We start from the raw sequence: 46,358 nt of genomic DNA on the forward strand, positions 1-46,358 counted from the left end.
GGTCCTGCCTGGAGAGGTGAAGAGGTTGAAGTAGGAGATGAGATCCTTAAGGTGAAACAGGAAGACGAAAAAGAAGCTGTAAGTATTGTGGGTATGAGATTGGATGATGCAGTAAGCCTTATTAAAGGGCCTAAAGGAACAAAAGTCACTCTTACGGTAAGAAAAGTTGACGGTACGATAGAAGATATTGAGATCATTCGGGATGTAGTTGAGATCGAAGAAACATATGCGAAGACATCTGTAGTAAAGAAAAATGACAGAATATACGGAGTGATAAACCTTCCGAAGTTCTATTTTAATATGGAAGATTATTCTGAAAGGAATGCGGCTTCAGATGTGAAACAAGAAATTATCCGATTGAAAGAGCAAGGGATGGAAGGCCTGGTGCTTGACCTTAGAAACAATGGTGGAGGTTCTTTGAAGACTGTGGTTGACATCGCAGGATTATTCATCAAAGAAGGCCCCATCGTACAGGTGAAATCTAAAATGGAAGGACAGGAAGTATTGAAAGATACTGATCCTAGCGTTCTTTGGGACGGCCCTCTTGTGATCCTGGTGAATGAACTTTCAGCATCAGCTTCGGAAATTCTTGCAGCGGCCATGCAGGATTATAAAAGAGCTATCATCATTGGTAGCAAACAAACTTATGGTAAAGGAACAGTTCAGAATGTTCTTGACCTTAACCGATGGGTGCGTAACAGCGATCTTGGAGATCTGGGAGCATTAAAGATCACTACCCAGAAATTCTATAGAGTTAATGGGGGGTCTACCCAGCTGGAAGGAGTAAAAAGTGATGTAGTGGTTCCGGATAAGTTCAGCTATATTGACATAGGAGAAAAAGATCAGGAAAACCCACTTCCTTGGGATCAAATTGATGCAGCTAATTACAAGATCTGGGACGGCTATGTAGGGTTTGAGAAAACACTTTCAAATAGTAAACTGAGAATGGCTCAGAATCCACACCTTAAGTTGATACAGGAAAATGCCGAATGGATTAGGGAGCAGAGAAATGAAAATTCCTTTCCTTTAAGTTACGAGGAATATGCTGCCGAAATGGAGAGTAATGAAGTGCAGGCTAAGAAGTTCAATAAAATATCTGAATACGAGTCTAACCTGACTTATGAATCCCTGCCTTACGAAAAAGATCTATTTACTACGGATACTATACTTGCTGAGAAAAGACAACGTTGGCATCAAAACCTAAGTAGCGATATCTACATGGAAGAAGCTGTGAATGTTCTTGAGGATATGAAGACGAATAATATTAAGAAGACCGGAGTCGCTCAAATGAAGAATTAATTGGGAGAATCTGGATAAAGCCAAAAGACCTTCAGTACTCCTGAAGGTCTTTTTTTGTTTCTATAAAATCTAACTGGTTAGATTACCAGAAAGACATTCTTTCGGCATCCAGTTTTATGAATATGAATAGCAGGATAGTAAAGCCCCACAAACCTGAACCACCATAACTAAAGAATGGAAGAGGAATACCTACTGTAGGGAAAATGCCTATAACCATCCCTATGTTTACGAAGAAGTGCAGGAAAAAGATTCCTGCTATACTGTAGCCATACACCCTATTGAATTGTGATTTTTGCCTTTCTGCAAGGTGAAGTATTCGCAACATTAAAAGCACGAAAAGTATTACTACGACTGAGCTTCCAATAAAACCCCATTCTTCGCCAACAGTGCTGAAAATATAGTCTGTATGTTGTTCCGGTACAAAATTTCCTTTGGTTTGGGTTCCTTCGGTCCAGCCTTTTCCAAACCAGCTTCCGCTACCAATGGCGATCTCACTCTGGTTGGTATTGTAACCAATCCCGCGGTTATCTACTTCTTTTCCAAGTACGATGTTGAATCGGTCACGATGACGCTGCTCAAAAATGTTCTCAAAAATGTAATTTACAGAGAACGATAACGCAATGGCAACTAGCAGAATACTGAAATAAGCAATCCCTCCGGGTCTTTTCTTTTTTCTAAAAAAATAGAATAGCAGCACCAAAACCACTGCTCCCGCTGATACCCATATTGGGTTGAAAAGTAGCGTAAGTACAAAAACCAATATCCCTAATCCGGCAGCGATAAGGTAAACACCAGATAATCCTTCCCTGTAAAGGGGAAAGAAAAAGGCTGCGTAGACCATAGCACTTCCAGCATCCGGTTGTGGCAATATTATAAGGGCCGGCAGGGCAATAATGATAAAGGCTTTGAACTGGTCCCCCAGGTTTTTTATGTTGGTCTGTATGTCGCTAATAAACTTGGACAGGGCCAGGGCGGTAGCCACTTTGGCGAATTCTGAAGGCTGAATGGTAAAACCGCCTATAGCATACCAGGATGTAGCACCGTTAATGGTCTTTCCGAAGAAGAAGAGGCCGAGAACACTAAACAGCGCGCCCACATATATTATACTGGCAAAACGTTCATAGAATTTGGCTTCCAGCGATAATAAAAAAACGATCAAAAATACGCTTAAGATGATCCATAGCAATTGCTTGCCATAGATCTGATCAAGATCGAAAAAGGAGGTTGCTGCATCATCCAGGGATGCTGAATAAATATTCAACCACCCTATTAAAACCAATAAAAAGTATAATAGTATGCTTAGCCAATCAAATTGGGAGATGGTTTTAGACATTCTTTACTGGTTGATTTTAAAGGGTTCGCCGCTTAAAGGTTTTGCGTATTCTTCTTCCAGACTGTGAGAAAGTATCCAGTCTTCCATATCTTTACGAGTGATCTCGCCTTTCAGGTATTTCTCAATAAGTAATCCTGCAATTCGTCCCGCGTATCTTCCTCCCCAATAACCGTTCTCAACGAAAACTGCCAAAGCGATCTTTGGATCGTCAACGGGAGCAAAAGCTATGAAGATCGAGTGGTCGGTCAACTGGACTCTTTTTCCATCAATCTTCATGAAGTTTTCAGCTGTTCCCGTCTTACCTGCAATCTCTATATCCGGAATTCGAACTCCGGCTGCTGTACCACTTTTATACACCTGGTGCATACCTTCTATGACCGGTTCAAAATATTGCGGTTCTATAGTAGTATACTTTTTCTGAGTAAATTCTTCTTTTTTAATAGGTGTGCCGTCGATCTCCTTTAAGATATGAGGCGTGTAGAACCATCCTCTGTTCGCGATGGCTGCAGTCATATTTGCCAGCTGAATAGGTGTCATTAAAACTTCTCCCTGCCCTATCGCATTTGAAAGCGTGGCTGGCGCAAACCATTTGTATTTAGGGTATTGATAAATGGCATTATAGTATTCAGAATCGGGAATTTTTCCTGGGCGCCCTGTAGAAAGGTCAGATCCCAGGTAGTCACCTAAGCCAAAACTTTGTAGGTGGTTTGCCCAATTATCAATTCCCTCCTGCGGAGTAGGGTATTTTTCAATGACCCTTCGGTAAATATTGGCGAAATAAGCGTTACACGAATTCGCGATCCCGGGTATCATACTTAAAGGACTCGGGTGATCATGACAGCCCATCTTTCGTCCTCTGCCATAGTAATATCCTCTTTGACAGGAAAAACGTTCCTGAGTGTTTACAACACCTTCCTGAAGTGCGATAAGAGCATTAATGGTCTTAAAAGGAGAACCAGGTGGATATTCTGCCAAAAGTCCGCGGTCATATAATGGTTTTGCGATGGAGTCGTAATAAAGTCGGGTGAAGTTCTCAGATCTTTTTCTGCCTACCAACTGTGCCGGATCATAGTTAGGTGCGGTTACCATTGCCAGGATTTCCCCCGTTTCAGGTTCAATAGCGACAATTCCCCCGCGTTTGTTCTTCATGAGTAATTCGCCATACTTTTGAAGTTCAGCATCTATGGTAATGGTTAGATCTTTTCCTTTCTTCGGAAGGGTATCAAAGACCCCACCTTTATATGGACCAATATCCCGGTTAAATCGATCCTTTTGTATGTATTTAACCCCTTTTACACCTCTTAGGAGTTCTTCATAATAACCTTCCACCCCCTGTTTTCCAATAAGGTCCCCTGAAATGTAATATGGGTTCTCATTTACAATGCGTTGGTTTACTTCAGTTATATAACCAAGTAGGTTCGATCCGTTTTCAGTATAATAATCTCTTAAGGACCTTTTCTGAATATAAAAACCTTCATATTTCCGCATTTTTTCCTGCAGATAGGCATACTCGCTTTTTGTGAGCTGTGGAATGACCACCGAAGGAAGTCGGGGAGAATAGATCTTAGCCTTATCAAGACGGTTTTCAAGTTGCTCCCGGGTAAGGCCTAATATATTGCAGAACTCGGTTGTATCGAAAGGCTTCAGGTTTCTTGGGATCACCATGACGTCATAAGACGGCTGATTTGAAACTAGTAACTCTCCATTTCGGTCAAAGATAAATCCGCGTTGGGGGTAATCATAAACTACCTTGATCGCGTTGTTTTCCGAAAGTCCGGTGAAGGAGTCATCAAGAATCTGCAGATAAAAAAGACGGGCCATAAATATGAGTCCCGACGTGATAATGATTATATATAATAAGATTCTTCTCATCTAGATTTTCTGTTGAATAGCGCTAATGATAGAAAAACCAGGATTATGGTAAAAATACCTGAAAAAAAGGTTTTTTTGAAAAGTAGCAATAAGTGTGCAAAATTGAAAAATTCCAAGGTAAACAACACAAAATGATGCACAAAGACGAGAATGGCAATATAACTCAACCGTGAACCCGGTGGAGTATTAGAGAACTTGATGGTTTGATAATCATAACTCACTCCAAAGGAAAATCTTAGGATCAACGGCCTAATATAGGCTATAACAAGACATGCAGCCGCGTTGATGCCACCACTGTCTTCAAAAATGTCTACTCCCAGACCCAGTAAAAAACTGAGAAAGAGAAAGAGGGTTTGGTTTCCGTTAAAGGGGTATAGTATGATGAACAACACATATAAATATGGGTTGATGTATCCTGAAAAATTGATATTGTTCAACAGCAATACTTGCAGTAGGATGAGGAAGATAAACCGAAATGTGTTGGTGATAACTACATTATTCATCTTTGGTGAGTTTTTGTAGTTTCCTGATCTCAGCCTGGGCTGTGTTCTCTATAATGTAGACATAACCGATGTTGGTCATGTCATTGAAAAGTTCAATATCAATAGTGTAGTAACTTTCACTTTGGTCCAGTTGGTAATCTGTGATACTTCCAATTTGTAAGCCCTTAGGGAAGATCAGCGAGCGACCTCCGGTAATAATGGTGTCGCCTTTTTTAACCGGTGCTATAGCCGGAACATCGGTCAACTGTACAATGTTTGGATCGCGACCATTCCAAACCAGCGTTCCGAAGTGGTTCGATTTCTTCAGCTGCGCATTAATTTTTGAGTTCGAATTCAGAATAGAAATGACTGTTGAATAATTTGGTGAAACGTTTTCCACGATCCCCACGATTCCTTTGCTGGTAACTACTCCCATATCCCGCTCAATTCCGGAGCGAGAACCATTTTTGATGGTGAGGTAATTATCCATTTTAGCGTAGTTGTTATTGATCACTTCTGAAGCCCGAAAAGTATAACTTCCGTTGAAAGAAATCGTGTCTTCATAATCTTTTATGTCCAGAGAGTCTTCGTAAGTAGCCAGGCGTGATCGCAGTCTTTCATTTTCTTCCAAAAGGCGGAGATTATATTCCTCCAGGTTGAAATATGTATTGATGTTACTGGACCAGCTATAAATGCCACCGCTAATAAAATTCGCAGAACTTATGAATTTACTTTTTTGATATGAGTGGGATTGAATGGTTAAAAACAGGGAAACAGAAAGCAGCAATAAGAATAGAATATTGTTCTTATTGCGAATAAGAAAATTAATTATTTGCTGCATAAGCTACTCCTACTTTATCAAGATCCCTTTGTAACGATTTAACGTTTTTAGGGTGATTCCTGTTCCACGCACCACTGCTCGTAAAGGATCTTCTGCGATATATACCGGAAGATCAGTTTTTTGGGATAATCTCTTGTCTAATCCGCGCAGCATTGATCCTCCACCGGCAAGATAAATCCCGGTATTGTAAATATCTGCAGCGAGTTCAGGAGGGGTTTGAGAAAGAGTTTCCATAACCGCATCTTCAATTCTTAAGATAGATTTGTCCAGTGCCTTTGCAATCTCTCTGTAAGAGATGTTTACCTGTTTTGGTTTACCGGTCAACAGGTCACGCCCCTGTACATTCATTTCATCTGGCGGAACTTCCAGATCCTCGGTGGCAGCTCCAATCTGTATCTTTATTTTTTCGGCAGTGCGTTCTCCCACATATAAGTTATGCTGGGTACGCATGTAATATACGATATCATTGGTGAAAACATCTCCAGCGATCTTTACAGATTTGTCGCATACGATCCCGCCTAGAGCGATCACGGCGATCTCTGTAGTACCACCACCTATATCCACGATCATGTTCCCTTTTGGTTGCATGATGTCAACCCCAATACCAATTGCTGCGGCCATTGGCTCGTGGATCAAATAAACTTCTTTTCCGTTTACTCTTTCTGCACTTTCCTTTACCGCACGCATCTCAACCTCAGTAATGCCCGATGGGATACAAATTACCATTCTAAGAGCAGGAGTGAACATCTTCTTCTTTAATGCCGGAATTTCTTTGATGAACATAGTGAGCATCTTTTCACTGGCATCAAAATCTGCTATTACACCGTCCTTTAATGGGCGAATGGTTTTGATGTTTTCATGGGTTTTTCCCTGCATCATGGCAGCTTCTTTTCCTACTGCGATAATTTTACCCGTAGTCCTATGTCGGGCGACAATAGAAGGACTGTCCACAACAACCTTGTCATTATGAATGATAAGGGTATTCGCGGTCCCTAAATCTATAGCTATTTCTTCAGTGAGAAAATCAAAAAATCCCATGCTTTGTTCGAATTAAATTTGAGGTTTGGTAAATGTAGTAAATTTAATGTTTAAAATGTCTTGTCCCGGTCATCACCATTGCCAGGTTATTTTCATTGCAATAATCAATACTCAGCTGATCTTTAATGGAACCTCCTGGTTGAATAACGGTAGTGATACCTGCCTTATCGGCAATTTCCACACAGTCAGGGAAAGGGAAGAAAGCATCACTGGCCATTGCAGCTCCGTTAAGGTCAAAATCAAAAGATCTCGCCTTGTCAATACTTTGTCGTAAAGCGTCAACTCTGGAGGTTTGTCCGGTTCCGCTTGCAAGTAATTGATTGTTCTTAACCAGAACTATAGTATTAGATTTGGTGTGTTTGCAAATTTTGGAAGCAAACAACAAGTCTGTTAACTCCTTCTCGTTCGGTTTATTGTTTGTCACAAAAGTTAAATCTTCTTTTGTATCGGTTTTAAGGTCTTTGTCCTGTACCAAAAGTCCGTTCAAACAAGTTCTTACCTGTTTTTGCGGGAGCTCGGTTTCCTTCTGAACCAATAAAACTCTGTTCTTTTTACCTTTTAAGATCTCCAGAGCTTCTTCGGAATAAGACGGCGCGATCACCACTTCACAGAACAATTTATGGATCTCTTCGGAAGTTTCCTTGTCAATTTCGGTGTTACTGATCAAAATCCCTCCAAAAGCCGAAACAGGATCTCCTGCCAGGGCATCTTTATAAGCTTCTGAAATGGTGTTTCTTTGCGCTAATCCACAGGCATTGTTGTGTTTTAAAATAGCGAAAGTGGGAGCTTCATTTTGGAATTCGCTCATCAGGTTTACCGCAGCATCCACATCTAAAAGGTTGTTGTAAGACAACTCTTTTCCGTGGAATTTATCAAACATGCTTTCGAAATCCCCGAAGAAAAAGCCTTTTTGGTGTGGGTTCTCCCCATATCTCAATTCCTTTCCGGTGGTGTAACTTTCTTTATAAACCGTTTCCTCTTCATTGAAATAATTGAAGATGGCTGTGTCATAGTGAGAAGAAACATTGAAGGCCTTGGCAGCGAATCGCTTTCTGTCTTTAAGAGAAGTCTCTCCGTTCCCTTCAGAAATTATTTGTAAAAACTCAGCGTAATCTTCTACAGAAGATACACAAAGTACATCTTTAAAATTCTTAGCAGCCGCACGGATCAATGAAATCCCTCCAATATCGATCTTTTCAATGATATCTTGATCTGGTGCGCCTGAGGCAACTGTCTTTTCAAATGGATACAGATCCACGATCACAATGTCGATCTGTGGGATCTCGTATTCTTTAAGTTCAGCTTTATCTTGTTCATTCTCACTTCGGTTTAGTATTCCTCCAAAGACTTTTGGGTGAAGGGTCTTAACGCGCCCTCCCAGGATTGAAGGGTAAGAAGTAACGTCTTCTACAGGTATTACATTTACTCCCTGGTCTTTGATAAATTTTTCTGTTCCGCCAGTTGAATAGATCGTGATTCCCAGCTCATCCAGTTTTTTTACGATAGGAGCAAGGCCCTCCTTGTCAAATACTGAAATTAAAGCTGATTTAGCCGATTTTAAGTTGCTCATTGTGTTGGTTTTGGTAAGGTTGCAAAAGTAAGTATTTCAGTATAAAATATAAATCCTGAAGCTGTTATTTGTGATTAAATTTTGTAACGAATTTTTAAAGTGGGCGTCATATGTTACAAGGGTCCAAAAATACTGCCTTCAAGCACTATGTTGATATACTTACGGGTACTTAAAGAAAGCTTTAATTTTGCAATTAACGCTCTAAAAAACAATAAATTAAGAACGATGTTGTCTCTTTTAGGGGTGACCATCGGTATATTTTCGATCATTGCGGTACTTGCCGCGGTAGATTCGCTCGAAAAAGAGATCAAAGGAAGTTTGAGTTCACTAGATCAAAGTACCATAATCGTGATGCGATTCTCGTTTGGTCCTTCTGAAATTCCACAGTGGAAAAGACAACAGTTTCCCGATGTTACTTACGAAGAATATGAATACCTAAGTAAAAGTTTACCCGACCTGGAGGCTGCATCCTTCGTATTGAATGTTCCGCAGGAGGCTATAAAATACCGGGAGAATACCGCCAATGATGTGGGAATTGCCGCCGTGTCCTGGGAATATTATGATATTGAAGCCTTACAACTGGAAGAAGGACGGTTTTTTAACCAGGCAGAATCGGTGCGTGGTGCCCCGGTGATCATTCTTGGTCATGATGTGGCTGAAAATCTTTTTGAAGGCAGTGACCCGATAGGGAAAAAGGTGCGGTTATATGGCCGGAAATTTACGGTGATCGGACTACTGGAAAAGAAAGGTCAGAGTTTATTTGGTGGGTCACATGATACCAATGTGTTCATTCCTGTGAATATTGTTAGACGAATTTACGGAAGCAACAGTCGTAGTACCTTTCCGCAGATCGTTCTAAAACCTAATGATGATGTGGATGACAATGCCGAGTTCGTGGCAATGGTCGAACAGCAGTTGAGAAATACCAGGGGCTTGAAAAGGGATGAGGTGAATAACTTTTTCGTGAACCAGCTTCAGGGCTTCACAGATTTCATTGATAATATTACGGGGCAAATGAATTTTATTGGGCTTATCATTAGTGGTTTCTCGCTGTTGGTAGGAGGTTTTGGGATCGCCAACATTATGTTTGTAAGTGTAAAAGAGCGTACCAACTTAATAGGGATCCAGAAATCTTTAGGTGCCAAGAACCGGTTCATTTTGTTCCAATTCTTATTTGAAGCAGTAATTCTGGCTGTGATAGGTGGATTAATTGGTCTTTTCCTTGTGTGGCTGGCCTCTGTGGTGGTTTCACAGTTTACGGGTGATTTTCAATTTATTCTGTCTCCCTGGAACATGTTCATAGGAACGGCTGTTTCAGCTGTGATCGGACTGATATCCGGGATCATTCCGGCGATCTCTGCTTCTAAACTGGATCCTGTTGAAGCGATTCGAACAGGAATGTAAATCATAACGACATTAAAAAAATAAGGCGTCAAAAATCACATTTTTGACGCCTTATTTTTTTGAAGCAAAGTGGTTAAAGGATCTCCGCTACTTTTTCATTTATAAACTCAAGGAACCGCTCATCCTCTTCAGTAAAGGGATCAGGTACATTGGAGTCAATATCGATCTGACCGATGTTTTCCCCGTTTTTGAACAGTGGCACCACAATTTCCGCTTTTACGTGAATACTGCAGGCAATATAGTTGTCCTGTGCTTTTACGTCTGGCACTACGAAGTTTTGATTAGAAACGGCCACTTGTCCGCAGATACCCTTTCCAAAAGGAATGATAATATGGTCGGTAGGTTCACCCGCATAAGGTCCCAGCTTTAATTCCTCCTTATCGCCGTTCTTAAAATAAAAACCAACCCAGGTATAATAAGTGATCTCAGCTTTTAATAATTCACAAAGCTCGCTCAATCTTTGATCAACCGAAGTATTCTGTTGGCCCAGTATGGTTTGAGCCTCGTTTTTTAACTTTTCAAAAGACATACAATTTTCGTTTTGTACAAAAGTATTTAAAAATTTACCGATGCCATAGTTTATAAATTCAATACTTTTGGAAAAATCATTTGCCCGAATTGTTTCAGCTTTTTAAAAAATATGCCTCGGTAATCCGCTTCATAGTGACCTTCTTAGGAGTGTACCTCATATTGGCTTTTTTATACAATCTCTACCTTCATAGTTTTGAACCCACAACTTACCATCCCGACTTTATGACCTATATCGTGGCGGTATTGAGTGAGATGATGATTAGCGCCCTGGGTTATGAGACAGAGATCTCGTCAGGTTTTCCCGAGGCTACTATGCACTTGATGGTAAACGGGAAGTTCGTTGCCCGTATCATTGAGGGCTGTAATTCGGTTTCGATAATCATATTGTTTGTTTCCTTCATGCTGGCATTCTTCGGAAGGGTAAAGCCTACTTTGGGTTATATCCTCGCCGGTTCAGTGATTATTTATATCACGAATATTCTGCGGATTGGAGTTTTAGCTGTGGGAATCTATGAATTTCCGCAGTACGCACATTTTTTACATACCATCGCGTTCCCGTTGATCATTTATGGAACGGTATTCTTGCTTTGGGTGTTCTGGATCGCTATTTATTCTAAACAAATAAGAACATGAAACCGGGTGTAAAACTATTGATAATAGGCTTTTTAGTGATCCTTCTGGCAATGATCAGAATGTTCGAGTACCGATTCTTTTACGATCCATTCATGTATTTCTTTGAAAATGCCTTTAAGCCAAATGAGAGCCTGGAGTTCCCTCCAGAGATGTTCTTTAATGTTTTTTTAAGGTTTTTGCTGAATACCATAATTTCATTGACTATTCTCTTCGTGGCATTTAGGAGTTGGGGGATCATAAAATTTTCAGGGATTATATTTTTCACTTTTTTTGTGGTGCTATTTCCCCTTTTTGTATACCTCATGCAAAATGTAACTCCAGATGATTATCTGGCAGCGTTTTACGTGCGCAGATTCCTGGCACATCCGGTTTTGATCCTTATTTTATTACCTGCCTTCTTCTATTATCGCTTGCAAAAAGCCACGGCTGAAAAGTCCAGTTCCGATAAAGTCTAAACCTGGATCTTTTCTTTGTTCTTCTGAAGCCATTGTTTAAAACTATTTTCAAGAGGCTGGTATTGACCGTTTGGACTCCTCGCTTAACAGTAATTTTTTTTCTTGCGCAATGATTTTCCTTATCTGGTCCAGATCGAGATAATTGGGTGATATATAATGTACTGACTTGGACACTTACATTTTATGGCTATTAATTTCGCACAAAAGGACGACCTGGGTCTTTTTCAAAATCAGGCAACAAAAAAGGCTGCCTCCCGACAGCCTTTTCTGGCTAATTTAAAAATTACCGGTATCAACCTTATCAAAGATCAGAAGGCTAAATTTTTAACTAGGCGCGTTTTTTCTTTTTCTTCTTCTTTTTAGGGTCAATAACCTTTCTAACCGTTGGCGAGGAGATGTACCACAGTACAAAACCGCTCAATACCGTAATAAGGCCCATTAAAGAAAAAATTCTGAGCGCTAAATTGTTGAAATCATCACGCCCCCCATAATCCATCGTATGCGTCATCCAAAGAAAATCGAAGATTCGCCAGTCTCGGTGCCTCAAGGTTCTAAATGTTCCGTCAGTAATTGAGATATAGGCTTTGATATTTTCCGGAGTATCATAGGAAATCACATATGCAGGCAGTGGACCTCCGCGGTATTCATGGTGGTCTCCCGTTTCTGTGATCCTCTCTACATCTTCTACTTTTAATCCATCTATCATCTTACTTTCTGCTATGGCAAGAGCCTCAGCTTCAGTAATTCCCTTCTTCATTTCGCCGGTACGGGCATTATGCAGCATGCTGTGGTTGATCCAATAATACGGTTCCCCGGCAATCTCTTTCAATACTGCCGAGTGCACCTCCATCCCTGTCGATTCTGAAGGGCTCAACAAGCCCTCAAAACTGGGGTGACTCATTTCAGTTTTATGGTACTGGTCTCCGTGGATCTCATCAATATCTGTCCAGCTGAAGTATAAACCACTCACGGTCCACATGATGAACTGTATTCCTAAAAATAACCCTAAATACCGGTGTGCCTGTCTAATCTTTAAGGCTGTTTGTCTTTTTACCATTGTTTTTTTATTAAAGGAGACCGGAATGAGAAGTATCCTCTACCGCCCGATCTCCAACGTATTTTCTCTATTATGCTTTATTAATATCCTTCTGTTTGCTGCATTCCGGAAGCCTCAATTTCACTGGCAGGAATTGGACAGATCGTCCGGTTGTCGGTCGCTGAAATATCCAGGTTAGCAGCATCCACCCCGGTGTTCACATGTTCGTTTACCGGACGAATGATATCTTTTCCTCTGCGAATATAATCATACAATATTTCCGAACAAATAAGTTTTCGTCCCCTTCTCATATTATACTTTTGATAGGAATTTCAATTTGATGCCCTAAACCTAAACTTTAGTCTGTATAGTATTAATCCACTTCTACTCCTCATATGCTTTCTTCATTTTCTTGTTTATATTCAGGAAAAACAATTAACTTTGTTTCCGTGAAAAAGGTTTTTCAAAAATCCGGCTCTTTGTTAATGGCACTTTTGGTGCTGTTCTCAACCATATCATTTACCGTAGATAAACATTTCTGCGGAAGTGTACTGGTGGACCTTGCCATATTCTCTGAAGCAGAAGATTGTGGAATGGAACATTCAGGTGAAATGATGGATGGTCACGGATGTAAAGATCAAACTATTCATGTTGAAGGTCAGGAAGATTTAAAGATATCTTTTAATGACCTTGACCACCCTAAGCAGGTTTTCCTTGCTAGTTTTACCTACTCTTATGTAGAGTTATTTCAGGAACTGCCAAAAGCACTGATTCCTTTTTCCGATTATTCCCCGCCTTTGCTGGTCTATGACATACAGTTGAGAGACCAGACCTTTCTTATTTGATATTTTAAGTTTTAGAAAGACAGGCCCGAAAATGCTTTTTTGAGGCCCGATCCGGATTATTGGACTTTGTTCGATTTTTCAATTCTTGAACTTAATATCATTTTAACATGCTAAATAAAGGCATCAAATTTCTAATAGAAAACAAACTTGTAGCTATCCTTCTTCTCCTGTTATTTGTGGGATGGGGAATAGTTACAGCACCTTTTAACTGGGAAACCGGGATTCTGCCAACAGATCCTGTCGCGGTTGACGCGATTCCAGATATTGGTGAGAACCAGCAGATAGTTTTTACCAAGTGGCCGGGAAGATCTCCTCAGGATATTGAGGATCAGATCACCTATCCGCTAACCACTTCTTTACTCGGGATCCCCGGGGTGAAAACCATTCGAAGTTCCTCAATGTTCGGCTTTTCGAGCATTTACATCATTTTTGAAGAAGACATTGAATTTTACTGGAGCCGTAGCCGGATTCTTGAAAAGCTGAATTCCCTACCCAGCAATTTACTACCCGAAGGGGTGAATCCGGCTCTAGGCCCTGATGCGACTGGTCTCGGACAGATCTTCTGGTATACTTTGGAAGGGAGAGATAAGGATGGCAATGTTACAGGCGGTTGGGATCTCCATGAGTTGAGGAGTATTCAGGACTATTACGTGAAATATGCGCTTTCAGGAGCCAGTGGAGTTTCTGAAGTAGCTTCCATCGGAGGATATGTTCAGGAATATCAGATTGATGTGAACCCTGAACTTATGCGTCAGTATGACATTGGTTTGAAGCAGGTGGTCATGGCTGTAAAAGAAAGTAACCGGGATATAGGCGCGCAAACCCTGGAGATCAATCAGGCGGAATACCTTGTTCGCGGACTGGGATATGTCAAATCCATCGAGGATATAGAAAATGCCGTGGTTACTTCAGAAGACTACACCTCCATACGCATAAAAGACATCGCTAAAGTTTCTTTAGGGCCTGCCCAAAGACGCGGAATACTTGATAAGGAAGGCGCTGAGGTTGTAGGTGGAGTAGTGGTTGCACGTTATGGAGCCAATCCATTAGAGGTGATCAATAATGTGAAGGAACAGATAGCTGAGATAAGTGGTGGACTTCCTTCAAAGGAATTGAGTGACGGGCGAGTTTCCCAGGTCACTATTGTTCCTTTCTATGACAGGACAGAACTTATACAGGAAACTCTTGGCACTTTGAATGAAGCTCTTAGCCTGGAGATCCTGATTACAATTCTCGTCATCATTATAATGGTGTATAATTTAAGGGCCTCAATACTCATTTCGAGCTTGCTGCCGGTTGCCGTGCTGATGGTCTTTATTTCCATGAAGCTCTTTGATGTTCCGGCAAATATTGTCGCCCTCTCGGGTATTGCAATTGCTATTGGTACCATGGTAGATGTAGGGGTCATACTTTCCGAAAATATTCTACGGCATATTGACGAACTGAGTACCGATGAAAATGGGAAGAGACTGCCAATAAATACGATTGTATATAATGCCACTTCTGAAGTTTCAGGAGCTATTTTGACAGCGGTACTTACCACGATAATAAGTTTTATCCCGGTGTTTACGATGATAGGTGCCGAAGGTAAGCTGTTCCGACCCCTGGCCTTTACCAAAACCATGGCCCTTACGGCTTCTCTTATTGTGGCGCTGTTTTTAATTCCGCCTTTTGCCGCGGCTTTCTTTAAGAAAAGGACTGCGCGAACAAGTGTCGGGTTTGTCGTGAATACATTATTGATAATAGCAGGGATTACAGCTCTTGGGTTTGGGTATTTTATAGGTATTGTTGCAATCGCATTTGGGGTTACAGGATTGATGCTTCTTAAAAAGAAGATCACTTCCAAAAAATCTAATCTTATAAATGTTATCATCTCTGCCTTTGCTATTGTATACCTGCTGGCTGAATACTGGAGACCCTTAGGTTTCGATCGGAGTGTTGTAATGAACTTTTTATTCGTGGGATTGATAGCCTTTGGGCTTTTGGGAGCATTTACTGTTTTTCGAAATTATTATACCCGTATTCTTACCTGGACTCTGGATAATAAGATCTTATTCCTCTCTGTGCCTGCGGTTGTTGTGATCCTGGGATTTTTGATAATGAGAAATACCGGAAAGGAATTCATGCCTTCACTTAATGAAGGATCTTTTCTGTTGATGCCTACATCTTTACCTCATGCCGGGGTTGAAGAGAATAAAAGGGTGTTGCAGCAACTGGATATGGCAGTTGCAGGGATTCCGGAGATAGAAACCGTGGTGGGAAAAGCCGGCCGTACAGAATCAGCCCTTGACCCTGCACCTCTTTCAATGTATGAGAACATCATTCAGTACAGATCTGAGTACATGCGTAATGAAGAGGGAGAACCGCAACGTTACCAGGTTAATGAGGATGGTTTATTTATACTGAAAAGCGGGAAACTGGCATTAAACCCTAATACTGAAGTAGATGAAGATGCCAATTATGAAAGCTCAAGTATAAAAGATCCGCTTAAAGTTAACAGGGAGCAATTGATCCCCGATGAGGATGGGGAATACTTCAGAAACTGGAGACCTCATATTCAGTCCCCTGACGATATCTGGAACGAAATTGTGAAGGTGACCAAATTGCCCGGAGTGACCTCAGCACCAAAACTGCAACCTATTGAAACGCGTCTTGTCATGTTGCAAACCGGGATGCGGGCTCCTATGGGGATCAAGGTGAAAGGACCTGACCTCAAAACGATAGAAGCTTTCGGTTTAAAACTGGAAGATATTTTGAAGGAGGCTGAAGGTGTAAAGGATGAAGCCGTTTTTGCTGACAGGATAGTGGGAAAACCTTATCTCCTCATTGATATAAAACGGGATAGACTGGCGCGTTACGGTATTGCCATTGAAGATGTACAGCAGGTGCTTGAAGTTGCGGTAGGAGGAATGGTCATTTCCCAAACGGTAGAAGGCCGGGAAAGATATGGAATGAGGGTTCGCTATCCGAGGGAGCTACGGGCGAACCCTCAGGATATTAAAGATATCTACATTCCCGTGGAAGGAGGAAACTCCGTACCGCTGGGAGAATTGGTAGAGGTAAGGTATGAACAGGGCCCGCAGGTTATCAAGAGTGAAGATACCTTCCTTATAGGCTATGTGCTGTTCGATAAGTTAGATGGGTTTGCCGAAGTTGATGTAGTAGAAAATGCTCAGGATCTGATCAAAGAAAAAATTGACTCAGGTGAATTGTCAGTTCCTGAAGGAATTACTTATAGGTTTACAGGAACATATGAGAACCAGCTTAGAGCTGAAAAGACTCTCTCGGTGGTAGTGCCTCTTTCCCTTATCATAATCTTCCTTATTCTATATTTCCAGTTTAGGTCGGTTTCGACGTCATTAATGGTGTTTACCGGGATAGCTGTCGCTTTTGCAGGTGGATTCCTAATGATCTGGTTCTACGGTCAGGAGTGGTTCTTAAATTTCAGTTTTTTCGGTGAAAACCTGAGGGACCTTTTCCAGATGCGCACTATTAATTTAAGTGTTGCCGTTTGGGTAGGTTTCATTGCCTTATTCGGGATCGCTACAGATGACGGTGTGGTTATGGCTACCTACCTCACGCAGACTTTCGACAGGAATGTTCCGAAAACAAGAGAAGAGATAAGAGCTTCTGTGATCGAGGCAGGTGAGAAAAGGATCCGTCCTTGTTTGATGACAACAGCCACCACCATTTTGGCCCTTCTGCCGATCCTGACATCGACGGGACGCGGAAGTGATATTATGATCCCTATGGCGATCCCAAGTTTTGGAGGAATGTTGATCGCTCTTATGACGCTGTTTGTAGTTCCGGTTTTATATAGCTGGCGTAAAGAAGCGGAATTGAAAAGAATAAAGAACTAAAAGAATATTAGGATGAAAATTAATTTGAAAAAATTCAAAAGTTTGTCCCGAATAAATATAGGAGAAACCTTGTTTGTACTTTTCCTTATTCTTTTTGGATTTAACGGAAAGGCTCAACAACTAGAGTCATATATACTGGAAGCAGAAAAGAACAACCCGGAAATTCAGAAATTTGAACTCCGATTTGACCTTGCTTCTGAAAAGGTTAAGGAAGTTAATTCTTTACCCGATACTGAATTTAGCGCGGGTTATTTTATCAGCGAACCCGAGACCAGGACTGGGGCTCAAAAAGCCCGTTTTTCAGTCCGCCAAATGATACCCTGGTTCGGAACTATTACCACCCGGGAGAACTATGCCAGTGCTATGGCTGAAGCTGAATATGTTGAAGTTTCGGTAGCGCGGAGAAAACTGGCCTTATCTGTGGCCCAATCCTATTACAGGTTGTATTCTCTGAAAGCCAGGAAAGAGGTGTTGATTGAGAACATTGAATTGTTGGAGGTGTATCGTGAGTTGGCTTTAAATTCACTTGAGGTGGGAAGTGCTTCAGCCGTAGACGTGCTTCGGCTTCAAATGAGACAGAATGACCTTGATCAGCAAAAGGAAACCATAGAGCAGGATCTGGAGGCTGAAAAAGTGAATTTCAACAACTTATTGAATCGAAAAGAAGATCTGGAGATAACCGTTGTTGATTCCATGGCGATTCCAAATGAAGCCGTAATGGAGACTTTGACCGTCGCAGAAGTGCATCCGGAGTTGTTGAAATTCGAACGTTTGTATGAATCCATCAATGAGGCGGAAGCGTTAAACAGGAAAGATGCTCTTCCAAAGCTTGGATTCGGGCTGGATTATATCCCGGTAGCAGAGCGTACTGACATGGTGGTAGATGAAAACGGAAAAGATATCCTTATGCCTATGGTTTCGGTTTCAATTCCAATTTTCAATAACAAGTACAAATCGGTTACGCGCCAGAATGAGATCAGGCAAAAGGAAATTCTGTCTCAACGAGAGGAAAGACAAAATATGTTGGAAAATTTGCTGGCTTCGGCTGTAAGCAACCGAAGATCGGCCAGGATCACGGCAAATACATTTATACGCAATATCAAACAGGCCAAGGACGCAGAAGAAATACTGGTTAAGAATTATGAAACCGGGACTATAGATTTTGACGATGTTCTGGATATCCAGGAAATGCAGTTGAGATTTCAGACCGGATTGATTGAAGCCGTAAAAAACTATTACCAGCAGACGGCCCTGGTAAACTATTTGACCAATTAAAACAGAAAGATCATTTCTTAATACGAATAAGATGAAAAGAATATTAATATACCTAGGAATATTGGTGGCCGGCCTGGCGCTGGGCTACTGGATGTTTAGTGGTTCTGATGCAAACGTAAGCGATGCGGCTCACGATCATGAAGGAGAATCGGCAACCCAGATGTGGACTTGTTCCATGCATCCGCAGATCATGCAGCCGGAACCAGGAGATTGCCCTATCTGCGGAATGGATTTGATCCCTGCTGAAGCGGGAGCAGACGGTCTGGCTGCTGATCAATTTAAACTTTCAGAGAATGCTCTGGCCCTGGCTAATATTCAGACCACAATTGTGGGTGGCGGAGAAATTGGAAGTAACAATCTGAAGCTTTCAGGAAAAATACAGGTGAACGAGGAAGCAAATGCGGTACAGGTAGCCTATTTCGCCGGAAGGATCGAAGATCTGAATGTGAATTTCACCGGGGAACAGGTGAATCGTGGGCAATTACTGGCAACCATCTATTCACCTGAACTGGTTGCGGCTCAACAAGAATTACTAACGGCAGCCCGAATGAAAGAAAGTCAGCCGGCTTTATACAATGCGGTTAGAAATAAGCTGAAACTGTGGAAACTTTCAGATAAGCAGATCGAGGCGATAGAAGCATCAGGTGCTGTTAGAGAGAATTTTCCTGTGTATGCCACGGTAAACGGAACTGTAACAGATAAACTGGTACAGGAAGGAGATTACGTGAAGCAGGGGCAGCCCCTTTATAAGATTTCAAACTTAAACAGTGTTTGGGCGGTTTTTGATGCTTATGAGAACCAGATCAGGAATATTGAGGTAGGGCAGGAGATCACTATTACTACAAATGCTTATCCAGAAAAGGAATTTAAAGCCACTGTTTCTTTTATCGATCCAGTGCTAAATACCTCAAGTAGAACTGTACAGGTTAGGGCCGACCTGGAAAACAAGAATAACATCTTCAAGCCGGGAATGTTCGTGCAGGGAGAAGTGAAAACAGCCGGAGTGGAAACAGAAGAGGTAACAGTTAACATTCCGAAATCTGCGGTGCTCTGGACAGGAGATCGCTCCCTGGTATATGTAAAACCTGTTCCAACCGAGCCTGTATTTGAAATGAGGGAAGTAACACTTGGAAGATCCATGGGAGACAGGTATGTTGTTCTCGAAGGTTTGGAGAATGGGGAGGAAATAGTAGTAAACGGAACTTTCACCGTAGATGCTGCCGCCCAGTTGCAGGGAAAAAAATCCATGATGAATGCAAGTGAAGGAATGCCTGAGGATCCGGAACAGATGAAGATGAATTTACCGGAAACTTTCCAGAAGGATTTCACTACTGTGCTAAGTACGTATTTTGAATTGAAAGACGCCTTTGTAAGCTCTGATGTAGAAAATGTAAAGTCTAATGCTTATAAAATGCTTCAGGAAGTGAAAAGCCTTAAAACCGGTAATTTGGGAGCTATGGAAGTTTCCCATGTGAACGAAATGGTCCAAATGCTGCAGGCTATTTCTGAAAATGATGTACTGGAGAATCAGCGGGAGCATTTTATTGTACTCTCAAAGAATATGATCGCTTTTGCTTCTAATCTGGATGAAATTGATACCCCGGTTTTTGTGCAGCATTGTCCTATGGCAAACACTAATAAAGGAGCAGATTGGTTAAGCCTTTCCGAAGATGTTAAGAATCCTTATTACGGTGAGGCCATGTTGACCTGTGGCGAAGTCGTCAAAAGAATTAAGTAAATCCATAACTTTAACTATAAATAAATTTTAAAATGAAAAACGCAAGATTATTATTAATGGCCTTTTTGGGAGCGATCACCTTAAATTCATGTGGTGATTCTAAAAAGGAGAATGAAGCTGAAGATGCAACGCATGCAGATCATGAAATGCATATGGAAGGTGAAGAAATGCATGAGATGAGCCAGGAAATGGATCACTCTGCAATGACTGCTGAAATGGCATTTAAAGATGAGAAAATGGCTGCTGTATATGGACACTATGATCATATCAAAACAGCCTTAGTGAAGAGTGATGCTGCCGAAGCTCAAAATGGCGGTAAAATGCTGGTTGACGCTTTACAGGCTGCAGGTGGTAAGGAAGATGCTATGAGCGCAGCTCAAAAGATCGCTCAAAGCTCAGAACTAAACGAGCAGAGAACCGCATTTTCAGACCTTTCTTCGGCGGTAGAAGAAATGATGGCAGGAACCCTAAGTTCTGGAGCTATTTACAAGCAGTACTGCCCGATGGCTTTTGAAGGAAAAGGCGGATACTGGCTTTCATCTTCTGAAGAGATCCGCAACCCATACTACGGTGATAAGATGCTTAAGTGTGGTAGCGTAAGAGATACCATTAAATAGAATTTAAAGGTGAAACTGTATATTAAAAATATGGTTTGTAACCGCTGTATCATGGTGGTGAAGTCTGAGCTGGAAAAGTTCGGGCTTCATCCCGTTACAGTGACTCTTGGGGAGGTGGAACTCGACCAGGAGATCACCCCTGCTCAAAAAAAGGAACTGGCCGATCACTTCAAGGATCTGGGTTTCGAACTTATAGACGATAAGAAAACCCGGCTCATAGAAAATATCAAAACTAGTATTCTGCAACAAGTACATTACTCTGAAGAGCCTCTTAAAATCACATTTTCAGAATACCTTTCCGAAAGATTCCACCAGGATTATTCGGCTCTCAGCAAGTTGTTTTCTGAAGTTCAGGGAATGACCATTGAACAATATGTCATCACTCAGAAGATTGAGAAAGTAAAGGAGCTTCTGGTCTATGACGAACTTTCCCTTAGTGAAATTGCCTTGCAGCTGAATTATTCCAGCGTTTCCCACCTTAGCAAGCAGTTCAAAAAGGTCACCGGTCTCACGCCTACGCATTTTAAACAGGTGAAGGAGAACAAACGTATTCCCCTCGATAAGCTTTAGATCAATTTTTCTTCAGGAATTGAGAAAATTCTTTTAAACCAGCGGTTTGATTGAGTTTTACCAATTCTTTATGAAAGATTCCATAGCCTTTTTTCGAATTTAGTATTAAAGAAACTAAATTTTAAAGCTATGAAAGTCTTAAACTTCTGTATGGTCTTTTTGCTGACCACTGTGCTGTTCTCCTGTAAAGGCGAGAAGGAAAATCAATCGGTAGAGATCAAAACTCCTGAAGAGGTGAAAAAAAGCTGAAAAAAAGACCGCAGATGTTGCCGACCAGGATTTTATAGATGGAATGACCGGGAAGATATGGCACAATTACCTCGAAATAAAATTCGCCCTTACCAATGAGGATACGGATAAGGTGAATGAGGTCGCCGAGGCGATGGCCGATTCTTTCTCTCCTGAAAGGCAAGAAATGAAAACTCTAGCCCAACAATTGGCAGAAACAGATGATATAGAAGAACAAAGAAAATTGTTCGCTGCTTTTACCGAAAAAGCGGGGCCCATGTTTGAAGATGCCCTGTCTAAAGGGACCATTTATAAGAAGTATTGTCCTATGGCTTTTAACAATAAGGGAGCTTATTGGTATGCGGATGTTAAAGAGATCTCCAACCCGTATTTCGGTGAAAAAATGCCCGACTGCGGGTCAGTGGAAAAAACCATTAAAAAGTAAAATAATTTCCAACCAAAAAACTCAAAGATGGAATCTAAACAAGATAAAAAAATGAAAGGCGGTAACTACGGAAAATTTTTCTGGATGCTTGGACTTTCATTTATAGCCATGTACATCACTATGTATCTGAACACTTATGAGTTCGATCACGTGTACTTTAGTCTTACCAGGTTTTATATGACCTGTCTGGGAATTTCTGCAATGGCGGTTATCATGCTTTCATTCATGCTGAATATGTATAAGAACAGGAAAAAGAATATAGGAATTTATGTGGGCAGTGCCTTACTTTTTGTTTCGGCGCTGGGACTGGTAAGAGCCCAGGCACCTGTCATTGGGGATGTGCTATATATGAAAGCTATGATCCCTCACCATTCCATCGCCATATTAACCAGTAAAAGGGCAGATATCAAAGATCCGGAAACTAAAAAACTTGCGGAAGAGATCATTGAAGCTCAAAAGCGAGAGATCGCGCAAATGAAAAAGATAATTTACAGGCTGGAGAACCAGGAGGATTAGGGAAATCTTGCCATAAATTTCCAGAATTATATAACGCTCCTGTCTTTTTTCCTGCGAACTTTGTTTAGTAAAGTTAAAAGATATGGAACACACATATAAAATAACCGGGATGACCTGTAACGGTTGCCGGTCTCACGTCGAGAAAACGCTTCAGGAGATTGAAGGCGTGAAAAACGCTTCAGTTGACCTTGAAAAGGCTGAAGCGTTGATCAAAATGGAAAAACACATTCCTTTAGAAACTTTCGAGAAAGCTCTTCAGCAGGAAAATGAAAAATATCATATTTCCGCTGGAGAGAAGGCAGCCAAAAATGACATTTCAGAATCCTCTTCTTCCGAAGGGGCTATGGAACATACCTATAAAATAGAGGGCATGACCTGCAATGGCTGCCGTTCTCATGTAGAGAAGGTGCTTCAGGAAGTGGAAGGCGTGAAAAACGCTTCTGTAGATCTTGAGAAAGCGGAGGCGGTCATCGAAATGGAAAAACACATTCCGCTGCAAACTTTTGAGACGGCCCTTCAGAAGGAAAACGAAAAATATCATATTTCTGCTGCAAATAAGACTTCCGGAAATGACCTTTTAGAGCCCGCTTCTTCCCAAGAAAAACATACAACAGCTTCCAAAAATGACCTTTCCGAGCCTTCTTTTTCCGAAGAAAAAAAGTCCGGGATGACGCATCACTATAGGATCATTGGCATGACCTGCAACGGCTGCCGAGCACACGTGGAAGAGGTGTTGAGTAAAGTAGATGGTGTAAAAACCGTTTCTGTTGACCTCGAAAAAGCCGAAGCTGTAATTGAAATGCAAAAGCATATTGCGGTTGGTGTTTTTGAGGACGCGCTTCAAAAAGACGGGGGCAGATATCACATTTTAGACGCTCCGAAAAAAGGTAAACTTGAGCAGCAGTTTGAGATCTCAGGTATGACCTGTAGCGGATGTCAGGCTCACGTGGAAGAGGTGCTTCAGAAAGTGGAAGGGGTTGAAAAAGTAAACGTTGACCTGGAAAAAGCGGAAGCGAAAATTGAAATGCAAAAACCGGTTCCTGTAACAGCTTTCCAGGAAGTCTTGCTGGAAGAAGCAGGATCTTACAATATTTTCCTGCCCGGGCAGGATGTGACAGCCGCTCCTAAGCCTGAAAAACCCAAAGGAATAGGTACCGGCACCTTTTATTGCCCTATGCACTGCGAAGGCGATAAGACTTACGATAAGCCCGGAGATTGCCCCGTCTGCGGAATGGACCTTGTAGAAGAGGTGAGTCTTAAGGCCGAAAGGACACGGTACACGTGCCCAATGCATCCAGAAGTGATCAAAGACGAACCCGGAAGTTGTCCTATCTGCGGAATGGACCTTGTTCCTATGGAAGCTGAGGTTTCTGCTGAAAAGAAGACCTATAATAAGCTTCTTAAAAAATTCAAGATTGCAGTCGCATTTACCCTTCCCATATTTTTAATAGCGATGTCTGAAATGCTATCTGAAAATCCACTTTATGACATGATGGGTATGAAAGCCTGGAACTGGGTACAGTTCGCGCTTTCGCTTCCTGTTGTTTTCTATGCGACCTGGATGTTCTTTGAAAGAGCATACCGGTCCATAAAAACCTGGAACCTCAACATGTTCACTTTGATCGGGATCGGAGCCGGGGTGGCCTGGGTGTTTAGCGTTTTTGGAATGCTTTTTCCAGATTTTTTCCCGGAACAATTCAAGACTCACGAGGGTACCGTACATGTTTACTTTGAAGCTGCCACAGTAATACTGACCCTTGTATTGCTTGGCCAGTTATTGGAGGCCCGTGCGCACTCCCGCACGAATTCCGCGATAAAAGAGCTTTTAAAACTCGCGCCTAACAAGGCAATTCGGGTTGTTAATGGCAAGGAGGAAGAAATTGATACCGATGATATCCAGGTGGGAGACATTCTTCGTGTTAAACCGGGTGATAAGATTCCGGTGGACGGAAGTATTGAAAAAGGACAGACCAATATTGATGAATCCATGATTACCGGGGAACCAATTCCTGTTGAGAAAGCCGAAGGTGATACGGTTACTTCAGGAACCATTAACGGGAACCGCAGCTTTACCATGAAGGCTGAAAAGGTGGGGGATGAGACCTTGTTATCACAGATCATTAAAATGGTTAATGATGCGAGTCGTTCCCAGGCGCCCATTCAGAAACTCGCCGACAAGATCTCCGGGTATTTCGTGCCCATCGTAGTTTTTATATCCATTATTACCTATGTCGTTTGGGCTATTTACGGACCTGAACCTGCACATGTTTATGCTTTGGTCAACGCAATAGCGGTCTTGATTATTGCCTGTCCTTGCGCCCTGGGTCTGGCCACTCCAATGTCGGTCATGGTAGGTGTTGGAAAAGGTGCTCAAAATGGAGTTCTGATCAAGAATGCCCAGGCGCTTGAACAATTGGATAAGATAGATACCCTGATTATTGACAAGACGGGCACAATTACTGAAGGAAAACCTTCCGTAGAAAAAGTAGTGGTGGCAAATGATTCCTTTACGGAAGAAGAAATGATCAATTATATTGCCTCAATAAATTCACAGAGTGAGCATCCGCTGGCTGCTGCTACCGTCAATTTTGCGAAGGAACGTAAGGTGGAACTTTCTGAAGCCTCTAATTTTAACGCGGTCACCGGAAAAGGTGTTACAGGAACAGCATCAGGAAAAGAAGTTGCCATTGGGAATTACGGTTTGATGGAAGAGATAGGGACTGAGGTTTCAGACGAACTTCAGTCAAAAGTGAAAGAGGAGCAAAAACAGGGAAAAACAGTTTCTTTTGTTGCAATTGAAAAACAAGTTGCCGGCTATATTACCATTACCGATCCAATAAAGAAAACCAGTAAACAAGCCATTAAGGATCTGATCGATGAGGGGGTTGAGGTTATCATGCTGACCGGTGATAACGAAATTACGGCATCGGCTGTAGCTAAGGAACTGCATCTTTCAGGTTTCAGAGCCGGGATGTTACCCCAGGATAAATTGGCGGAAGTCGAAAAGATCCAGGCACAGGGTAAAAAAGTAGCGATGGCCGGTGACGGGATAAACGACGCACCCGCGTTGGCAAAGGCCGATATTGGGATAGCTATGGGAACAGGAACAGATGTTGCCATTGAAAGTGCTGAAATAACGCTTGTGAAAGGAGATCTTCATGGCGTGGTTAAAGCCAAAAACCTGAGTAAAAAGGTGATGAGAAATATCAAACAGAATCTCTTTTTCGCCTTGATCTATAACTCCCTGGGAGTTCCCATCGCTGCAGGAGTGCTATTCCCGTTCTTCGGACTATTACTATCGCCCATGATAGCAGCTTTAGCAATGAGCTTTAGCTCTGTTTCGGTGATCGCAAATGCTTTGAGATTGAGAAATACAGAAATAGGATAAATAATTTTTTAGGAATTAAAAAGCCGGTTGAAATAATATCAACCGGCTTTTCTTTTTGTAGGGTAAAAAGTTTAACTGTTAGGATCGAGAATTAAATTAACTCTTTCCAACGCGTCCTGAAGGTGATACCTGGTCATGGTGTCACGGCTTCTTCCGAGGCTATTTTTTAGCTCGCGCTGTAATTTCATAAGTTCTCCTCTCACTACAGGACGAATATCACTCTGAGCTACCTCCACGTCACTTTGGTTGATCCAGTTTCTGTATCTGGCCGGCACCGACTTTTGCTCTTCGGTCATCAGGTAGTTCATGCGGTCAATGTAGGCTCTTTGAAGGTTTCTTCTGTAGGTGTCGATAGCTTTGCCTCTGCGAAGTTCACTCCAAACACCACTTCTTAGATCCTGCATCATATCCAGAAGGGAGTAGGCTTCTTTATCATTGATCTCTTCATTCTCTATTAATCTGGCCATTCTTCCGAAGTCGAGAAGATTATTAAGGGTTCTTTCCTGGAGTCCGCGAACTCTTTCCACGTTTCCGTCAAATTCAATTTTGTTGAAGATCTTTTGGTCGATCAACCATTCGGGAGTCTCAAAAAGTTCTTCCTGTAGGAATTTCATGGCTCTTTCCTGCTTTTCAGAAGGAACATGAGTAAATACGGCTCCATCCTGATCATAGGTCTTGGTGATCTTTACCACCCCGCCAATATTAGCGGCTACATGCCCCATATAACGGTTATATTGACCAAGCACCTGCTCGTACATGGTTTCAAGGTCTTCATAATCTTTTCCTTCTTCTGCTGTCCACTCGATCAAATTCGGAATGATTCGCTTCAGATTCTTGATACCATAATGACTCGCTAGCATGGCGTCATCTCCAAGGTCTTCGGTTTGCGAAGTGGGGTCGATCACATTGCCCTGCTGTGCTCCAAATCTGTAAACAGGATCATCTGCATGTTTCAGGATCCACGAATCCAGTGTTTTCTTTTCATTTTCCGCAGAAGTATCTAAAATAGGACGATAACCCCACTCGATCGAATACTTGTCATAAGGGCCGATGTTAGGCATTAAAGCGACATCCCCGTCTTCAGGCTGGGCGATATAGTTGAAGCGCGCGTAATCCATAATGGAAGGCGCAGTTCCATACTTTTTAGTGAACTCAGGATCACGCAAAGACTCTACTGGGTAAGCAACGCTGCTTCCCATGTTGTGCGGAAGGCCTAAAGTATGGCCTACTTCATGAGCTGAAACGAACCTGATCAAACGACCCATGATCTCGTCTTTAAACTCTACACCACGCGCATCTTCATTGATGGCCGCAGTTTGAACAAAGAACCAGTTTCTCAGCAGGGTCATTACATTGTGGTACCAGTTGATATCAGATTCCAGGATCTCTCCGGAACGCGGGTCACTTACGTGAGGCCCATTGGCGTTAGGGATCGGGGAAGCGAGGTACCTCACTACAGAATAACGTACATCTTCAGGACTCCAGTCAGGATCTTCTTCTACTGTTGGCGCATCCTTGGCAATAATGGCATTTTTGAAACCTGCCGCTTCAAAAGCTACCTGCCAGTCTTCGACACCTTGCTTGATGTAAGGGATCCATTTTTTAGGAGTAGCACGGTCGATATAATAAACGATCTGTTTCTTAGGCTCTACCAGTTCTCCTCTTTTGAACTTTTCGATATCTTCTTCCTTCACTTCCAATCTCCATCGATCCAGGTAGCGAACGGTTTCGCTTTTTTGAGCATCCAGTCCGTAATCTGTTTGTCCTCTTGAGAACCATCCTACGCGCTCATCAGCATATCTTCTTTTCATAGGAACCTTCGGCAGAAGGATCATGGAATTGCTCATTTTCACCGAGATAGAAGCAGTACTTGCATTAGAAGGCGGATCACCTGCGTTGTAAGTTTTAACGTGACGCACCTCGATGTTCTGAGGATAACTTCTAATAGTATCTATATAGGAGCGGCTGTCATCCAGACGTGTGATCTTGTATTGCTTTCTTCTTTGCTCAGGAAATCCAAGTGCCTGCACATCTTTTTTGAACAGGTCGGTAACTTTGATCACGGTCGCATTATTCACAGAGTCTTTATGAAAGGCCGCAATGTCAAAGGAATAAAGGATCGGTTCAAAATTAGAGTTTACGACTGCTTCATGAATAGGTAATGAATCGGCTGCATAGATCTCGTGAGAAACAATTCTTAGAAGGACATTTTTATTTTTCTTTTCCCATCTAAGAACCTGGGTGTCCTGTTTTCCGCCTCCAAAACCAATTCCGGTAGCGGTTTGGGCAATTCTGGTCACCATCAACATTTCCCTGTTGAAAAGGCTGTCAGGGATCTCGAAGTAATAATCATCTTCTACCTGGTGAACTGTGAAAAGGCCGGCGTCAGATTTAGCGTCTTTGGTGATGACCTTATCAAAAGCTTTAATTCCGTTCTTATCTTTTGAGTCGGGCTTTGCAGCGGCCGTTTTTTTAGCTTTTTCGGGTTGGAAAACGGCACAACTTGTTATTGAAAAAGATAAGCAAACAATAACGAGCCTAAACAATAATCGATTGTTCATTAATGTGAATATTTGGTTAAAAGAGCTCAATTTAAAAAAATGAGCTTTGATCGGCTGAACCAAAGCTGATAAAATAAAAAGAGAGGCATTTTGCTTATTCTTTGACAGAAAGAAACATGAAAGGTTTAAATCGCATCATAAAAACGAGCGAAAAAAGTGTGCTAAAAACCTTCAAATTAGTTGTTAAGATATTCTTAATGTCAAAAGACATCCAGTACCTTTGCAGAAGGATGAAAAAGGTGATTTTCTTCATAATTTTATTTATTCCGACAATTGTTAATTCTCAACTTAATTTTTGTCCGGGAAGTAAAGGAGATCCTATTTTTCACGAGACCTTTGGAAGTGGTGAGGGGACCGGGGCAGCTTTACCTTCGGGAGTAACTAGCTATACTTTTGTCTCGGAGATTCCATATGTTGACGGCCAGTATACAATTACCAATAATACCGGACAAAATAATGGGAACTGGCATTACCTTCCGTCGACTACCGTTTCAAACGGAAAAGCCCTTATCGTCAATGCAGCTCATACTGCAGGTAAATTTTATGAAACTACTGTTTCAGGTTTATGTGAAGCGACAACTTATGAGTTTTCTGCTTTCTTAATGAATGCTTTCAATCCATCTAATGGTGCTTGCGTAAATATTGAAATACCCATAAATGTGAAATTTCAAATTTTGGACCAGACAGGTAGTGTTATTTTAGCCGAAGGAAATACCGGAGATATCTATTCTTCCGTCAATCCTGTTTGGACGCAAAAAGCGCTTACATTTAGATCTGAGCCCGGCCAGCATGAGGTGATCTTAAAAATGTACAATAACGGGGGAGGAGGCTGCGGAAATGACCTGGCAATTGACGATATAATTTTTAGATCCTGTGGTGACCTTACCGAAGTCGTTTCCAGTACGGTCACAGGCGATACTCAGAAGACTTGTAAAGAAGATATTCCGGCAACGGTTGAACTTACAGCCTCCCCCGATGGTTCGGTTTATACCAGTCATTTCTTCCAATGGCAGGAGAGTACAGATGAAGTTAACTGGCTTGATATTTCAGGTGCAACTAGCAATAATTACTCAGCCTCTTCCATAAATGAAACCACATATTTCAGGGTAAAAGTGGCTGAAGATGCGGTTAACTTAAATGACAATTTTTGTAGTTCAGCTTCTGAACCTTTTGCCGTCTTAATAGCGGAGATCCCTTTAGCTCCCCAAAGTGAAGGAGATGTTTCAATCTGCGAGGGAGGTCAGGCGGCCCCATTAAAAGTGAGATCTGAAGCTAATGAAACGGTTCGTTGGTTTGACCAGGCAACCGGCGGAAATTTGCTCACAACAGGAAATGCTTTTATTCCTTCTGCGGAAGGAACATATTACGCCGAAGCGGTAAAAACCGATTTTGAATGCATGCCCGGTCCGCGAACGGCAGTAACTTTAAAGGTCAATTCAAAACCTTATGTGGAAAATGAATTTTTACAGATCTGTCAGGGAAGCCAGATCTCGCTGGATGCCGGATCAGGAGATTTAAGTTATCAATGGAATACAGGGTCAAACTTACAAACGATCACTGTTAGCCAGCCGGCCGATTATTCAGTTAGAATCACAAATTCTGATGGATGTTCAGCTACCAAAAATTTTGAGGTCAGGCAGGTCGATATTGCAGGTATTTCGGGAATCACTTCCGAAGATACTTCTATTATAATTGAAACATTCAACCCGGGAACTTTCGAATATTCGTTGGATGGTTATAATTTTCAACTGTCAAATATTTTTTACAATGTTCCCGGCGGAATTTACACAGCCTATGTAAGAGACCTGGAGGGTTGCAATACGGTTACAAAAGAGTTTCCTCATATAGTGGTTCCGCAATTTATCACCCCTAACAATGATGGGCGAAATGACCGTTTTGAGCTGAAGGGTGTTGAATTTTATGGTAATTCTGAGATCAGAATATTTGATCGTTACGGGAAATTACTGGCTGCCGGTAGCGGTGCAAATTTTTCATGGGATGGAACCTGGAATGGCAGAGACCTGCCTTCCGAAGATTATTGGTATCACATTTTCATAGAAGGGTTTGAACCTATAAAAGGTCATTTTACATTAAGGCGTTAATATGGCTTCAATTCGAAATAAGAATACTTTACAAAGGTCCCTTTTTTGGGCCTTGATTTCTTGTTTGTTTTTTAGCCTTAAAGTGGGAGCGCAAGAGGTCATTCCCGTTTATTCTGATTATCTCACAGATAATCTTTTTCTACTACATCCTTCCCTGGCGGGAGCGGCCGACAGAAACCAAGTTCGGCTCACTGCTCGACAGCAGTGGTTCGATGTGGATGATGCACCGGGTTTGCAAACTCTCACTATTAATGGGCGTATCAGGGAGAAAGAAGGGATAGGCGCTATCCTTTTTAATGACCGGAACGGAAATTTTTCCAGGACAGGTGCTTATGGTGCTTTTGCATATCATTTGAGGCTCCCGTCAGAAGACCGGGAGTTGCACAGGTTGAGTTTCGGGATCAGTGCCGGGATCGTGCAGCACAGGCTGGATCAAAGCGGCTTTACTCAGACCGATCCTATTTTAGGAAATGAAAAGACCTCTGTGCTATATGCTAACATGGATATTGGAATGTCTTATTTCCTGGAGGAATTCTATGCTCATTTTTCTGCCAGAAATCTGTTGCCTGTACAAAGGGAGCTTTTTAATTCAGATAATATTTCGGTAAACCAGAGACGCTATTATCTCACTTCGGGATATATTTTCTCGCCATCCTATGACTGGTATTTGGAACCTTCTGCTATGTTTCAGTTAAGTGAGGCAACCCTTGAAAAAGCTGTAGACCTTAATGTAAAGGCATACAGGGATTTTGATTTTGGCCAGTTATGGGCAGGATTGTCTTACCGGCAGGGGCTTGATAAAGCCACAGCTTCGGGTCAAAAACTGAGCTATGTTACCCCTTTTGCAGGGGTAGAGGTTAGTGACTTTATATTCGGGTACACCTATTCCCAACAATTCAATGAGATCGTGTACAGCAGTAGTGGCTTTCACCAGATCACCCTGGGGTATAATTTTGGAGCTACCCCAAAAAGTCTGCATTGCTGGTGTCCTGCGATAAATTAAAAAAGGAACCCGAAGGTTCCTTTTTTGTATATACTGTCTAAAATGTCATTTTAGAACCACTTTTCAACTTCATCCAGTTGAAGTGCGGCAATAGGTAGTTTATTTTTCTTGCGTAGACCGTTCAGCTTCTGGTGTACTTGAGTAGCTTTCAATTCCTTCAGCTTGGCAACACTTCCGAATTCATGCATCACCGTGTCTACCCACTCGTGTGGAACACCAAGTTTGATGAAATCTTCAGGTTTTGGGGCGGACGCTTTTTTCTCTGGTTTCATTTGAGGGAAGAACAGTACTTCCTGGATGCTTTGGTTATTGGTAAGGAACATGATCAGCCTGTCCATTCCAATTCCCAGTCCAGATGTTGGAGGCATTCCGTATTCAAGGGCTCTTAGGAAATCATGGTCAATGAACATCGCCTCGTCATCTCCTTTTTCTGAAAGTTGTAACTGCTCTTCGAAACGTTCTCTTTGATCAATAGGATCGTTAAGCTCAGAATAAGCGTTCGCGATCTCTTTACCACAAACCATCAACTCAAAACGCTCGGTAAGCTCAGGATGTTCTCTGTGCTCTTTGCAAAGCGGACTCATTTCTTTTGGGTAATCTGTAATGAAGGTCGGTTGAATGAAGTTGCCTTCACATTTCTCTCCAAAGATCTCATCGATCAATTTACCTTTCCCCATGGTGTCATCCACTTCGATACCCATACCTTTAGCGGCTTCATAAAGTTCTTTTTCAGATTTTCCTGTAATGTCAAATCCTGTGAACTGTTTGATCGCGTCTGTCATGGTCACTCTTGCGTAAGGAGCCTTGAAGTCGATCTCATGCTTCCCGAAGGTAGCGGTAGTTTTACCGTTTACAGCCGTGGCGCAATGCTCTAAAAGCTGCTCGGTGAACTTCATCATCCAGTTGTAGTCTTTATAAGCTACGTAAATCTCCATTGCGGTGAACTCCGGGTTGTGAGTTCTGTCCATTCCTTCATTTCTGAAGTTCTTGGAGAACTCATAAACTCCGTCAAATCCACCAACGATCAATCTTTTCAAATATAATTCATTCGCGATACGCAGGTATAACGGGATATCCAACGCATTGTGGTGCGTAATGAATGGCCTTGCGGCAGCTCCTCCCGGAATAGATTGCAAGATCGGGGTCTCCACTTCAAAATAACCTTTGTCATTGAAAAAGTTCCGCATGGCGTTAAAAAGCTTGGTTCTCTTTACAAAGATCTCCTTCACTTTAGGGTTTACCACTAGATCGGCATAACGCTGCCTGTAGCGCATTTCAGGATCGTTGAACTCATCAAAGGTTTTACCTTCTTTATCTGTCTTCGGAAGAGGAAGAGGCTTCAGAGATTTGCTCAGTAATTGGAAATCCTTCACCATTACGGTCATTTCACCCACCTGGGTCTTGAAAAGTTCTCCTTCAATTCCGATGAAATCTCCTATATCAAGAAGCTTCTTATAAATATCGTTGTACTTGCTTTTATCCTCACCGTGACAAATTTCATCGCGGTTGAAATAAACCTGGATCCTTCCGTTAGAATCCTGAATTTCAGCAAAAGAGGCTTTTCCCTGGATCCTTCTGGACATCAATCGCCCTGCGATCACTACCTTTTCACCTTCCTTGAAATTCGCCTTTATGTCGGCAGTGGTATGATCTACCGGAAAAAGTGCCGCCGGATAAGGGTTTATGTTCAGTTTGCGCAGAGATTCCAGTTTCTCTCTTCGGATTATTTCCTGTTCAGATAAATGCATGTTCTTTGTTTCAAATTTCGACTTGCAAAGATACAGACTAATGGGCAACCAATCAATTGTTTTTTAGCTTGTAACAATTGACTTTTTGTTGCCGTAGAAAATGGTATATTTGTGCTGAATTATGAGCATCTGGAGAGTACTTCTTTCAATTTTATTTCCGCCCCTCGCTGTGCTTGACCGCGGTTGTGGTTCGGTTTTGATCGTGTTGATCCTTACTTTGTTAGGTTGGATCCCCGGGGTGCTGGCGGCTCTTATTATTCTTAACAAGAATAAATAGATTACATCCTCTGGTTTTCGGCGGAAGACTTCTTCTTTAAATTGGCAATTACATTGAATAAGAAAATAGAATTTCAGGAACTGGGTCTCAGGGATTATAAAGAAACCTGGAATTACCAACAGGAATTATTTCAGGCGATCCTCGATCAAAAGATCAGGAACCGAAGGGAAAATACTTCCGAAGAAACCAAAAATCATCTTCTTTTTGTAGAGCACCCTCATGTATATACCCTCGGAAAAAGTGGGGATATCAAGAACCTGCTGGTTAATGAGGAGCAACTAAAGCAAAAGAACGCCACTTTTTACAAGATCAATAGAGGTGGAGATATCACCTATCACGGTCCGGGTCAAATTGTAGGCTACCCTATCCTGGATCTTGAAAATTTCTTTTCAGATATTCATAAATACCTGCGGTTACTCGAGGAAACTATTATTCTCACTTTAAAGGAATACGGTATTGAAGCCGGTCGAAGTGATGGGGAAACCGGAGTATGGCTTGATATAGGCACTCCTTTTGCCCGAAAGATCTGTGCCATGGGCGTGCGCGCCAGTCGCTGGGTGACCATGCATGGTTTCGCATTCAATGTAAATGCCGATCTTGGTTATTTTGACAATATTATTCCCTGCGGAATTGAAGGAAAGGCTGTGACCTCCCTCAATGTGGAACTTGGCGTTAAGGAAGTTCCCTTGGATGAGGTGAAGCAAAAAATAAAGAAGCATTTTTCTGCCCTTTTTGAGGCAGAACTGGTCTGACCCCAACCCCCTGAAGGGGGCTAAATCATTCTTCTGATTTTGTTTTTAGACGGGCAACCTCCTGTTGAATACGCTCAATTACGTGCTCAGTATTTTCTGAAATATCAACGTTTTGGAATCTTAAAACATGAAGACCCAAACCTTTCATATGTTTGTTCCGCATTTGGTCATATTCCCTACTATTTTCTCTTTTTTTGGTGTATTTCACCGTCAGCCTCTATTACGAGTTTCAATTCATGGCAATAGAAGTCAACTATAAATAGACTAATGGGGTGCTGCCTTCTAAATTTCACATTCAGTTGACGTTTTGAAAGTAAACACCACAGTATTTTTTCCGACTTAGTTTCCCTGTTGCGCAATTTTTTAGCCTGCTCATGTATAATTGGAGCAGCTCCATAAAACATATTATGAGGATTGTTTTTCATCGGCTATTTATAGCCTTAAGATACCGAAAATTTAAAGTCCCCTTCAGGGGATTTAGGGGTATTTACAGAAAATATAATTTCCTCCGTGAAACTTTTTCTGAACCAATCCAGACCACTTGTTTAATTCGTTTAAGTTGCCCCAACCCCCTAAAGGGGGCTAAATTTCAAATCTAATTTTAGAGTTACCAGAATGAGTTATGTCCTCTTCAGTAAATTTAGGGGTTCTACTGTATCTCGTAGACCAGTACGCTGTCATCATCCCCTTGAACTACCAGGTCAACATTATTTCCACGGTCTGCATGCGCCAGGTCAACCCTAGAATTCCCATATACCGGAAACCCCGGAAGCAACTTGCCATTACTGTCAAATAGATACACTTTGTGAGCCTGAGTATCTGTGACACTTACGTAGATCTTATTGTCGAGATAAAAAATTTCTGGAGCGGTGTATAACCCGAAATCCAGTGAAACCTTATGACCTTTAATAGTAAGGTTGTTTTCTGAAAGTGTCACCAGGCTTTTTATCGTGGCGTCGATCTTATGACCTTCTGCAAGGCCCAGGTTTTCTTTCTGAACATTTCCTTTCTGACTTATTTTTATTAATTCTCCGGCTTCATTGGTAGACAGGAAACGACTCAGGTATTCATACCAGTCATTATCTGAGAAGTTGAATTTTTCCTTGACGGGAACTCTTGTTTTTCCGGTTCTGCTAAGAATATTAAGTTTTCCGGAGGCTTCGGGAACCAAAATGTAATCTTTGCGTCCTATTCTTAGATGTTTAGGAGAGCGAATGATATTGTCTCCGGCTTTTGAGAAATTGAACCCATTTACACTTCTTCCTTTGCTGTCATACATATAAAGGTCTCTGTTCTGCACGATCACAAAACGATAATTGCGGTTATTGTCATAGTCAAAAACAGCCAGGGGTTGGGTGATCTCGTCTTTAAAATTTAGCGGAAACGGCTTAACCGTATTACCTTCCCGGTCAATTACATGAAGCCTGTTCTGGGTGGCAAAAGCAAGCTGGTATCTTCCGTTTTTCAGTATATCGATAGATCGTATCTCCCCTAAAATACGCGATTGAAGTTTCTTTTTCCAATAGATCTTTCCGGAAGGAGATATCAAATAAAGAGTATTATCTGTATCCTGCACCGCTACGTCCATCCCGTTTGTTCTGTGATTCTTAAAAAACACAGGACGGGTTGCCAATGAAGCGCCAAGACTTACACTTGCCATTTGCGAAATGGGGGTGTCAGCCTCCTGGATACTGCTCTTTGAAAGTACAGCGTGTAAATGCGCATAATCTGACTGATAAATGAACTGAAGCGCGGTAAGCGGGAAGTTCTTAAAATTCAGTTCTTCAGTGCTCTTTTTGTATTCTTCGGAAATGTTGTTCGAGATCACTTTTTTGAAAGGCTCATTATTTGAAACCAGCAGGAGAGAAGCTTCGGTGCTCAGGCTTTCCATGGTAGAAGCGTAAGCCTCGCTTTTTGCCAGAACCTGGTCGTTCTGAAAAGCGGTGATGGCCTCTTTTAAGGCTTCGGAAGTATTTGAAAATAGAATGAACTCGTCCAAATAAATAAAAAAGTTCAGGTCTCCAGGAGATATCAAAGGTTTCAGAAGTTCAGCGAAGACACCGGAATCATTGAATTTCAATATAGTTTTTTCGCGGAAATCTTCCACAACTTCCTGCTGTGATGATAAAGCGATCTTTGCAGCCTCTGTGTCTAATGTTCTCACAGTAAAAATGCTGGAGTTATCCAAATGAATCATTCCAACTTCTGCAGCGGTTTCCAATAATTCCTTTTCCTTGGTCACTTCTTCGGAAACAGCTTCATTTCGAAACTTTTTGAGGTTTTGATTCAATTTGCTGAAGTTGTTGAAGGTGGCTGATGTAAAACCTTTAGCGGTAAGTGGAGTAACGGTTGCAATTAGGTTTTGCGCAGGACCTACTTCTTTAAAAACATTTATAAGATTCGGAAGGGTGTCGTTGGCCGAAGTGATCCCGTTCAGTTTAATGGCCGCCTGGGAAATTTCTGCATCCACACTCGTCCAGTTGCTGAATTGATCCTGAACCTTAAGGTCGCCTTCCGGAAAACATTTTTTAAATACCGGACTCATCCTTTCGTGGTTTAGGAAAATTCCAGGTTGTTTTGGTGAAGATGCTTTTAGTGCCTTTTGAAAATCGGGAGAATCTTTCAAGGATCCCTTTCCGGAAAGGCTTTCTTCAAGTAAATTTTTGGAACTGCTAAAAATAAAGATGCTGTCTTTAGATGAGGCGAAAGCGACCTGGTCTTCTAAAGTGTACTTTTTTATTTGGTATTTTTTAGTGGTGATGGTTTCCACCATTTTATTTTGGACAGAATCCAGGTCAAAATCCGGAAGCTGATCGCTTATAAAGGTAAATTCTAACTGGTTGCTGTTGGACAGAGAAAGGGCTAGAAAGGCCGGGTCCTTGTGAGAAAAATAATCGAGAAGTGAAAGTTTCTCGTTAAGCTCCTTGGGAAGTGGATGTTTCCTGTTCTTCTTTAGAAAAGCATTATTTCTAAGGTTGCTGAAAAACAGGTCGGGATCCTGTAATTTTAGAATCACCACTGAACTTTCAGGGATAAAATCGATTAGATCTTTAGATTCTGAAGAATTATTTGCGCATCCGGCGAGGAGGGCCAGGAGTAAGACCGCCAGAAAATTTCTCATAAATACCACATTTTACACAAAAGTAGCATTTAGAAAGGAAGTTCCAACTGCTCAGGGAATAGTTTAAAGCTTTTTCGGTGGTATTTAGTGATTCCGTATTCCTTAATGGCTTCCCGGTGTTCTCTGGTTCCGTAACCTTTGTTTTGTTTCCAGTTGTACATGGGGTATTCTTCATGGATCTTCATCATAAACTCATCGCGGTAGGTTTTAGCGAGGATAGAAGCTGCTGCAATATTTAGGTATTTTCCATCTCCTTCTACAATGCATTCATGAGGGATCTGCTTGTAATTATGGAAACGATTACCGTCAACCAGGATGAATTCTGGGGTAGTGTCCAGTTTACCTATGCAGTGGTGCATAGCCAGGATGGAAGCATTCAGGATATTGATCTGGTCGATCTCCTCCATATATATATGGTGAACAGAATAACAAAGGGATTTGTTTTCGATCAGTTTACGCATCTCTGTTCTTTTCTCGGGTGTAAGTTTCTTGGAATCATTGATTACACCTTTTCTGAAGTATTTAGGGAGGATGACTGCAGCGGCCGTAACAGGTCCGGCCAGGCATCCGCGGCCGGCTTCATCGGTACCGCATTCGAATTCAAAAGATGTGTGTCGTTTTTTTAACACCGGTTGGGAGAATTAGAGATTAATTTGGGATGCGAATTTAATGAACCTTTTATAGAATAAATGATTTTAGAATAAACTCTTGCGGCTTGGTTTAATATTTATATCTCTAAATATGAGAAGTTAAAGGTACAATGAAAGGTTGATGTCTTTTTTAATTTTAAACAATTTTTAAGATTCTGTATATTTTAAGGGAAAATGTGTTTCGAATTGAATATACCAAAGAATTTACATCGTTTGAGTCTTATTATTGATAATTATAAATGGCCAGAGGACGGGCTTGTTAAATTTATTAACAAACACTCTGCAATGAATAACTTGTTTTATTAAGATATTATTAGCACTTTTGGCGTTGGCTAATTCAAATAAATTATAAAATGAAAAAAAGATTAAGTGGATTTCTAACACTTTTACTGGTGTTGGTGGTGCAAATTGGTTTTGCACAACAAAAACAGGTGACCGGGACCGTGGTTGACGATCAAGGTCTGCCGTTGCCTGGGGTAAATGTTTTGGTGAAGGGTACATCTACGGGTGCTCAAACTGATTTTGGAGGGCTTTATACAATTAATGCTAGTCCAGAAGATGTTCTTGTATTTTCTTATGTAGGATTTTTGACAGTTGAAAGAACTGTAGGTGCTGCTGAGCAAATTGATGTGACCCTCCAAACAGATGCGGCAGAACTTGAAGAAGTAGTGGTCGTAGGTTATGGTACTGCTACAAGGCAGTCATTTGCGGGAACAGCGACAACTATTGATGCTGAAAATCTTGATGTGAAGTCTTATTCTAACGTTTCACAGGCTCTTACTGGAGAGGTTGCCGGGGTTAGTGTAATCAATACTTCAGGTCAACCTGGAACTACTTCTACTATTCGTATTCGTGGTTTTGGTTCTGTTAATGGAAACAGAAATCCGTTATATGTAGTAGACGGTGTTCCGTTTTCAGGAAGTATCAACTCTATTAACCCTTCAGATATTAAAGCTACCACCATATTAAAAGATGCTACGGCAACTGCTATTTATGGTTCCAGAGGTGCTAACGGGGTGATCTTGATTACTACTAAAAAAGGTGGTACTTTCGGTGAAGATTTTATTGAGGTGGATGTTAAGACGGGTGTTAACTCTCAGCAGATCCCTCGTTACGATGTAATTAAATCTCCTGAAGCATATATTCCACTTGTGTGGGAAGGAATATACAACAGAGGTGTCCTTACTGGTGCCGCAGATCCTGTTGCCTATGCGAATAGCAGGTTGTTCACAGATAACTATATTCCTGCGGGATATAATATGTGGAACGCGACCGCTGCTGAACTTATAGATCCAGAGACTCGTATGGTTCGTGATGGTGTGACAAGAAAGTATACACCGCAGAGATATGAAGATTTAGCATTTGATTCTGCGATCAGAACAGAGGCGAACGTTCGTTTTGGAGGTGGAGATGATAAAACTTCATACTATACTTCTTTTGGTTACCTTAATAATGACGGTTATTCTATTAATTCAGGATATGACCGTTATACTACTCGTTTAAATGTTTCTTCACAGGTAAAAGAGTGGTTGGAAGTTGGAGCTAATATTGGATATGCATATTCTGAAAGTTTGAACAATGGCCAGATTGAAGGGTCAGAAAACCTTTTTGAATTCGCAGATAAAATGGCCCCGATTTTCCCTGTATTCTTGAGAGATGATAACGGTGATTTAGTGCCTGATCCTATTTTTGGAGGTAACCAATATGACTATGGTTCTGATTCTAAGTTTAGAGCGCGTCCAAATGCTAATAACGTGAATCCTATCGCTTCAGCGTTGTATGATTTTGATGGTACTAACAGGCATGAGCTTAATGGAAATTTCTCTTTTGAAATTGGATTGACAGAGCATTTGACTTTTGAATCTAAGTTTGGAGCTCAGTATTCGATGAGTCGTAGAAAAGTTTTCACTAACCCATTCTATGGAGGTGGGGTTTCTACGGGAGGTGACCTTTTCACTAACGATTTTGAAAGGTTGACAAAAAACTTCTTGCAATTGTTGAGATATAAGAACCAATTTGGTGATCACTCTTTAGAGGTTTTGGCTGCTCATGAAAGTAATGAATATAAGCTTTCTGAAACTAGTCAGTATAAAGGTAAAGCTGTTCACCATAATATTTATGAGCTTAATAACTTTGTTGAGAATTTGAGCCCTGCAGAAGGTTATACTGAAGGTCGTACTCTTGACTCATACTTTGCTCAGCTTAATTATGACTTTTTAGATAAGTATTTCTTGACTGGATCTGTACGTCGCGACGGTTCTTCTCGTTTCGTAAATGAAAAGTGGGGTACTTTTGGATCTGTTGGAGGTGCATGGGTTGTTAGTAACGAAGATTTCCTAAGCAGTGACCTTGTAACATTTTTAAAGCTTAAAGCTTCTTATGGAGTAATGGGAGATGAAGCTGGTATTGATTATTATGATGGATATGATACCTTTAACTTAGGTCTTTTAGCCGGTGGAATTTCTATTTCTGCACGTGATAATGGAAATGCTGATCTAACCTGGGAAACTTCTAAGATGTTCCAGACCGGAGTTGAATTTAGTTTAGGTACTTTCTTAGATGGAACAGTTGACTACTATATCAAGAATACTGATAACTTAATCTTTGAACGTCGAGTTGGTCCCTCTGCAGGTATTGCTATTATTACCGTTAATGACGGAGAACTTCGAAATGCTGGTTTAGAATTTAACTTAACAGGGCATTTAGTAAATACTGCTGATTTCAAATTGGATCTTAACGTAAACGGTGAGATGATCAAAAATGAGATCGTAACAATGCCACTTGAGCCTTCTACAGGAGAACCTAGAATTCTTGATACTTCAAATACGCCATACGGTTACTCTAAAGGGAGTTCAATCTATGATCTTTATATGAGAGAATGGGCTGGAGTAGATCCTGCAAATGGTGCGCCTCTTTGGTATCAGTATTTCAATGATTTGAATAGCAACGGTATTTTTGATGATGGTGATGATGCCATTGCTGACATGGTGCCATATTTGAATGCTAATCCGGAAGCGAATGTTCAAAAGCAAGTGACTGATACTTATGCTAATGCTACGACTAAATATATTGGAAAATCGGGTATCCCTGATGTTCGTGGTGGTATAAGATTAGGTGGTTCTTTCAAGAGCTTTAATTTTTCTACACAATTTATTTACAGTCTAGGTGGTTACGCAGTAGATTATCAGTATGCTGAATTAATGAGTGATCGTTTTGGTGCTGCTGGTAACAACTTCCATTCTGACATCCAAAACAGATGGCAGAGACCTGGTGATATCACAAATGTTCCTGCTTTAACAGATAACGTATTGACAAATGGTACTTCTGGTTCCACAAGATTTATAACCAGTACAGATTTCTTTGGTTTGAACAATGCGTTAGTTGGTTATACTGTTTCTGAAAAGATATTAGGAGATTCTGGAATTGACCGTTTGAATATCTTTGTATCTGGAGATAACTTATTTATGAAGTCAGCTAGAGATGGATTCCTTCCAAACACCAGTGAATCTGGTAACTCAGGACGTCGTTTATATGCACCGCTTACCACTATTACTGCTGGGGTAAGAGTAAAATTTTAAAATAAAAAATTAATATGAAAAATTTATTTAAACTAACAGGTATTGCAGCCCTCCTTTTAATGGGAGTAGGTTGTAGTGAAGAGTTCCTTGAAGAGAAGCCTACTGAATTCTTAACAACAGATCAGATTGCTGAGGCTGCCGAAAAAAATCCAGATGTGGTTGCCGGTACTTTGAATGGTATCTACGCACTAATGATTGAAACCGGGACGGGTGGTACTACCAACCACGATGATTTTGGTCATAAGGGGTATGATATTTATGGTGATATGTTATCTGGTGATATGGCTCTTTCTGTAAGTACTTATGGATGGTACCGTTCAGATATTACTGAATTCCAGGCACCTCAGGATTTTACCAGAACGCGTAACTATATGGTTTGGAGATATTATTACAGAATTATTCGTTCTGCCAATACTGTAATTGACGCTTTGGGCGGTAACGATGCTATTCCTGAACTTGAAGAAAACCAACGTATAATGGGACAGGCTAAGGCCATTAGAGCTCATTCATATTTTTATTTGATTCAGTATTTCACTAAGGAATATGCACCTGACGCTTTGGTTCTTCCTATCTACGATGATCTTCAAGATCAGAATGGTCCTAAAGTGCCTATGTCTGAAATATTTGCTTTGATAGAAAGTGATCTAAATTCTGCCATTACTTTATTGGAAGGATTCAATAGAGGAAATAAAACACAGATAAATAAATATGTAGCCGAAGCAATGTTGGCATATGTTTATGGATTTAAAGGTAATCAATGGCAAGAAGTTTATAATTTAACTTCTGACGTTATCAATAATGGTGGTTTTACTTTAATGTCTTCTGAAGAAGTGCTAGGTGGTTTTAACGACTTGAGTACCTCAGGATGGATGTGGGGAGTAGACCTTACATTAGATAATGAGTTGGGACTTGTTTCCTGGTGGGGACAGGTTGATAGGTTTACCTACAGTTATGCATGGGCAGGTGATGCTAAAGCAATTGATTCAGGTCTTTATGCTCAGATCCCAGACAATGATGTTAGAAAACTACAATTTAAGGCACCAACTGGTGGTTATGCAGATCTTATGCCATTAGATAAGTTCTATGATCCAGCACGTTCTATTGGAGGGCAAAGTCCTGTAACTACAGATTATGTATTTATGCGTGTGGCTGAGATGTATCTTTTGAATGCAGAAGCAGCAGCTCATATTGGTCAGGATGCAATTACTCCGCTTAAGACACTTCTATCTCAAAGGATTCCTGATGTAACTTACCTAGATGCTCTATCTGGTCAGGCACTTATGGATGAAATTTATCTTCAAACGAGAATCGAACTTTGGGGAGAAGGTAAAAGTTACCTGGCCCTTAAAAGAAATAAGGGAACAGTGGTAAGAGGTGCGAACCACTTGTCATTCGTTGGGGAGTCTATTCCTTACAATGATGAAAGGCTTACTTTCGAAATTCCTGAAGCTGAAATTCTTTATAACCCATTTATTGATTCTCAAAACCCGTAAGGTTTTAGAATCATAAATCAAATAATATATTATGAAAAAATATTTGTTATTAATTATAGCAGTGGTTTCGTTAACTTTTGTAGGTTGTAACTACGATGACGAAATTACTGAGCCAAATTATGTGACTTTTGAATTTGGGTCTCCAGATGTTGGTATAGATGAGAATTCTTCTAGAACTTATGATGTAAAAGTGTTTGCCGCCAATGTTGTTGGTTCAGACAGAGTTTTAGATGTTACGGTTTCTAGTACTTCTACTTTAGATGCTGGAGCCTATTCAGTGCCTGCGACAGTTACTATCCCTGCAAATTCTAATGAGGGAGTATTGACTGTTTCTCTAGAGGATGTTAACGTTGACTTTAGTTCTAAAACTTTAATTCTGAATTTGCTTCCTCAAAGTGGACTGACTACAGGTGATCCTATTACCTTGAATGTACGTCAGGTTTGTCCTGTAGGAAATGCTGAACTGAAGGTTGCTATTGATTTTGATAACTGGGCCAGTGAAATTTCTTGGTCGGTTACAAATTCTGCTGGTGATACTATTGCTAGCGGAAGCGGTTATGCTGATGGTGACGATGCCATTTCTTCTATAATCTGTGTTACCGCTGGTGATTATACTTTTACCATCAACGATATTTATGGTGATGGTCTTGGTTCACCGGGTGGAAGTGCTACTGTATCAGTTGGTACAACTACACTAGGTTCCGTTTCTAATGATTTTGGATCACAGGCAGTGATTGATTTTACAATTACTGATGTGCGTACAGAATAAGATCACATAAGTTATTATAAAGCCACCCCTCGGGGTGGTTTTTTTATTTAACCTCCTTTCATTTTCCCTATTTATCCTACTTTTGCTTCAGTAGTAAAAAATATGAAGCAACTTCTTATCATTATTGGTGTAATTCTCCTACCGGTGTTAACCTATTCTCAAGGTGGTAGAAAACTTGGGACCTCCTTTAAAAGTCAAGGCCAGTTCGATTCTAGGGATGATGATCAGTCCAGATCCAAAACCCAAAAAGAAGGCCCCGAACCGGCCCCTGTTTCAGAATACAAGATCATTTCAGTTGAAAATGACACCACTTCGGTAGATACTTCCCTTACCATCCACAAATACTATAAGTTCAATTACCTCAGAAAAGACAATTTTGAATTGCTTCCTTTTCCGAATGTAGGACAGACCTATAATAAAATTTCCTATAATTTCACGAAGGATGATCATGTCCTGCCCCAATTTGGAGCTCAGGCCAGGCATTATAATTTTATGGAGGTAGATGATATCTATTATTATCATGTGCCCACTCCTTTTACAGAACTGTATTTTAAGACCGTTTATGAACAAGGTCAAACCCTGGATGCTTTCTTTACGATAAATACTTCCGAAAATTTAAATCTTTCGATCGCTTATAAGGGCTTGCGCTCCCTGGGGAAATATCAGCATATGTTGGTGAGTACGGGTAATTTCAGAACGGCTATAAATTATCAAACTCCTGACAAGAGGTATAAACTAAAAACACATTTTGTCTCACAGGACCTTATGAATGAAGAGGACGGCGGACTTTCAGAAAGGTCTATTGAAAATTTCATTTCTGAAGACCCTGAATTTGACGATCGCTCCAGGTTGGATGTCGTTTTTGAAAATGCTGAGAGTACTCTTTATGGAAAAAGGTTTTACCTCGATCACTCCTTTGACATATATAAAAGGAAAGACACTCTATCTGATTCCAATCTTTCTGTCGGACATATTTTGAATTTCACCTATAAAAAGTTTCAGTTTAAGCAGGCAGCTGCGAACGAAGTTTTTGGTCCTTCTTTCGAAGATATTGAGATCAATGATGAGACCAGGCTGGAATCATTATATAATGAAGGGTTTGTTCAGTTCGCAAATTCTTACTTAGGAAAATTGAGAATAAAAGGAGGCTTTACACATTATAACTATGGGTACAATACGGTTCTGGATTTAGAGGAAGGTTTTATTCCTAACCGACTTATTGGGGATGTATATTCCGCCGGTGCTGCTTACGAAAATAAGGTGGGTCCGTTTGATCTTTATGCCGATGGAATGTTTAATGTTGCCGGAGATATGGACGGTTATGATTTAAAAGCTGATCTGGGATATGATTTTTGGGAGGACAGCCGCGCAGAAGTTTCTTTAAGACTGAATGATCGGGCTCCTAACTGGAACTTTTTGCTGTACCAGAGTGATTATGTCAATTATAACTGGTTGAATGATTTTCAAAATGAGAATAAACAAAGCCTGAATGTGCGGTTCCTGTCCAGGACTTTATTGGATCTTGACCTCGAGTACTCTCGAATTGAGAATTTCAGTTATTTCGCCAAAGACGATGACGATAATGTAAAACCCTTTCAGTACGGGGGGCAGGTTAATTATGCCCGCATAAAAGCTTCCCGTGATTTTGAGTTTGGGAAGTTTGCCCTGGCGAATACTTTAATTTTTCAGGAAACCCTTGATGGAGATGAAGTCCTGAACGTGCCTTCCTTTATTACCAGAAACTCTTTTTATTACCAGGACCACTGGTTCAAGCGGGCACTTTATCTGCAAACCGGTATCACTGCGAAATATTTTTCCAATTACCATATGAATGCCTATGACCCGGTCCTGGCTGAATTTTATGTTCAGAACAACGAGGAGTTTGAAGGTTTACGTTCTGTAGATTTCTTTTTCAACGGAAAGATCAAACAGGCCAGGATCTTTTTTATCCTTGAGAGATTGGACGCCGTAATTCTCGGTAATACCACTTTCGTTGCTCCCGGTTACCCTTCCCGCGATTTCACGGTTAGGTTTGGGATGGTTTGGAATTTCTTCATGTAATTCCTTTTGGGCGTTCCCCCGCCATAGCCTCCGGCCAGGACGGGGTCGGGCTATCCGCTTCAATCTTTTTGCTTATGCTTCACAAAAAGGATTTCCGCTGCTATCCCTAACGCGGTTTGGTTACCTATATAATAGGAGGGAGGAAGTGTTTTCAAAAAAGGGAAAAAAAGTTTGCTCTTCAAAAACCACATTTTCAAGCCCTTAAAACGGAGGCTTAAAAAAACCTTAAAAAAGTTGAGTTTGGGACTTGCGAGATTAAAAAGAGGG

At 41.2% G+C, this 46,358-nt stretch carries 36 protein-coding genes (1 of these 36 running past the window's edge); 21 read left to right on the top strand and 15 right to left on the bottom strand.

Annotated elements, in window-relative coordinates; all coding sequences use genetic code 11:
* Positions 1-1,299, top strand: partial view of a carboxy terminal-processing peptidase gene (locus tag ACFQ1G_RS12750; protein ID WP_380740135.1) — the 3' portion only. Its footprint begins 834 nt before the window's first position; 1,299 of the gene's 2,133 nt are visible here — the last part of the coding sequence; its start codon lies beyond the left edge, outside the window; its stop codon occupies positions 1,297-1,299.
* Positions 1,300-1,381: 82 nt separating this feature from the next.
* On the opposite strand, the gene rodA is transcribed toward ACFQ1G_RS12750, so the two are convergent.
* The 6 genes from rodA to purH are packed head-to-tail and all read right to left on the bottom strand — an operon-like array spanning position 1,382 to position 8,435.
* Complete coding sequence (gene rodA, locus ACFQ1G_RS12755; protein ID WP_380740136.1) at positions 1,382-2,632, bottom strand: rod shape-determining protein RodA; 1,251 nt, start codon at positions 2,630-2,632, stop codon at positions 1,382-1,384.
* A gap of 3 nt (positions 2,633-2,635) precedes the next feature.
* Positions 2,636-4,504, bottom strand: coding sequence for a penicillin-binding protein 2 (gene mrdA, locus ACFQ1G_RS12760; RefSeq protein WP_380740138.1), 1,869 nt, complete (start codon positions 4,502-4,504; stop codon positions 2,636-2,638).
* Positions 4,501-5,007 (bottom strand): rod shape-determining protein MreD, encoded by a 507-nt coding sequence (locus ACFQ1G_RS12765; RefSeq protein ID WP_380740139.1) that lies wholly within the window; start codon positions 5,005-5,007, stop codon positions 4,501-4,503. Before ACFQ1G_RS12765 ends, mrdA begins: the two co-directional genes overlap by 4 nt.
* Positions 5,000-5,827 (bottom strand): rod shape-determining protein MreC, encoded by an 828-nt coding sequence (gene mreC, locus ACFQ1G_RS12770; RefSeq protein ID WP_380740141.1) that lies wholly within the window; start codon positions 5,825-5,827, stop codon positions 5,000-5,002. The genes ACFQ1G_RS12765 and mreC overlap by 8 nt, the downstream gene beginning before the upstream one ends.
* 9 nt (positions 5,828-5,836) lie before the next feature.
* Positions 5,837-6,865, bottom strand: coding sequence for a rod shape-determining protein (locus tag ACFQ1G_RS12775; protein WP_380740143.1), 1,029 nt, complete (start codon positions 6,863-6,865; stop codon positions 5,837-5,839).
* A 43-nt stretch (positions 6,866-6,908) separates the two neighbouring features.
* On the bottom strand, positions 6,909-8,435 hold the full coding sequence (gene purH, locus ACFQ1G_RS12780; RefSeq protein WP_380740145.1) for a bifunctional phosphoribosylaminoimidazolecarboxamide formyltransferase/IMP cyclohydrolase: 1,527 nt from the start codon (positions 8,433-8,435) through the stop codon (positions 6,909-6,911).
* Positions 8,436-8,582: 147 nt separating this feature from the next.
* On the opposite strand from purH, the gene ACFQ1G_RS12785 reads away from it, so the two are divergent.
* Positions 8,583-9,839, top strand: a complete 1,257-nt coding sequence (locus ACFQ1G_RS12785) for an ABC transporter permease (RefSeq protein ID WP_380740147.1) — start codon at positions 8,583-8,585, stop codon at positions 9,837-9,839.
* A 73-nt stretch (positions 9,840-9,912) separates the two neighbouring features.
* On the opposite strand, the gene ACFQ1G_RS12790 is transcribed toward ACFQ1G_RS12785, so the two are convergent.
* Positions 9,913-10,368, bottom strand: a complete 456-nt coding sequence (locus ACFQ1G_RS12790) for a GAF domain-containing protein (RefSeq protein WP_380740148.1) — start codon at positions 10,366-10,368, stop codon at positions 9,913-9,915.
* A gap of 89 nt (positions 10,369-10,457) precedes the next feature.
* Here ACFQ1G_RS12790 and xrtF point away from each other — a divergent pair, with 89 nt between their 5' ends.
* Complete coding sequence (gene xrtF, locus ACFQ1G_RS12795) at positions 10,458-11,003, top strand: exosortase family protein XrtF (RefSeq protein ID WP_380740811.1); 546 nt, start codon at positions 10,458-10,460, stop codon at positions 11,001-11,003.
* Positions 11,000-11,458: an exosortase F system-associated membrane protein gene (locus tag ACFQ1G_RS12800; RefSeq protein ID WP_380740150.1), complete on the top strand. Its 459-nt coding sequence runs from the start codon at positions 11,000-11,002 to the stop codon at positions 11,456-11,458. Before xrtF ends, ACFQ1G_RS12800 begins: the two co-directional genes overlap by 4 nt.
* Before the next feature lie 328 nt (positions 11,459-11,786).
* On the opposite strand, the gene ACFQ1G_RS12805 is transcribed toward ACFQ1G_RS12800, so the two are convergent.
* Both ACFQ1G_RS12805 and ACFQ1G_RS12810 read right to left on the bottom strand, forming a co-directional pair.
* Positions 11,787-12,515, bottom strand: a complete 729-nt coding sequence (locus ACFQ1G_RS12805) for a PepSY domain-containing protein (protein WP_380740152.1) — start codon at positions 12,513-12,515, stop codon at positions 11,787-11,789.
* A gap of 80 nt (positions 12,516-12,595) precedes the next feature.
* A complete protein-coding gene (locus ACFQ1G_RS12810; RefSeq protein ID WP_380740154.1) occupies positions 12,596-12,805 on the bottom strand; it encodes a hypothetical protein in 210 nt (69 codons plus the stop codon).
* 138 nt (positions 12,806-12,943) lie between these two features.
* On the opposite strand from ACFQ1G_RS12810, the gene ACFQ1G_RS12815 reads away from it, so the two are divergent.
* The 9 genes from ACFQ1G_RS12815 to ACFQ1G_RS12860 all read left to right on the top strand — a co-directional run bounded on the left by ACFQ1G_RS12815 (position 12,944) and on the right by ACFQ1G_RS12860 (position 25,976).
* Positions 12,944-13,339 carry an HYC_CC_PP family protein gene (locus tag ACFQ1G_RS12815; RefSeq protein WP_449329124.1) on the top strand — a complete coding sequence of 132 codons (396 nt, stop codon included), beginning with the start codon at positions 12,944-12,946 and terminating at the stop codon, positions 13,337-13,339.
* Positions 13,340-13,446: 107 nt separating this feature from the next.
* Complete coding sequence (locus ACFQ1G_RS12820; protein ID WP_380740157.1) at positions 13,447-17,199, top strand: efflux RND transporter permease subunit; 3,753 nt, start codon at positions 13,447-13,449, stop codon at positions 17,197-17,199.
* Positions 17,200-17,241: 42 nt separating this feature from the next.
* Entirely contained in the window at positions 17,242-18,474 is a 1,233-nt protein-coding gene (locus tag ACFQ1G_RS12825; protein ID WP_380740158.1) for a TolC family protein, read from the top strand.
* A gap of 31 nt (positions 18,475-18,505) precedes the next feature.
* Positions 18,506-20,212, top strand: a complete 1,707-nt coding sequence (locus tag ACFQ1G_RS12830) for an efflux RND transporter periplasmic adaptor subunit (RefSeq protein WP_380740160.1) — start codon at positions 18,506-18,508, stop codon at positions 20,210-20,212.
* A gap of 32 nt (positions 20,213-20,244) precedes the next feature.
* The gene (locus ACFQ1G_RS12835; RefSeq protein WP_380740162.1) at positions 20,245-20,829 is read left to right on the top strand and encodes a DUF3347 domain-containing protein; all 585 of its coding nucleotides are present in this window, start codon (positions 20,245-20,247) and stop codon (positions 20,827-20,829) included.
* Positions 20,830-20,859: 30 nt separating this feature from the next.
* Positions 20,860-21,399, top strand: coding sequence for a helix-turn-helix domain-containing protein (locus ACFQ1G_RS12840; RefSeq protein ID WP_449329126.1), 540 nt, complete (start codon positions 20,860-20,862; stop codon positions 21,397-21,399).
* Between the two features lie 292 nt (positions 21,400-21,691).
* Positions 21,692-22,072, top strand: coding sequence for a DUF3347 domain-containing protein (locus ACFQ1G_RS12845; RefSeq protein ID WP_380740166.1), 381 nt, complete (start codon positions 21,692-21,694; stop codon positions 22,070-22,072).
* Positions 22,073-22,099: 27 nt separating this feature from the next.
* The gene (locus ACFQ1G_RS12850) at positions 22,100-22,588 is read left to right on the top strand and encodes a DUF305 domain-containing protein (RefSeq protein WP_380740167.1); all 489 of its coding nucleotides are present in this window, start codon (positions 22,100-22,102) and stop codon (positions 22,586-22,588) included.
* A gap of 82 nt (positions 22,589-22,670) precedes the next feature.
* Positions 22,671-25,976, top strand: a complete 3,306-nt coding sequence (locus ACFQ1G_RS12860) for a heavy metal translocating P-type ATPase (protein WP_449329125.1) — start codon at positions 22,671-22,673, stop codon at positions 25,974-25,976.
* Positions 25,977-26,047: 71 nt separating this feature from the next.
* Here the strand turns inward: ACFQ1G_RS12860 and ACFQ1G_RS12865 are convergent, their stop codons facing one another.
* A complete protein-coding gene (locus tag ACFQ1G_RS12865) occupies positions 26,048-28,537 on the bottom strand; it encodes a zinc-dependent metalloprotease (protein WP_380740169.1) in 2,490 nt (829 codons plus the stop codon).
* 197 nt (positions 28,538-28,734) lie between these two features.
* Here ACFQ1G_RS12865 and ACFQ1G_RS12870 point away from each other — a divergent pair, with 197 nt between their 5' ends.
* The gene (locus ACFQ1G_RS12870) at positions 28,735-30,639 is read left to right on the top strand and encodes a T9SS type B sorting domain-containing protein (protein ID WP_380740171.1); all 1,905 of its coding nucleotides are present in this window, start codon (positions 28,735-28,737) and stop codon (positions 30,637-30,639) included.
* Between the two features lies 1 nt (position 30,640).
* Entirely contained in the window at positions 30,641-31,642 is a 1,002-nt protein-coding gene (locus ACFQ1G_RS12875; RefSeq protein ID WP_380740173.1) for a PorP/SprF family type IX secretion system membrane protein, read from the top strand.
* A 50-nt stretch (positions 31,643-31,692) separates the two neighbouring features.
* Here ACFQ1G_RS12875 and lysS read toward each other — a convergent pair whose 3' ends face one another.
* A complete protein-coding gene (lysS, locus tag ACFQ1G_RS12880; RefSeq protein ID WP_380740175.1) occupies positions 31,693-33,390 on the bottom strand; it encodes a lysine--tRNA ligase in 1,698 nt (565 codons plus the stop codon).
* A gap of 121 nt (positions 33,391-33,511) precedes the next feature.
* Here lysS and ACFQ1G_RS12885 point away from each other — a divergent pair, with 121 nt between their 5' ends.
* A complete protein-coding gene (locus ACFQ1G_RS12885) occupies positions 33,512-33,667 on the top strand; it encodes a YqaE/Pmp3 family membrane protein (RefSeq protein WP_380740176.1) in 156 nt (51 codons plus the stop codon).
* A gap of 53 nt (positions 33,668-33,720) precedes the next feature.
* The gene (gene lipB, locus ACFQ1G_RS12890; RefSeq protein WP_380740178.1) at positions 33,721-34,419 is read left to right on the top strand and encodes a lipoyl(octanoyl) transferase LipB; all 699 of its coding nucleotides are present in this window, start codon (positions 33,721-33,723) and stop codon (positions 34,417-34,419) included.
* 25 nt (positions 34,420-34,444) lie between these two features.
* Here lipB and ACFQ1G_RS12895 read toward each other — a convergent pair whose 3' ends face one another.
* The 4 genes from ACFQ1G_RS12895 to ACFQ1G_RS12910 form a co-directional block, all read right to left on the bottom strand.
* Entirely contained in the window at positions 34,445-34,582 is a 138-nt protein-coding gene (locus ACFQ1G_RS12895) for a DUF559 domain-containing protein (protein WP_380740179.1), read from the bottom strand.
* 16 nt (positions 34,583-34,598) lie between these two features.
* Positions 34,599-34,844 carry an endonuclease domain-containing protein gene (locus tag ACFQ1G_RS12900; protein WP_380740181.1) on the bottom strand — a complete coding sequence of 82 codons (246 nt, stop codon included), beginning with the start codon at positions 34,842-34,844 and terminating at the stop codon, positions 34,599-34,601.
* 224 nt (positions 34,845-35,068) lie between these two features.
* Positions 35,069-37,540, bottom strand: a complete 2,472-nt coding sequence (locus ACFQ1G_RS12905) for a hypothetical protein (protein ID WP_380740184.1) — start codon at positions 37,538-37,540, stop codon at positions 35,069-35,071.
* Positions 37,541-37,569: 29 nt separating this feature from the next.
* Positions 37,570-38,169: a ribonuclease HII gene (locus ACFQ1G_RS12910; protein ID WP_380740186.1), complete on the bottom strand. Its 600-nt coding sequence runs from the start codon at positions 38,167-38,169 to the stop codon at positions 37,570-37,572.
* Between the two features lie 374 nt (positions 38,170-38,543).
* Here ACFQ1G_RS12910 and ACFQ1G_RS12915 point away from each other — a divergent pair, with 374 nt between their 5' ends.
* From ACFQ1G_RS12915 to ACFQ1G_RS12930, 4 genes are all read left to right on the top strand, one after another.
* On the top strand, positions 38,544-41,768 hold the full coding sequence (locus ACFQ1G_RS12915) for a SusC/RagA family TonB-linked outer membrane protein (RefSeq protein ID WP_380740188.1): 3,225 nt from the start codon (positions 38,544-38,546) through the stop codon (positions 41,766-41,768).
* 14 nt (positions 41,769-41,782) lie between these two features.
* Positions 41,783-43,261, top strand: a complete 1,479-nt coding sequence (locus tag ACFQ1G_RS12920; RefSeq protein WP_380740191.1) for a RagB/SusD family nutrient uptake outer membrane protein — start codon at positions 41,783-41,785, stop codon at positions 43,259-43,261.
* 31 nt (positions 43,262-43,292) lie between these two features.
* Entirely contained in the window at positions 43,293-44,030 is a 738-nt protein-coding gene (locus ACFQ1G_RS12925) for a hypothetical protein (protein WP_380740194.1), read from the top strand.
* 102 nt (positions 44,031-44,132) lie between these two features.
* On the top strand, positions 44,133-46,091 hold the full coding sequence (locus tag ACFQ1G_RS12930; RefSeq protein WP_380740196.1) for a putative porin: 1,959 nt from the start codon (positions 44,133-44,135) through the stop codon (positions 46,089-46,091).
* Positions 46,092-46,358 lie beyond the last annotated feature (267 nt).

Source organism: Salinimicrobium gaetbulicola, from assembly GCF_042676025.1.
In the GTDB taxonomy this organism is placed as follows: Bacteria; Bacteroidota; Bacteroidia; order Flavobacteriales; family Flavobacteriaceae; genus Salinimicrobium; species Salinimicrobium gaetbulicola.

Coding starts and splice junctions, on each gene's coding strand:
- rodA (WP_380740136.1), bottom strand. CDS start 2,632: ATGTCTAAAACCATCTCCCAATTTGATTGGCTAAGCATACTATTATAC.
- mrdA (WP_380740138.1), bottom strand. CDS start 4,504: ATGAGAAGAATCTTATTATATATAATCATTATCACGTCGGGACTCATA.
- ACFQ1G_RS12765 (WP_380740139.1), bottom strand. CDS start 5,007: ATGAATAATGTAGTTATCACCAACACATTTCGGTTTATCTTCCTCATC.
- mreC (WP_380740141.1), bottom strand. CDS start 5,827: ATGCAGCAAATAATTAATTTTCTTATTCGCAATAAGAACAATATTCTA.
- ACFQ1G_RS12775 (WP_380740143.1), bottom strand. CDS start 6,865: ATGGGATTTTTTGATTTTCTCACTGAAGAAATAGCTATAGATTTAGGG.
- purH (WP_380740145.1), bottom strand. CDS start 8,435: ATGAGCAACTTAAAATCGGCTAAATCAGCTTTAATTTCAGTATTTGAC.
- ACFQ1G_RS12785 (WP_380740147.1), top strand. CDS start 8,583: ATGTTGATATACTTACGGGTACTTAAAGAAAGCTTTAATTTTGCAATT.
- ACFQ1G_RS12790 (WP_380740148.1), bottom strand. CDS start 10,368: ATGTCTTTTGAAAAGTTAAAAAACGAGGCTCAAACCATACTGGGCCAA.
- ACFQ1G_RS12800 (WP_380740150.1), top strand. CDS start 11,000: ATGAAACCGGGTGTAAAACTATTGATAATAGGCTTTTTAGTGATCCTT.
- ACFQ1G_RS12805 (WP_380740152.1), bottom strand. CDS start 12,515: ATGGTAAAAAGACAAACAGCCTTAAAGATTAGACAGGCACACCGGTAT.
- ACFQ1G_RS12810 (WP_380740154.1), bottom strand. CDS start 12,805: ATGAGAAGGGGACGAAAACTTATTTGTTCGGAAATATTGTATGATTAT.
- ACFQ1G_RS12820 (WP_380740157.1), top strand. CDS start 13,447: ATGCTAAATAAAGGCATCAAATTTCTAATAGAAAACAAACTTGTAGCT.
- ACFQ1G_RS12830 (WP_380740160.1), top strand. CDS start 18,506: ATGAAAAGAATATTAATATACCTAGGAATATTGGTGGCCGGCCTGGCG.
- ACFQ1G_RS12835 (WP_380740162.1), top strand. CDS start 20,245: ATGAAAAACGCAAGATTATTATTAATGGCCTTTTTGGGAGCGATCACC.
- ACFQ1G_RS12840 (WP_449329126.1), top strand. CDS start 20,860: ATGGTTTGTAACCGCTGTATCATGGTGGTGAAGTCTGAGCTGGAAAAG.
- ACFQ1G_RS12845 (WP_380740166.1), top strand. CDS start 21,692: ATGACCGGGAAGATATGGCACAATTACCTCGAAATAAAATTCGCCCTT.
- ACFQ1G_RS12850 (WP_380740167.1), top strand. CDS start 22,100: ATGGAATCTAAACAAGATAAAAAAATGAAAGGCGGTAACTACGGAAAA.
- ACFQ1G_RS12860 (WP_449329125.1), top strand. CDS start 22,671: ATGGAACACACATATAAAATAACCGGGATGACCTGTAACGGTTGCCGG.
- ACFQ1G_RS12865 (WP_380740169.1), bottom strand. CDS start 28,537: ATGAACAATCGATTATTGTTTAGGCTCGTTATTGTTTGCTTATCTTTT.
- ACFQ1G_RS12870 (WP_380740171.1), top strand. CDS start 28,735: ATGTCAAAAGACATCCAGTACCTTTGCAGAAGGATGAAAAAGGTGATT.
- ACFQ1G_RS12875 (WP_380740173.1), top strand. CDS start 30,641: ATGGCTTCAATTCGAAATAAGAATACTTTACAAAGGTCCCTTTTTTGG.
- lysS (WP_380740175.1), bottom strand. CDS start 33,390: ATGCATTTATCTGAACAGGAAATAATCCGAAGAGAGAAACTGGAATCT.
- ACFQ1G_RS12885 (WP_380740176.1), top strand. CDS start 33,512: ATGAGCATCTGGAGAGTACTTCTTTCAATTTTATTTCCGCCCCTCGCT.
- ACFQ1G_RS12895 (WP_380740179.1), bottom strand. CDS start 34,582: ATGCGGAACAAACATATGAAAGGTTTGGGTCTTCATGTTTTAAGATTC.
- ACFQ1G_RS12900 (WP_380740181.1), bottom strand. CDS start 34,844: ATGAAAAACAATCCTCATAATATGTTTTATGGAGCTGCTCCAATTATA.
- ACFQ1G_RS12905 (WP_380740184.1), bottom strand. CDS start 37,540: ATGAGAAATTTTCTGGCGGTCTTACTCCTGGCCCTCCTCGCCGGATGC.
- ACFQ1G_RS12915 (WP_380740188.1), top strand. CDS start 38,544: ATGAAAAAAAGATTAAGTGGATTTCTAACACTTTTACTGGTGTTGGTG.
- ACFQ1G_RS12920 (WP_380740191.1), top strand. CDS start 41,783: ATGAAAAATTTATTTAAACTAACAGGTATTGCAGCCCTCCTTTTAATG.
- ACFQ1G_RS12925 (WP_380740194.1), top strand. CDS start 43,293: ATGAAAAAATATTTGTTATTAATTATAGCAGTGGTTTCGTTAACTTTT.
- ACFQ1G_RS12930 (WP_380740196.1), top strand. CDS start 44,133: ATGAAGCAACTTCTTATCATTATTGGTGTAATTCTCCTACCGGTGTTA.